Below are 57,671 nucleotides of genomic sequence, written 5' to 3'. Positions count from 1 at the left end.
TGACCTGGCTCAAAGAGCGCCGCATCGATGTCGAAGGCATCAGCGGCATTACGGCCGGGCTGGCCGTCGCGAGCGCGCTGGGGCTGCCGCTCACGCATCGCGAAGTATCCCGCGGGGTGACGCTGGTCACCGCCCACACTGTCGATGACTCCCGCCCCGACTGGTCATCGCTGGCTCGCAGCGGCCTGACGATCGTGTGCTATATGGGCATGAGCCAACCGGATATGCTGCAGGCTGAACTGCTGGCGGCGGGCTTTCCTGCGACGCTTCCTGTCGCCATCGCGGCGCAGGTATCGTGCGCCGCGCAACGGCATGCCGTCACGACCCTGACACACCTGGCCGCCACTGTGCAAGCCCGGCATATGACCAGCCCCGCCGTCATTATCCTGGGCGAAGTCGTTCGGCACGCGCAAGCCTTGCCGCAGCAGGATGCCGACGGGGTTGATTCGCTTGCCATGGCTATATAGATCCGGGTCAGGCCAAAGCCTGGCAGCCCAAAACAGGGTTTGTACGAGGATCAGAAACCGGCGTCGTTGTCCGGGTCGCCCAGTATCTGGCGCAGACAATTGGCGGAGAACCCGCGTGAGGCCAGAAAACGGAACTGCCTGGCGTATTCCTTGACATCGCCCGGAGGCTGCGAGAATTTTTTTTGCCAGACCTGCCGTGCACGCTGGACTTCGGTGGACTGCAGCTCAGCACGCAACTGTTCAAGTTGTTCGTCGGCCAGACCGTGCTGCCTGAGCTCTTGCATGATGCGCGCCGTCCCCTGAAGCGGCGCCTTGCGGTGCGCCAGACCCTGCGCGAAGCGCGCATCGGACAACCATTGTTCGCGCTCCAGGTCGTCGAGAACGCGCTTTAACTCGGCCGGATCATCGACATGCGGGGCCAGTTTGCGCTCAAGTTCGACACGCGAATGTTCGCGGCGAGAAAGAAAGCCCACGGCCCGGGCTTTAAGGCTGGGCCCGGGTTTTTTCTTGCCCTGTGGCGAAGCCAGCTGCTCGAACGCTTCGTCTTTATCGATAACATCTGGCATAAGAACGACCCAAATGAACGACCCAAATGAGCGACCCAAATGAGCGACCCAGGTCGCCTACTTGGCGGCTTCGGGTTCAGCCTGGACCGGCGCTAGCGCTGGCACCACGGCTCGCGCCTTGGCGACTACCCCCAATTGCTCACGCACCCGATCTTCGATTTCGATAGCCATTTCGGGATGCTCTTTGAGATATTCGCGCACATTATCCTTGCCCTGGCCTATGCGAGTGCCGCTATAGCTGAACCACGCACCCGCCTTGTCAATAATATTGGCTTCGACGCCCAGATCGATGATTTCGCCTTCGCGCGAAATACCGTTGCCGTACAGGATGTCGAACTCGGCCTGCTTGAAGGGCGACGCCACCTTGTTTTTAACCACCTTGACGCGGGTTTCGTTACCCACCACTTCATCGCCCTTTTTAATGGCGCCGATACGGCGGATATCGAGCCGCACCGAAGCGTAAAACTTAAGCGCATTGCCACCTGTGGTGGTTTCGGGGTTGCCGAACATGACGCCGATTTTCATGCGGATCTGGTTAATGAAGATGACCAGGCAATTGGTGCGCTTGATACTGGCGGTCAGCTTGCGCAAGGCCTGGCTCATGAGGCGAGCCTGCAAACCGGGTAGCGAATCGCCCATCTCGCCTTCGATTTCGGCCTTGGGCACCAGCGCCGCCACCGAGTCGATGACGATAAGATCAACCGACGCCGACCGCACCAGCGCGTCGGTAATTTCCAGCGCCTGTTCACCCGTATCGGGCTGGGAAATAAGCAGGTCGTCCAGGTTCACACCCAGCTTGGAAGCGTACTGGACGTCAAGCGCGTGCTCGGCATCGATAAACGCGCACGTGCCGCCAATTTTCTGCATTTCGGCCAGGACCTGCAGGGCCAGCGTGGTTTTGCCCGACGATTCAGGGCCATAGATTTCCACCACCCGGCCGCGCGGCAAACCACCGACACCCAAGGCGATATCAAGCCCTAGCGAACCCGTGGAAACCACCTGAATGTCGTGTTCGACCTCGTTATCGCCATAACGCATGACAGACCCTTTGCCAAACTGTTTGTCGATTTGCGATAAGGCGGCAGCAAGTGCCTTGGCGCGCTCAGAAGCAGCGGCTTTGCTAGTTTTGTCATCCATGTAGGAACCCTTGGCTAAAAATTGAAGACGAGCGCAAATCGCGCCCAAACCATATTCTGGAAGTGATTATCACATCAAATTATACTGTATGAATAGACAGTATGTTAAAAATATTCAAGATCAAACGGTTATTTTCGGAAAGTGCGCGATGGCAGCCACAAGGGCTGCCCCTACAAAAACGTGGCCGTGAATCATGTAGCGGCACCCCTTGTGGGTGCCATAAACCTTCACATCCAAAACCATTCCCACAACACCCATAACGCTCAATACACAACACATACAAAAGTTATTTTAATCGTTTAAAACCGCGGTATTCTCGCGTACGGACACTTCTGGCCTGGTCAGGTTGCATATCCCATAATGGATTCGCGTGCACGGATTAGCATGCCATCCGGCCACGGGCTTACCTATACAGGCCCGCTCACCCATCCGGACATGTCACAAGGTTCGGGCTTTATTTCCAATAAATATCGCAATACGATACTTTTCAGGCGGACGTCAGGGTACCGGGCTAGAATCTGGAACGTAGGTAGGGCTTGCGAATCCGGACGGCGGAACTATTGATCCCCCTGTTCAACCGTCCCGCAAGTTGCTCTCTATCACTATGTTGCGCTCCCCGCGAGCCTTTTTATGGCGCAACATCGTGTGCTTGTGTATCGGCCCGGTGCTTAGGCAGTCCGGGCCTTTTTTTGCCTTGAACCACCCCAAGGCAAAATGTGCCCCCTCGGAGGCAGCGAGGCGCGCAGCGATGAAGCGTGGGGGCTTATTTTTGCCGCCGGGCCGCCCCAAGGCAAAAAGCGCCCCCTCGGGGGGCAGCGAGGCGCGCAGCGACGAAGCGTGGGGGCTTATTTTTGCCGCCGGGCCGCCCCAAGGCAAAAAACGCCCCCTCGGGGGGCAGCGAGGCGCGCAGCGACGAAGCGTGGGGGCTTTTTCTACCGGCATAGTTCGTGCTGAAAATAGGCTTACAATCGGCGGGCTTCCAAACCCGGCGACGACCGTCTCCGCCGCTGCCCGCTTCACGCAACTTTTCTTACCCCAATTCAGATTCAAATTATGTGGTTTAAAAATCTTAAAGTATTCCGCCTCGCCCCCACCTGGTCATCCACGACCGACGAACTCCAGACAGCCCTAGAAAAACACGCTTTCCAACCCGGCAACTCGCAAGAGATGCAAAGCCTGGGCTGGGTGCCGCCCCGTGAAAACGGCGGGCTGGTGCACACGCTCGACGGCCAACACCTGATCAGCCTGCGGGCCGACAAAAAACTGTTGCCCACGACCGTCATCAACCAGGTGGCCCGCGCCAAGGCGCAGGACATCGAGGAGCAGCAAGGCTACAAGCCGGGCCGCAAACAAATGAAGGAAATCAAGGAACAGGTCATCGACGAACTGACGCCCAAAGCCTTCAGCATTTATCGCGATACCCGTGTCTGGATCGACACCCGCAACCATTGGCTGGTCGTGGACGCGGCGGCGGCCGCCAAAAGCGACGAGGTAATGGGCATGCTGGCCAAAGCGATCGATCCTTTTCCCGTCAATTTGCTGCACGTCGAAATATCGCCCGCCTCGGCCATGACCAGTTGGCTCATCGGCGACCAGGCACCTGCGGGCTTCACCATCGATCAGGACACCGAACTACGCTCGACGAGCGAAACCCGGGCCGCCGTTCGCTATGTGCGGCAAAGCATCGACATCGCCGACGTGCAAAAACATGTGCAGGCCGGCAAGCAGTGCACACGTCTGGCGCTCACCTGGGCCGACCGAGTGTCGTTTGTACTGACCGAAGGGCTGGATATCAAACGCGTAACGCCTCTGGACGTCTTACGCGAAGGCCAGGAAAACGCCTCGCACAACGACGACGAACAGTTCGATTCGGACATGGCATTGATGACAGGCGAGCTGACGCAATTGATCAGCGCCCTGGTCGAGGCGCTGGGCGGCGAGAAGAAAACGGTTTAGGGTATTGACGTGGGCCGGGTGGATTGTGCGCTGAAATGGCACCCACAAGGGGTGCCGCTACAAAAACGTGACTGTTCGTCATGTAGCGACAGCCCTTGTAGCTGTCATATCACAACCTGGCGCCATGGGTGAATTTCAACAACGGTAGCGCCTTGACCGGCCACGGCGCGGGGATAGAAGGTTCTAAGCAAGAAGAGATTAATGCGAAAGGACGGATGCCACCCACAAGGGGTGGCGCTACAGGGTGGCGCTACAGGGTGCCGCTACAAAACGCAATCAGTCCAGGCCGTGGAAAACGCTATCGTCGGGGCCCAGGTGCGACGGGGGACTCCAGGTCACATCGCGCAGCGAATGCTGCACCAGGCCCTCGACGCCCAGCAACACGGCGAAAATGGCCATGCGCACAGGAATCCCGTTATCGGTCTGCCGGAAAATCGCCAGCCGCGAATCGTGATTCAGGTCGACGCTTAAATCATGCGCACCTTCCCGGCTGTCGCGCGGCAAGGGATGCATCACAATCACATCAGGCCCGCAGCACTGATCGACCATCGCCTTGTTGACCTGAAAATCGGCGGTATAGCCTTCCACCTCCTCGCCCACAAAACGCTCTTTTTGAACCCGCGTGGCATAAATCACATCGGCACCCTTCAGGCCTTCCGCCAGGGAATTCGTCTGCTCAATGGTATGGCCCAGCCTGCCCGTCTGTTCAAGAATGTAATCCGGCATTTCCAGACCCCGTGGCGACACCAGCGTAAAAGTCAGCCCACGATACAAAGCCAGCAGCTTGATCAGCGAATGCACCGTACGGCCATACTTCAAATCCCCCACCAACGCGATATGCGCGCCATCGAGCAATTTTCCCAAGCGCGAAAACTCGGTCAATATGGTGTACAGATCCAGCAGGGCCTGGCTGGGGTGCTCGCCCGGGCCATCGCCGCCGTTGACGACTGGAATGTTCGTGGCCTCGGCGAACTCGGCCACCGAGCCTTTTTCCGGGTGGCGGATAACCATGGCGTCGACATAACCGCTCATGACCCGACTGGTATCGTAAATGGACTCGCCCTTGGCCATGGACGAAAAGGTAAAGCCCGTGGTGTCGCACACCGACCCGCCCAAGCGGCAAAACGCGGCGCCGAAACTGACACGAGTGCGGGTGCTGGCTTCGAAAAACAAATTGCCCAGCACCGCCCCTTCGAGCACACGCGACACCTTCTGGCGCCGCGCAATCGGCTGCATCAAATCGGCCACGCGAAAGAGTTCTTCAACCGACTCACGCGAAAACTGATCCACCGACAAGAGCTGATGCTTGCCCTGGTAGGCAATTCGATCACGCAAAGGCCCTGACTGTGCGCTTTGCGCATACTTTTGCAGCAAGGAGTCGTTTTCCACGATCTCCGTGACGAAACGGGTCACGACTTCGGGCATGGAACGAAACTCTTGCGAACCCTCCGGCAACAGCCAGGTATCCAGTGCACGCCGCTTGACACCGATGCGCGTGGCGAAAATATCGCGAGTAAGATTCAGGCGGCGCATCGCGTCGCGCAAAAAGACCTGTTGTGAAACGGACATATCACCTCACAAGTATATATACGCAAAGCGTATATTTTATTCTTGGGAAATGAAGTTGGCGAGCATAATTTGACGAATGAATCAAAAAAACATCAGCCGCTATTGTGTCGGCTGTGCCGACCACGATGGCAGCCACGAGGGCTGCCACTACATCACGTGGCGTTTTAAAAAAACCGCATCCAACTGCCCGGGCGCGTAAAGCTCGGGGGTCCGGCCCGACTGGTCCTGGGGCGTCATGCCACGCTCGTCAGAGGACGGCGCCAGGTCGGTATCGTGCGACATGAGATTGGACACACCCAGGGTAAGCCAACACCCCATCACAAAGGCCATCAGGCTCAAGGTATAGGCCACCAGCGCACAAAACAGAGGCACCCAATGCGAGCGCCTGGCGTGGCCGGTAATGAGCTGGGTAAAGAGGCTGGCATGAACCAGATAGAACCAGAGCAGAGCCAGGCCGCAAAAAGCCAGACCGGCGGTGAAAGCCGTGAGCGGCAAACGTAAAACGGCAGGCGAAAAATCGCTTTGCACCAGACCGAGCGAACACAGGAGCACGACCAGCACGCCCAGCCCGTTGATCCAGGCCAGAAACTTGAACCCCAGTGTAAATACGCCGCTTAACGCCTGGTAGGCGGGAACTTGCCTCATCCGATCCGAATCCGTAGTGTCCGCCACAAGCCGCCACCCCTGTTGCTGCCGCCTGAACCCAAGCCCGGCAATTTATCCATGATACGCGTGCATCGGCCTCAACGCACCGGTGTAGCGCTAGAAGGAGCCGACGGCGCAAGACTGGTCGCGTCCGGCGCCGCCGCGGGCTTTGAACCGGAGCCTGCTATGGCCTGGGCCGCCGCCATGGCGTTTTGCTCGGTTCCCACCACAAAGACCAGCTGCGATGCCGTTATCGGCTTCGAATATCCCGGAGCGGCCATCATGGTGCGCCCTACCACCAGGGCCAAGCGTTTGTTGGGATTTTGGGTCGTGATGTCCGTAATTTTTTGCTTGCCCGTGCTATTCAAGTCGAGCGCCAACAATCCGGTTCCCTGCTTATCGGCCCCCGCACGCACGCTGGCCAGATCGGTGCGCGTGATAACCGGCCGAGGGTTCACATACAAGGTGCCTTCGGAAATTTTCACGGCAGTCCAGCCCGCCTGTACTTGGGTATCGGCGAGAAAAACGGCCACCGGGGCGCCTTGGGTAGCGGCTTGCGGAGCAGGTGTCGGCTGCGGGACGGCCTCCGGGGTAGCCTGCGGCGTGGCGGCTTGCTCGGGAGGCGATATGGCCGCTGTATTTTTCTTGCCCGGCACGGACTGGCAAGCTGCCAGCAAGATCAGGCTGCCCGGCACAATAATGCGGCCCAGCAAACGAACGATTTTCATGGATACCCCTCATAATTCACTGCAGTATAAAAGTTTAACAGGATGGCTTCTGTGCTCTAGCCAACATTTGTCAATTTTTAGGTGCAAATATTAAAAGGCATGACACGGCAACCAGGCAGACGCAAAAATGGCTCGCATTTCATGAGTACGTAAGCAGGAACCTGCCATAATCAATTGTTTTTTGAATTGTTTTGGAGAGCCTTGTGGCTGACAACAAACCTAAATTTTCTGCCGGAATGGTCGTCGCTGTCATTACCGTGGTATTTGCGCTGGCCTTTGGCGCGATCATCGTCCACGGGCAAAACATGATTTCGCAGCAGGAAAGTGGTAGTCGTTCTTAAAAGTGTTGTGCAAGTCTTGCGGCGATGGCACCCACAAGGGGTGCCGCTACACAAACCTAGGGTTGCGCCAGGTGTTTGACCTGTGCGCCCCGCACTTCAATGAACACCCGATCCAGCACTTGGCCGCTTGCATCGAGCAATTCAATGTCATGCTTGCCGGGCCACGGCGCCCAGGGTAGCTCGGCGCCCTGTCCAATTACCTTCTGATCAATTCGCCATTGCACTCGTGCCGGCAGCCCTCCGGCCAGATTGGCCGCGCGCAGCCAGATCTTCTGATTGACGAAAGGGATGTCCGGGTCCAGGGCCACAATCGTGCCGCTCACGGGCCGGGCAATATGCAACGCATTCGAATCGACCCGCACCCTGTCGGCGCTCAAATGCACACGGCTAACCGCGGTATCGCCCAAAAATACGTCTTGGCGAGCGGGTTCGACATTGTCATCGAAGACCACCGACCGCGCGGCAACACCAGGCGGCCTTGGCGGCTGCACGCTGTCCCGAGCGCGCTGCAGATAGCTGATGACATCGTGCCAGATGGGGCCCGCGCCCGATACGCCCGACACCTCTCGCATGCTATCGCCATGGCTATTGCCCACCCACACCCCTACCGTATAGTGCTGCGACCAGCCTATGGTCCAGTTGTCGCGCATGTCTTTACTGGTGCCCGTCTTGACGGCAGTCCAGAATGGCGTGGAGAGCGGGCTATCCAGGCCGAAAGTGCGCGTGCGCGCATGGCGATCCGATAAAATATCGCCCACGATCCACGCCGCGGCCGATGAATAAACTCGTTGCGGCACCGGTGTTTCTGCGTCCGGCGCAAATTGCGGCGCCGAATACAACCCCTGATTGGCAAGCGCCCGATACGCATTGGTCAGGCTTAGCAGCGTGACATCGGCACTGCCCAGCGCCAAGCTATAGCCGTAAAAATCGCCATTGCGATCCAGCGGCAAACCCAGCGCCACCAGCTTTTGTTGAAACGCATCGGGGGTCACCATCACCAGCGCGCGCACCGCCGGAATATTCAGCGACGAGGCCAACGCAGTACGCACACTCACCCAGCCTGAAAAATGCTTGTCGTAGTTTTGCGGTATGTACATCCCATTGCCGGTCGGCAGATTGACCGGGCCATCGTTAAGCAATGACACGGTGGTCAAACGCTCTTGCTGCAGGGCCTGCGCATACAGGAAAGGTTTCAGGGTAGAGCCGGCCTGACGCAAGGAACGCGCATTGTCCACTTGGGACGTTAGCGACAAATCGCCCGACGAGCCCACGTAGGCCAGGACCTGTCCGCTGCGGTTATCCAGCACCACCACCGCCGCATCGCGCACATTGCTCGCTTGCAAAGCCCGCACGTTGCGATCAACGCTATCGATCACAAAGCGCTGCAACGCGCCATCGATCGACGTCGTAATGGCCTGGCCAGGGCCAACCCGATTCCGCCCCAGCACCAGTTGGGCAAACTGCGGCGCCAGACTGTCGGTATCGCTTCTGGGTGCCGACTTGTGCAGCAGGCTGCGATATATAAAATCGCCCAGCCCGTCGCATTCCCGAGGCACGCCCATGGTCTTGAGCAGGCCGCAGGCGCGTTGCGTCAGTACCGATCCAGACGCGTTGGGGCCACGCAGCAAGACGGCGGCCACGGCCGATTCACGAGCATCGAGCCCACTGGCATGCTTTTGAAACAGCACCCGGGCCAACGCGTCCACGCCCACCAGTTCGCCGCGAAACGCCGCCAGATTCAGATAGGCTTCGAGAATCTCCGGCTTGCTCCAATGCTGATCGAGCGTGCGAGCCTCGAGTACCTGGTCGATTTTCTGCAAAACCGTGCGGCCCGAGCCGCTGCGAGCGTACTCGGCGTCAAGCAAGGCCACCAATTGCATGCTGATCGTCGAGGCGCCACGATGCCGGCTGTGCCACACATTGCCCCAGGCCGCAGCGGCCAGCGCCTCCCAATCAACCCCCGCATGGCTGTAAAAACGGCGGTCTTCAGAAAAGATGACGGCGCTTTGCAAAGCGGGCGAAATATCGCCCAAAGCCACCCAGTCGCCGCGGCGCCCCTGATAATCACGCCGCACCCGCTGCAAAAGCCCGGCATGGCGATCCAGCACCCGCACATCCGAGGCGCGATACGCCTCCTTGACCTGCTGGTACGAAGGCAATGCGGCGAGCGCCGGCGCGCATGCCAGCACGCACGCAGCGAGCGCACTGGCCGTCAACCACCGGCCTGGCCGCCGCCCCATCCACCTTGACGGCTCCATGGCCTGTACAGTCGCACGCATCAAATCGCCCCCCTACTACGGCTGCTTATCGGCCCGTACGGCCACGCCAGCGCTATTGGGCGCCACGCCGAACACATCCGGCTGATACATCGCCTCGATACGCGTGGGCGGCAACTTGAACTGCCCGACGGTATTCAAGCGCACGGTGTACTGGACGCTGCTCGCACCCTTGGGCAAGTATTCATAATAAGCCCGATAGGAATCGAAACCGCGTTCGATAAAGCTCGGCCAGGCTTCGTTGTCGGCTGTCTCGGTCGTCGCGGAAATCGAAGAATCGCGCCCCAGCCCACTGCCCAGGATGGTCGCCCCTCCCGGCACCGGGTCGGTCAGCACCGCCCAGGTGGTGGCCGCCTCGGCCACAATATCCAGCTTGACGCGATACACATCGCCGCGCGACCAGACGCCCGGCGTTGCCTGAGAAACCGGCGTCACCGTGCGCGTAATCCGATAGCCCGCCATCAACGGTTTGATCAGAGGCACCGCCGCCATGGACCGCACCGTCGCCCAGCCTTGCCCCGCGCCGTTTTGCTCGATCAGCAAGGTATCGGAAGATGCCCTCCACGGTCGAAACACCTGCCTGGACCGGATCCCGGCCTTTACAGGAATAGCGCTCCAGTTAATGGTCTGGCCTTGCTTGTCAGATTCCAGGCGCAACAGCGTTTGACCCGAAATGGGCGTTTTTTCGTAATGCTGCGCAAATTTCTCCAACGCCAGGCTGCCCATCAGATTGGCGGTCGTCGTGCGCCAGGCGCCCCGAACCTGCGCACGCAACAAGCCTTGCACCATACGCGGCATGTCTTCGTCCCAGCCCGGCTGCCCCAGGGTGGTCAGTATCAGGCGAGCCATATTGACGTCCGGGCCGACCATCAGCCACCACCAGTTGTTCTGGGTATCGTCGGGAAAAACCATTTCCGTGCCGCGCACCAGCATGCGCGCCTGAAGGATTTGCGTCGCCTGCGCCAATCGCGCCGCCCGATCGGGAATGGACGGCACCCGTTGCAACAAAGCCAGCCAATCGATCACCGCCGAAGTCGGCCAGCTATTGGGCTTGATCGCAATGCTATCGAGCAAACGGGCATTCACCGGACCCACGCGCGACAAGGCTTCCAGCGCGAGCAGCTTGCGCACATCCAGGTCTTCCTGCGGCGACCAGTAGCGACGCACGATTTTCCCCTGAACAAACGCCAGCAGGCCGCGCTGCATCGATGCCTGGACAGCCGACGGCAAAGCAAACGGCAGGCCCAGCGCCTGGGCCTCGTTGCTGGCCGCCAGCACGTAAGCGGTCAACACTTCGCTTCCATGGCGCATGCCTGGAAAATACATCAGCAGGCCATCGCTATCCAGATAGTTGGGCAGGCCTTGCATCAACGCCTGCCAACGCTTGACGCTGCGAACCCCCAGCGCCACAGAGCTGAGCTGCTCGAGGCATGTGTAAGGGTAGTTCAGGAACCACTGCTTTACGCCCGGCAAACCGCCCGCCAATGAAGACTGCAGCGTAATGACCAGCCCGCCGCGCGCATGGCCGTCGGGACCGGCCAAGGCGCCCTTGGGCACGCCGACGGGCAGGCGGGTCAAAGGTTGACGCGCATCGACGGACAACAAGGTGGCCTGCATGGCCGTGACGGGCACGCTGGGCACCAGGGTTTGAGTGACGGACAGGCGATCGGACGCGGGCGCCGCCACCGCGCCGACATCGGCCAGTTCGTGTGCCTGCATCGTCCACTTCAACGTACTTGAGCCCTCGACATCGCTATTGGGCGCCCGCACCGTCCAACTGGCCACCCGAGCGGCGCCGGCCGCGACCTGCAGCGTTTGCGCAGCCAGCGACTGACCCGCCATGCCGACGGCGCTGACGCCCGCACTGACCTCGACCTTCATCGCGCGCGAAGTGGTGTTGCGCACCGTCACCATGGCCTGGTAGGTATCGTCGGTTCGAACCAGGGCCGGCAAGCCGGAAATCAACTGCAAATCCTGAGTGGTCGCCACGCTTGTGCTGCCCGTGCCAAAACGCTGCGCGCCGTAATCGGCCACCGCCACAAATTTGAACTGCGTAATGGAATCGTTCAATGGCACGGTTATCTGGGCGCGCCCGTTCTGGTCCAGTTGCACATTGGGCTGCCAGAGCAACAAGGTATCGAGCAATTCGCGGGTCGGGCTTTTGCCTCCGCCGCCGCCCGCCGGCAACGCGTTGCGGCCGTAATGGCGCCGGCCCACAATCTGCATCTGGGCCGTCGAAGTTTCCACCCCGTAGCTGCGCAGCTGGCGCATGGCATTTAGCAGGTCCCAACTATTATTGGGCAATAATTCCAGCAAGGCCTGATCGACCGCGGCAAACGCCACCTGGCCATTGGCGGCGGGCTTGCCGTCAGGCGTATTGACCTGCACCGTTACCGTCGCCTTGCCCCGCACCTGATACGTCTTTTTATCGGCCGTCACCTTAACGACCAGTTGATCCTCGGTGTCGGACACCCGGATTTGCGCCAGGCCGAAGCGAAAGGCCGGCTTGGACAAGTCGACAAACTGCGTCGCCGCGGCGTAAGCATCTTTCCCCGTGCCCTTGTAGGCGTCATACCAGGCCTGCGGTTGTTGCCAACCCCAGGTAAAGAAGGAGTACCACGGCACCTCGCGCACCCGGCCGCGCAGCGCCAGAACGGACACATACACATTAGGCCCCCACTCGGGCTTGATCGGCACACTGACCGTTGGATCAACCCCCGACAAGGTCACCACCTGCGTCGCCAACACCCCTTCGCGCTCAACAGCCACCAGGGCCGTGGCTTCCCGAAATGGCATGCGCACCTGAAAATGGGCCGTCTCGCCCGGCTTGTAGGTTTTCTTCTCGGGAATGACGTCGATGCGGTCGTCATTGGCGCCGCCGAACCAGGCCTGGGCCGTTCCATAGACCCAGATGGTCGTGGCAGCCCGTGAAACGTGGCCCTGGCGGTCGGCCACACTGGCCACCAATTGTATTGACCCGGATTCTTTCAATGCTACGGAGCATTCAAGCAGGCCTTTGTCATTGGTTTGGCCCTGACATACGGTGCCCAGATCGCGCGATTGAGTGTGGCTATCGTAGCTATAGAACCCGCCCACCATACGTTTACGGGTGGAATACCTGACGGTTTGCACGGCCTTGACGGACATCGCCACGTTGGCCTGCGGCGCACCCGCCGGCGTTAACGCCACAGCGCGTATTTTCGTCGCCTCGCCCGAGGTTACCCAACTGCCGGCGCGTATGCCCGCCAGAATAGCGGCCGGCCATACCGGCACGGTTTGGCTTAACGTCTGGATCTCGCCATTCGGATCGGGGAAGCTTGCCTCAAAGACCAGGTCTTGCGGCCGGGAAAAATCAGGCAGCGTATCCACCGTAACGCGTCCGCCGCCCTGGGCATCGAGCACCAGCGCTTTCTTATTCAAAAACAGCGACTGCGTGTCGGCCGGCGACGGCTGCTCGCCGTCCCCGTTCTCATCGACGCTGGACTCTTCTTTTCGGGGCGGATCAAAAGAATAATCGTCGTAACCGTCGAAATAAACACTTTTGGGGCGCGTCACCCCCGACAGGCTTACCGGCAGCTGTCCCGCCGCACCGCCCGACACGTAGGATATCTGCACATCGGCATTGAGCGACTTGGGCGCCACGAGGACCGCATCGCCGACCGCATCCGCAATTTTCAGGCTGCCCGAAAGCACCGGCAACTTGAACTCCTCGACCCGAAAACCGCCGCTGTACAAACTGCTGCTTGCGTCCTGCCCGCCATCGTCGCCGGACCGCGCCGCCTGACTGGCTTTACGCACCAGCGTCACACTATAGTTGCCCAGCTTGGCCGTCTTCGGGATGGCAAAGCGGCTGGCGGCATCGAGCCCGCCCGACGCCGTGCGATGCCACGTCAGAGCTTGATCGTAGTGCTCGCCCGAGCCTTCATGCATAACCACCAGTGTATCGGGAAGCGTGCCGATATCCGTCGGCAGCTCCAGGCCACGACGAGTTTCGTCGCGAACGAAATGCTTCATCGACACGGTCTCTCCCGCTCGCAGCAGGGTGCGGTCAAAGACCGTATGCGCAACCACCGATCGCTTCGGACTATTGTCGGTCGGCACGTTGAAACGCCACGACTCGATGCCTTGATCCCAGGTGGACAACACAAACGCATAATCCGCCTTGTGACGGGCCAGCGGGTGATCGGCCGGAATCCGTGCCGACACAAAAATCCCGCTAAGCCCCGTATCCTCGCATTCTTCATAGCGGGAGAAAGCCTTGGGGTAATGCCACAGGCCCTGCGCATCGGTCTTGCCGGTCGCCAGCAATTGCCCGCTGCAATTCAAAACAGCAATCGCGGCATCGGGTACCACCTTGCCGTCATCCAGCGTCGTCACCCACACCAGGGTATCGTCACGGCCGCGTTTCAGATGCACGCCCAAATTAGTTACCAGCACCGAAGTGCGCACATACATGGGCTTTTGGGAAGCAACCAGCGACTCGCCCAAACGGGGCGATTCGATCTCCAGCACGTGAAAGCCCGGATCGACCGGGATGCCTATCACCTCGAAGGGTCGCACATCGTTCTTCGCCGCGCCGGGCAGGGTCAGTTTGCGAGCCGCGGCCACCGTACCAAGCATCGATATTTCACGGGTATCGACCGTTTTCCCTTTGTTGGAATCCGGCTTTTTATTCGCCATGATTTCCTTTATCTGCGCCGGCGTCCAGTTGCCTTCCTGGAGCCGCGCAACCCGCGCAAACCAATGCAGCACGTCCGCGTCGTCTTGCGGCGTGTAGTCGCTGACCTTGCCGGTTGAGACGCTTAATTCCTTGCTCGCCAAGGCGGCTTCGACATTACGCACCGTCAAGGGCACGCTGGCGGGGTAGTCCGCCTCGGAACCCCCGGTGGGCTGATTCGCAAAGCGCTCAATAACACCGAACGGCGCCGCGGCAAACTTCACCAAAGGCGGAAACGCCGCCGTACTGACCGACAGGGGAAACTGGTCCGCATTGCTCAATGCCCGGCCGGCGTCATCCTTTAAATCGGCGGGCAGCACCAGGCTCATCTGAGCCAGTTCGGGTAAAGGACCATTGAATCGAACCTCGGTCACCGACCCGCTGCGATCCGGTTGCTTATCCTCTATAGGAGTACGCTCACCTGACGGCGTTTTCAAGCGAACCTTCTGTGCATCCTGGTACGAAATACCCGCATTGAAAACAAGACTGACAGGCAGCACCGGGTTGCAGGCCGCGCGAGCGTTTTCACGCTGACAGCTGAACGTCGCCTTGAACGGCGCGCGCACCGTGTAGTTGAGCGGTTCCGCGCTTGTGGAGGCAACCCCTGAAAGCGTCTGAACGCCCGGGCCCACCTTCAATTGCACCTTGGCATCGGCGGGCAAACGGCGCTTGCATTGCAGCAACTGCACCGACGCATCGTCATCGGCGGGAACCGGGTAATAGCTAACCTTCAGAATCGCGTGGCGATCAACGCCCGTAATCAGACGCACCGGCACGGCCTCGCCCAAACCCTCGACCAGACACGAGGCGCTACCCACCAAAGAATCTGCCTTGACCGCGCCGTTGAACTTCAATACAAAAACCTGATCTTCGCTGATATGGTCGCCATCGGGGCGCGAAGAGCTGATGCGCGGGCCGCCCGTCGTAAACGAAAACCGGCTTTTGCCGGTCAGGGCCTTGCCATCCATCGCGCGAAACGCCGGATTGACCGCCGCCGTGCAGCTCACCCCGGCTCCGGGAGGGTTGGTGAACACGTAGGTCCAGCGTCTGGCGTCGACCCAACGGCCCGCGCCCTTGACGCTCGCATCGTTGCAAGTCACATCCAGCGGCGCCGCAACTCGCGGGGCACCAAACTGGACAACAGGCACATCGAACATCGCGTTCACGCTTTCAATTCTGGCGACCTCGCCCTGCGGGGAGAACTGCGTTATTTGGGCCGCCATGACCGTGGTGCCGGACAAAAACAACCCCAAGGCAAGTGTTCTGATCCCAACCATACGACCCTCTTTCTTATTTGCAGGCCGCACGCCTGTTGCAGGCGAGCGCATAGCGCCGATAAACAGCGCCGGGCTTCTCATTTCCCTCGTGTACGGTAGCCTGCTTTATGCAATCTCGCAAGACCGGACGGCAGACTAATCGACATCGCAGGGATACGTTCTTGTAGCGACAGGCCTCGTGCCTGTCATCGACGCAAGACACGATCCGGCTATTAACAGATTTGGCACCCACAAGGGGTGCCGCTACAAAAACTCAGTGCGTATCCGAGTAACAGGCAACCCGATAGTCAATAAAACATTTTTAGACAAGCGATCAGCGCACACGTGGGCTATCCAAACTGAAGACGCGATCAAGCGCGGCGTCTTTGAGTTTGGCAAGCAAGATGCGCCGACGCTACGCAAAGCCCTGTCTACCTACCTGAAAAAAATTACGCCAACAATGGTCAACGGCAGACGGTAGACTGAAGATTGCGTTTTCGGTGATCCCCAGCCGTACACTCTGCCAAACAATAGGGAGAGGCCATTAGCTCATAGATCCGGGTTCCTCCTGATGCTTATGCGACGAGCTCTACCCGCCCTGTTTTGAGATCATAGAGGCCGCCGATGACCTTGACCTTGCCGGCCTGAACCGCCTTGCTCAGTATTGGCGTGGCTTCTTGCAATTGCTGGACGTTCTGTTTGATATTTTGAATGGTAGCCGCGTGAAGCAATGTACCCTGATGGGGTTTGGAAGCGGCGGCGCGTACGGCCGGCATCAGCGCCGTGACGATGCTTTGAATATGGCCTGGAAATTCGGCGTGTTTTTCCAGTGCACTGACAGTCGCACTCACCGCGCCACAACTGGTATGTCCCAGCACCATAATCAGCGGCGAGTTCAGAACTGCGACGCCATATTCCAAGCTTGCCAGAATATCGGTGGTTACATAGTTGCCTGCCACGCGCGTCACGAACAGATCACCCCTTTCTTCGTCGAAACATAATTCGGGGCTGACGCGCGAATCAGCACAGCTCAAAATAGAAGCATAGGGATTTTGCCCACCGGCCAATACTGCACGTGTCGAGGCAAAGCTTCGGCTCTGGGTCTTACCCGAGGTGTACCGCTTGTTTCCTTCCATCAAGCGCTTAATTGCCTGATCGGGTGAAAGTACGTTACCCGGTTTGGGTGGGGATTTTGCGTACGCAACCCCGCCCGCTGTAGATATGCCAAGCAATGAGAGCGCACCCATCATGCCAATGGCAGCCCGCCTGGAAGGCGACGCGGGCGAATTGCCCAGTACGGCACTCTTTACACATGATTTGCACATCATTTATCTCCTTGTTTTGACATCTGACGCCGAACTGGATTTCGGAATAGTAGTATGGGCAGAAACCTTGAGCAAGGTTGTCCCACACCCGACAGAGAAAGAGGCGGCGCACTTAAAAGCTTCAAAAGAGCGCGGCTACTCCATACCGCAGCAATTCGCCCCCGCAAGCCATTAAACACGCCGGCCTAGGCAACCCCACCACTTGCAGGGAGAGCGCTTGGCACAGGCCGTTTTCCGGTGACACTGTGGTGACAATTTCGTGCATCGCGTTGCCGAGTAAACACCCTTAATTTCCACTGTTAAATCATCAATAACCCATTGATAATAAATAGTAATAGTGCAACACAAGCGCCCTTTTCTGTGTAATAACGCTCTTACTGTCTAAAAACAGCGATTTTCTTAATAAATTGCCTCTTTTAGACGGTGATTTTCTCAACAATTTGTCCCCATAGTGTCGGAGTTAGGGAAACAAGAAAAGCACGTATTCTTGGAAGGTCTGAAGCTGGCAAGCCCTTGTCCAGCAACGATCTTCGGATTGTGCGATAATTTCGCGCTTGGTGATGCGGCCATCGTTTTTGCACTTGCAGCACGCAAATAGCCAAGATGGCCGGCCTCATTTGCCCCTCTAGCTCATGCTTGGTTAGAGCAGCGGACTCATAATCCGTTGGTGCCGTGTTCGACTCACGGGGGGGGCACCATCTAGTTATCTAAATTAGAAACCGCCCTCAAGTGTTGAGCATGCCGGTTTTGCGCCCGATAAAAGAATGGCGCCACACGTTCTTAGCCAAGAAGGGCCGCTGTGAGCAACTGGTTCAAGATTTCCCACATTTCTGCCGGCTTCATTGCGGTACTTGTCGGCTACACCAGCTCGGTAGCCATTGTTTTTCAGGCGGCGCACGCCGCCGGGGCAACTCCAGCCGAACTGGACTCATGGCTCTGGGCTCTGGGCGTAGGCATGGCCGTAACCTGCATCGGGCTGTCCCTCTATTACCGCAGTCCGGTGCTGACGGCGTGGTCCACGCCCGGTGCCGCACTACTGGCCACCAGCCTGACCGGCCTGAGCATGTCCGAGGCGATTGGCGCCTTCCTCTTTTGCTCGCTTCTGATAACGGTATGCGGAATCACAGGTTGGTTCCAAAAAATCATGCATTACATCCCGAAGGCCATTGCCTCGGCCATGCTGGCCGGGATACTGATCCGCTTCGGGATGAACCTGTTTACCGCCATGCAGACCCAACTGGTGCTGGTCGGCCTCATGTTCCTCACCTTTTTGCTGGCCCGGCAATGGCTGCCTCGCTATACCGTTCCGCTGGCGCTGGCGGTAGGTATTGTGTGGGCAGCGGTGCAAAACCTTCTACAGCTTGATGCCTTGATCTGGGCTCCTGCGACCCCCGTATTCATGATGCCCAGCTTTTCCGTTTCAACCTTGATCGGGGTCGGCATTCCTCTGTTCATCGTCACGATGACTTCCCAGAATGTACCGGGCCTGGCGGTGCTGCGCGCCAACGGCTATCAAGTGCCGGCATCGCCGCTTATCAGCTGGACGGGAATAACGGGTTTGCTGCTGGCCCCGTTTGGCGGTTTTTCCTTTAATCTGGCCGCCATTACCGCGGCCATCTGCATGAGCAAGGACGCCGACCCCAATCCCGAAAAGCGCTATCTGGCCTCGATATGGGCTGGGCTCTTTTACTTGGCAACCGGTATTTTCGGCGCAACGGTGGTTGGGCTGTTCACGGCCTTCCCTCCGGAACTGGTGGCGGCCATCGCAGGCCTGGCGCTACTGGGCACTATCGGCAACAGCCTGGCGGGGGCACTTGACGAGGCGAGCGGACGCGAGGCAGCCCTGATCACGTTTGTAACGACTGCGTCCGGACTCACGCTCATGGGCATAGGCAGCGCGTTCTGGGGGCTGGTGTTTGGGACTGTTGCGCATGTGATAAGCCAATCCATACGAATCAGGCTCCGTTAGCGGCAACAAAGGCTGGCGACGATGAACCCCGAAGACCTGCAACTCCTGGTGACGCGTACCATGCCTTACGGCAAGTACAAGGGCCGCCTGATTGCCGATCTGCCGGGACATTATCTTAATTGGTTTGCCCGCGAAGGCTTTCCCAAAGGCGAGATCGGCCGCTTGTTGGCATTGATGCAGGAAATCGATCATAACGGCCTATCGCCGCTCTTGGCGCCTTTGAGAGGCCAAACAGGCGCTGCCGACACTTGATGGGAGCTCCACTCGATGGCGAACGAACGTCATGCTTCTGCTGTCAGATGGTGCCGCATAATTCACTGGTATGCCTCTGCAAGTGCCATCTTGATTGGCAACGATTTTGGCAGCCACAAGGGCTGCCACTACACCCGCTACGGACACGTTTTGTAGCGGCACCGTCAGTTGCAGCCAGACGCGCGCAAATCCGCACTCAGGTCGGCGACTCGCGTATCGGGCGCAGCAGCGAGCAATGTATGAATCAGGCGCTGCTGCGCCTCGGGGGCATATAGGTTTTTGGTATTCGATAGAAACTTGGCTTGAATTTCGGTGGTTGATGCCGGCCGTTGTGCGCTGCCTTTGACCTGATCGACGCGTGCATTAATTTTTTTCCCATCATTCAAAGTGATGCTTATCTCCGCCTCGAACTGGGTCGGGAAGTTATCGTGCAACAGCGGAATCCACGATATTTTCCGGGCAAGAGCGACCGCCTGCGCGTTCACCTCGCCGTCGATAAAATGCGCAGCAACGACAGGAATATCAAGAAGAACCAAAGCCAGGCAATACGGCAGGCTGTACTTGGCTTCATTCAAGACCTTCGGCTGCTGCTTGCGTTCCCAAGGTTCGCAAATAATCGCCGCGGCCCCCGCCGGAACACGGCACTCGATGGAGTCAACAGCCAATGTCGAGCCCCATTGCGACTTCAGTTGTTGCGCACACTCAAGAAACGGATGAATGTAATGGCAACACGGAAAGAGCTTAAACGCCGCTTCGCGCAAAAACCAATGCTCGCCCAGGCTTGCGAGTTGCCGCCGCAAGTTGTCGGCGGCGCCCTGCGCGTCGGTGTAGGTGTTATATAAACCGTAACGGCCTTCGTATACCGTGGAGGGCCCTGTCATTCCAGCCGCCGCCAGTTGGGCCGCCAGCGCACCGGCGTGCGCCGCCCAGCCCGGATGCAGCGACTTTACGGTAGAGCCTTCAGCCAGAAACTCGAATATCCCTGATGCCTGACTACCCGCAATGCCTTGCGCAGACACCAGTTCATCACGTGTCGCGCCAGAGGCAAGGGAAGCCATCAACGCCGACACCAGCGTGCCGGCCACCGAAGTGACCTGAAAACCGCGACGCTGAAACGCGCCGGGAGCAGCAAGGCCGACCCGGATCAGGACTTCCCAGCCGATAACGATCAATCGTATTAAATCGGCCAGGGTAAGCGCGTTCTGTTCGGCCGCGGCCAGAGCGCTAGGCACCAATACGGCGCTTCCATGGACGATAGACGCCATATGCGTATCATCGTACTCAAGAGCGTGGATGAATGTTCCATTCAAAAGAGCCGCCGTCGCGGCGGCCGTCTGACGAGAATCGCCCAATACACTACAGCCTCGCATGCTCGCACCCTGACCCTGCACCATGCGATTGAGCATATTGCGCTGGACCGCGCCCGCCGACGCCGCCACGCCCACTCCTATGGCATCGAGGGTATGCAGCCTGGCCAACTCGTTGACGTCAGCGGGAATATCCTGATAGCGCAGCGACAAGGCAAAATCGCTGACGATCTCACTTAAGGTCACGAAGGTTCTCTCTTGAAAGCCGCACGCAATTCCCCGGCAGCGGCTCTACCACCTAAATAACCCAGACCCAACGCGCACAACAGGCCATTGCCCGAGGCATAGCCGGCCGCGCCGGCCCGGCCGCTAATCCCTCCCGCAGCGCCTCCGCCCGCAAACAAATTGGGAATCGGCTCGCCGTCGGCCTTTAATACGCGGCCGGCCGCATCAATCGCCAAGCCGCCTTGCGTATGAAACAGGCCAGGCGTAACCCGGCATATCCAGAACGGCCCCTGCAAAGGCGCCATGCCGAATTTGCGTCGGCCGAAAACATCATCGCCCTGTGCGCCGGCAGCCATCGTATAGGCATCCACCGTCCGTGCCAGGGCCGCAGCCGGTAAATTGAAACTAGCGGCAAGTTCGGCAACGGTCGCCGCCGATTTGATGCCACCGTGATCGGCCAGTTCGCGAAATTCTTCTTCTTTGGAGGCGATCGTTTTAATGCGTTCGTCAAAAATGGCAAAAACCGGCGTTTGCTGCGCAAGCACTTGCCGGGCATATGCGGAATAGCCCAAATCCTCATTACCAAAGCGCTCGCCAGCCGCATTGACCAATATTCCGCCTTTTTCAATTGTGGTCCAGGACAACAGCGACCCATGAGGATAAGCGACCGCCGCATAGCCCTGATAGGCTTGCATATTGGCCAGGCCTGCATCCAATTCGCGGCCCCACCCAACCGCTTCACCCGTGCTGCCCAGGGCTCCAAAATACTCGGCGCCGGCGATCTCGGGACAAAATTCCTTGACCAGAGCACGATTGCCGGCAAATCCGTTACACGCAAGAATAATTTTGGATGCCTTGATTCGAGAGGTTTGAACTCCTTTTCCTGCAACGAGCACTCCCATGACCCGGCCCTGTTGCGATCGCAATAAAGACTGTACCGGGTTGCCGACAGCCAACGGAATATCGCGTTGCGCGACGGCGGCGAGGAGGTCATCCATCAGGTCTTGTCCGCGCCGCGAGACCGGCGCATGCAAGCGCGGAACCGAGTGGCCGACATGGCAGTAATCGGTGATCAGGCTCAACCGCACGCCGACACGATCAACCAGCCATTCGCACAACTCGGCGGAAATCGATACGAGCGCGCGGCTGACGTCGGGCAAATCGTGCTCGCCGGCAATACGCCGCAGGTCGTCCACCATTGTTTGGGCGCTATCGGCGATACCCGCCGCGCGTTGAAAACGGCTGCCCGCTCCCGGAACGGAACCGGTGCTTAGTGAGGTATTGCCCCCGGGCCGGTCCATCTTTTCGACAATGGCAACATCGGCCCCCTCATCATGCGCGGCAATCGCCGCCGCCAATCCGCAGCCGCCCGCACCGACAACAAGTACGTCGACCTCCATGTCCCAAGCATTTTCATTTTTGTCCATAATCTGCGAATTCCTGTCATTAGCCAAGGTTCTGCTCGATAGGCCGATTACTGAAAAACACATCGACCCATTGCCCCCAAGGGCGCTCCAGGTCGCCATGTTGTGCTGTTTCAGCCACGCAGGCGTGCAGGCGCCGCATCGCAGGCAACAGGCCCGGCATCGTGGCTTGAGATAGGCCGCGTATCTTTTCCCATAACTCCTCATCGTCGAAAGGCAGATCGGGGCCTCCGCGCGCACTCAGGCAAACCGCCGTGTGTTCGCGCCCGTCTTTCCTGACAACGGTCAAATAAGCCGGCCGATCCTGCGGCCATGGCAGTTCCTGCACCACCAAAGACATATCGACGTGTGCGCGCAGGCGCTTGACACGCTCGTCTTGCAACGCTTTGGAATCGAATGCGGCCGCGCCGCCGTGACCATGAACCAACGACGTGGCCAAAGCATGAGGCAATGAAAACTTGGCCCCCAAAGTGGTCGTGGGCTGATAGTCGTTAAGCGTGAGTCCAAGGCGATGCGTTTTGATACGAATACGTTGCACATCGGCCCCGCCCAGCAGATCGGGCTGTTCATGCACTATCTGCTGCATGGCCTCGATGGCCGAGTGGGCATACTGGCAGCAGGCATTGATCTTATGGTAGCCCGATGCGACGGCCCATTCCTGGCCTAAACCCTCGGTCAGGCTGGCCGGATCGGCATCGCTTCCGAGCGTTTCAAAATAAACATCATGCGGGGTCTGCGCCAGGCCCGCAATGCCGGCCTGGGCCCATTCAATCGCATGAAAGCCGTTGGAGATTCCGGCCGCTGCCCACGTATTGCGAACCAGGGCGCCCCGTATGGCCTGGCTGTACGGGCCGACCACACCGAGCGTGGCGGCGTTGGAAAGCGCGGCCAACATGATATCGGCGGGCAGACGGCGAAGGAATCCAATCGACGCGGTAGCGCCGACCGCGCAAAACAAGGCGTGCGGATGAATTTTAAGCGCCGGAAAAGACCAGGTTTTGGCAAATCGTGCAGTCGTCTCATACGCAAGGACGCCAGCGCGTATCACTTCGGACGTGGCGATATGCTCGCTTTCGGCTATGGCGAACAAAACCGGCAAGGTGTAGAGGCCGGCATGGCAAACAGCCTTCCGATAGCCTTCATCGAGTTCATTCCAGCTTGCGGCCAGGGCATTACCCATAGCCGCCTGGGCCATCGATAATTGCGGCCGGCCATTTCGAAACAACGATGCACGGCCTGCAGGCCCTCGCTTCACAAGGCCTGCATGCGCCGCAATGACTTGAGGCTCCTGTTCGGCGGAAAGCATGGCTGCCAGGTCATCGGCCATGATCATGACAGCCTTCTTGCGCGCCGAACCGGGAATATCGGCCAGCTCCTGGCTAACAGACCATTGGACAAACGCTTGCAACTCACGGCCTGCAGCTTCACGCAGTTCGTGTTCATTCATATCGATTTCCTCGGCGATATCGCATTGAGGCGGTTCTTTCTCAGAACAAATGCCACAGGCTTTCTTCTTGCAGCAATTGTTGGCTGGGGCCGTCGAAAATAATGCGCCCCGACTTGATCACCAGCGCGCGCTCCACCTGTTTCAAGGCCGCCTGTACATTTTGCTCGACGATGACCACCGTCGTGCCTTCATCCTGATTAACCCGCCTGATGCATTCCAGTACGTCCTTCACAATGATGGGAGCCAGGCCTGTCGTAGGTTCGTCCAGCAACAGCAGGCTCGGACGCGTCATCAACCCCATTCCCAGCGCCAGCATCTGCTGCTGGCCACCGCTCATGGAGCCCGCCAGATGCCGCTTTCTTTGGCCCAGGACAGGAAATATCCGGCACACGGTTTCGCTATAGGCCGGATCATGCAGCAGCCCGGAAATACGCAGGTTCTGTTCTACGGTCAAATCGCGAAATACGTTGTGCCCTTGCGGCACGAATGCAATTCCGGCCCGTACGTTCAGGTGAACCTGTCCAGGTACAACCCGCCGATCTCCATACTCGATACGCCCGGTCATGTGCGCCATATCGCCCACACAGCTTTTAAGCAGGGTTGTTTTGCCTGCTCCATTGTGCCCAAATATTCCGACGCGCTCCCCATCATCGATTTTCAACGACAGATCATGGAGTACTTGCAGCTTGCCGTAATAGGCGTTCACGTTATCGACATTCAACACGGTAGGCTCTCTTTTCTCGAACGCTTATGCACCGAAATACAATTCGGCCAATGTTTTGCTGGAAAGAAGGCTCTCGACGCTGCCGCGCTCAAGAATTTTCCCGCTAGCCATGAACACGGCACTGTTGCATAAATCCTTGATGAAAGAGACGTTATGCTCAACCACGCACACCGCCCTTCCCCCCTCGGCCTCTTCGCGCACAATCGCTTTCATCGTGTCGTAGGCATGCCCCTCGACTCCCGCCATAGGTTCATCGAGCAACAGGCAATCGCCATCATTCATGAGGGCACGGGCCAAACCGACCAGCTTCTGCTGGCCAAACGGGATGTCATTAACGCTGGTGTTGGCTATGGCATCAAGTTTCATCCGGGCCAATATCGACATGGCCTGCGCGCGTAGCGCCGCATCGGTTTTTGCGAGATTTCGTGGATGCAACACGATATGGGACAGCCGTTCGCCCGGATAATCACGCGGGGCGATCAGCATGTTTTCCAACGCGGTCATTGTCGAAAACAGGCGCATATTCTGCCAGGTGCGCGCCACGCCCAGCCGGGCGCGGCGATGCAAAGGCAGGCCGTCAAGACTCTGGCCACCTACAGAAATGGAGCCCGAGTCCACCGGGAATACACCCGAGATCAAATTGAACAGCGACGTCTTGCCTGCCCCATTGGGGCCGATCAACCCGAGAATTTCGCCTCGTTGTATCTCCAGCGATATCTGATCGGCCACGACAATGCCGCCAAAACGTTTGCAGACTTGATCGAGCGATATGACCGTTGCCATGATGCCTCCTCAGTGTTGACGCTTGCGCGGCGCGACAAGGCCCTGAGGGCGCAAGAACAGAAAAAGAATAACCAGCAATGAAAATATCACCCCCTGCAAAGGCGCCATGATGCTTAACGGAAGGTTCAAAAAGCTGATTGCCTGCGGCAAGATCAACAACAACATCGCGCCAACGACAGGCCCCCAGTGCGACCCCATGCCGCCTACCACGACCATGGTCAGGATCATTGCCGATTGTAGAATTTCAAACTGCTCAGGACTCACATACTGGTAATAGTAGGCATAGATCCCGCCGGCAATGCCGGCCAGCCCCGAGCCGATCGCGAAGATTGTCAGTTTGATGTTCATGGCATTTCGCCCCAGTGTGGAAAATGCCAATTCATCATCGCGCATCGCCGAGACCGCCCGCCCGTAAGGCCCGTTAATCAGCCAGCGAATGAACAAAACCACGACCACTGCCATAGCGCAGGACACCACGGCGAATACGGCGCTTCGATTCGAACCATGAACAATATTGGGAATGCCTCCCAGGCCGCTGGCACCTCCCGTTATGCCAAGATGCTTCATGATTTCAAGCAAACCCAATTGAAATCCGATACTGGTTATCAACAAGTAATCGCCCGATACACGCAGCGAAGGCAGCGACAACATGATCGACGCGACAAAAGCGAGGCCGCCGCCGCAAAGAACCGCAAGCACCGGGTTCAGATTGAAATGGATCGCCAGCAGCCCGGTGGTATAAGCACCGATCGCGAAGAAAATCGGATGGGCAATGCTGATCAGCCCGCCAAAGCCGATAATCAAGTTGAAGCTGGAACTGAGGATGACGTAAATTCCAATTAAAACCGCCAGCGAGACAAAATATTCCATGCCTTACACCCCCCGGTATGACAGTGCATTGGTTGCAAGAACAACATCTGGCCTGGTCGAAGTAGCAATCATTTTTATCCACGCGCCCATAGTTTGAATTTTTTGAACTTGACGCCTTGCGGAAAGAACAGAATCGTCACGAACAGGAACACGTACAAAATAACGCCCTGCCACTGAGAAGGGATCACGATAATGCTCAGGCTCTGTATCAGCGAAAGCGCCACAGCAGCCCATGCCGCCCCATAAATACGCCCCATGCCGCCCAGCAAGGTCGAGATCACCGCAAACAACATCATTTCCAACGGGGTGCTTGGAATCATCGAGGCGCGCGTGCCAAACAGATACATACCGGCGGTAATCAATATGGCCGTGATCAGGAAGGTCATAAAATAGGCCTGCTTCACACTGATGCCATACAGCTTCGACAGCTCGGCGTTGTCGGCGACGGCCGCCATGAACTGCCCTTGCCGTGTCCTGCCGATGAAGATGGACAACAGCAGCAGCAACACGGCGGTGATCGCCAGAGCCTTCATGTCCCAATGGCTGATGACAATGCCGTGGACGATCTCGACCGGCGACATAATGCTTTGTGTGAGAGACAGAGGCTCCGTGCCGAAGATCATGGCCAATAGATAGGCCAGGAATTCAGACACCACCAAGGTGAAAATAAAAAACGTTAAGCTGGGTGATTTTCGGGCCCGCAAAACCTGCAAGCCGTAAATATCCATGAACTGGCTGGCCGAAATCGTGACGGCCAAACCGAACAGAACGCTGGACCACAACGGCCAATGCAGCCAGTTATGCGCTGCATACATGCCGTAAAACGCGACGGCCATCAGCCCAGCCTGCGCAAAATTCCAGATTTTCACAACCTTCAAGACCAACGAGAAGGCAACTGAAAACAGTATCGCGTAAGTCGACGCGGCCAGTCCGGTCCACACAATCTGCAGCAAGATGGAGACATCAATCACATCGGTCCTCCGCGAACCTGGAACGAGCATATTGGCCGCTCACGCAACCATACGCTCGCCCATTATTTTTTATTTGATAGTCGCCAGCGGAACGAACCGGCCATCTTTCACCGTCAGCAAATACACGGGTTTTTTGACCCGATGATCCTCTCCCACCACAAGGCCGCCAGTCATGGGCAAATCGAATGTTTTGACGGCAAGCAACGCTTTGCGCATATTCTCGCCGGTAGCGGGCAGCTTGTTCTTTTTTACCCATTTATATAAGTCAGCGACAAGATACGGGCCGTCATACAAGTATTGGGTGTAGGGCAATCCATTGGGCACCCGGTGCTCGGTCTTTTTCCAGCGTTCGATGAACGCCGCCACGTTGGGGTTATCGTTCTCGCCGGGGGCCAGCGACGTCACAATTAGCCCCTCGGCGGCAGTGCCCAGCTGCTCGATGACTTTGGGGTTATACCCGGCCGAATAGGTCGACACTCGCTGCTTTAGCCCCAGTTGCCGCATTTGCGCGATAACTTGCGGCAAATCGGAAACCAGCCCCTGAATATGCACAATATCGGGATTGGCGACGCGCAATTTAAGCAAGGCTCCGGTAAATTCCGTGGCCTTGGTATCGTAGGCCTCGTAGGCCACAATCTTGCCGCCGGCCTTTTCAAACACACTCTTGTATATCCGCGCGCCCTCGACGCCGCTGTCGTTATTGATATATAGAACCGCAGCCGTTTTCTTGCCCAGCGTGTTATAGGTATAGGTCGCCAGAGCGCTCACATCCACATCGGCCAGCGGGAAGGTGGTGTATACATAGTCACCAAGCTTGGCAATCTCGGGTGAATTCGCACCCACACTGAGTTCCAGCACCTTCTCACGATTGGCGATGGGTGCGACCGCCTTGACCACGGCGCTCCAGGCAGTGATGAACACAGGCACCTTATCGACGCTGGTCAAACGATTGACTGTACTGATGCCCAACTGCGGGTCGGCCTGAGTATCCAGCACAATCATGTCCAGCATCTGCCCATCAACGCCGCCTTTGGCATTGATGTCGCTGACGGCCCACTGTGCCGCTTTGACCTGATCGGCGCCGTACAGCGCCTGCGAACCCGACAGCGGCATAGCCAGGCCAAACTTCAGCGAACCCGCTTTGCCCTGCGACCATACATAAGACGGTACCGTTGTGGCTCCCAGTGCAAGCGCCGATAATTTCAGCATCTGGCGTCGATTCATTTTGCTCATTTTGTCTCCTTGACGGAATGGAAGGTGTTGAATGTGTGTGACGATTGAACGTTAAGCTTCAACTTTTCTTAATTGCGCCAGCACCGCCTCAGTAGAGGCGACATCAGCGTATTTTTCGGACATATCAAATAAATTAACCGCATGAGAAACACGGCTTCGGTCATACACCGCATCTTGTGGAACCAGTACCTTGAAATTCAAAGAAAAGGCATCCACCACACTGCCGCGCACACAACCACTCGTCGTGCAGCCCGTAACAATCAGCGTATCCGCTTGCAGATCGATTAAATGGCTCGCCAAAGCAGTGCCGAAAAACGCACTGGGATGCTTTTTGGGAAGCAGAATATCTCCCTCGCGAGGCGCAACTTCAGTCACGAAGTCATAGCCATGCGCCGGAATATTCATAATGGCCGGCACTTTCTGCGCCAACCGCCCACCATCGGTTTTCTTTTTCGGCGCAACATGCGGGTACAGTACCGGCCAGCCACGGAGACGAAACTCATCGAGCAACAGCTTGATATGATCGACGGCATGCCAGCCAACCTCGCCGCAGCTCGTGGGAAATTCTTTAATGGATTCCCAAAATGGAAGCGGCGTCGTCCCCACGGTACGATACTGTACGTCGATAATCAATAGTGCCGGCCGTTTGCCGATGCCGCCCGGGCGACCAAAGCCGGCCGCCCGGTAGGCGCGCTGTTCGTCGTCACTGATAATGTCATCCCAAGGTTTCACTTCACGCTCCTGTTCGCGTAGCCGGCAGACTTCGATGCAGGTAATGCCCGTAGCCCGGCTGCCCGATAATTTTTCCATCTTCCATCACCGTCTGGCCGCGCACAATCGTGCGTACCGGCCAACCTTTCAATTCCTGGCCCTCATACAGGCTGTAGTCGGAATACGAGCCCAATTCATCTGGATTGACGGTACGAACCCGGTTAATGTCCACAAGCGTTATATCGGCCTGTGCGCCCACGTTAAGGGAACCTTTGTAAGGCGCCAGATTGAAAATCCTCGCCGGAGCCGCCGTCAGAAGCTCGGCGATTCTCCGCAAGCTCAAGCGCCCCTTGTGGTAACCCTCGTGCAACAACACGGGCAAAATAGTCGCCGTGCCGGGAAAACCTTGCGAAGCCAGCCATAGCGGCTTCTCTTTCGTGGCACGCTTGCGCGGCACATGATCGGAGGCCACCACGTCAATCGATCCGTCGCGCAAGCCTTCCCACATGGCTTCGACATCCTGGGCCGTACGAAATGGAGGGTTGGCTTTACCCAGGCTGCCAAGGTCGGCATCCTCGGTATGCGTCAGGTAATGCGGGCAGGTCTCAACGTACACGTTATCGTACCGCTGGCGCCATTTGCGCACCTCGTCAAGCGCCAGCCTGCTGCTGATATGCGGGATATATAAACGTGCGCCCAGGTGTTCGGCAAAATACATGGCGCGCACACAGCTTTCGGCCTCGGTAAAGGCAGGCTTGGAAGCGGACCAGTCTTTAAGAGTGGCCCGACCCTGGGCCTGCAACTTGCGACGAATATGATTAACGATTTCAATATTTTCCGTATGGCAAACGATGGTGACGTCGCCGATTTTCGCTGCTGCCGCCAATAAATCGTAAAGATAGCTGTCATCAGTCCCATCAAGCCCAAGGTATCGGCCTTCCTCGCCCTTGAAGTTCATGAAATATTTGAACGATGTCACGCCGTAGGTGGAAACGTAATCCTCCAGCTCTGCAATGTGGCGCTCATTGGCCGCGCTGAAATGAAACGCATAGTCGACATAGGCACGGGTCCTGGCATATTCCTGTTCGCGCCGAAAGACGTCGGCATAGGCTTCGTTATTCAGGAAATAGCCGATTACCGTCGTGAAACCGCCTTGAGCCGCATAAATTGTCTCGGTTTCATATTCGGTGATTTTTTCCGCAAAACCAAAATGGACATGCGCATCAATCAAACCAGGAAACACATGCAGCCCTTTGGCCGATTGCTCGGGCATGCCTTCAGCGACAGCAACCCCTGGCGCCAGCCGGGCCGCAATTTTTCCATCCAGAATCAACAAATCGGTGGGCGTGCCCTCCGTCTCGTGGTCTACCAGAATACCGCCACGCAATACATAGTCAGCAGCCAATTTCTTTCCTTTCATGACAAACAATCATTGACCTCATCGAGCGTAAGCGGGCGGCTTGAGGGCTCAGCGATGGACAATGCCCGCACACTGTCCTGCAGCCAGCCCGCATCGAGATCCAAACCAATGCACACCAATCTGGAACGGGGATCGGCGTCGGGCCAGCGCGCAAGAAACGTCGGACTGTGAAATACCTTTCCCACTCCTTGAATAAGCACGAACGGACGCGCATCATCCATACGCAACAGCCCTTTGCAACGCAGCAGGCGGTCTTCATAGTGATGCACCAGTAAATTCCACCACGCCGACACTCCGGCCCAGGTCGGTTGTACGTCGATAAACGCGCTCCATGATCCAATGCCGTGATCGTGTATGCCATGGTCATGGGCCTCTTCAGGCTGAGCCGCGGAAAATTGAGAGACCGCCACCCCGCTTTCGATATGGCGCTGTTGGGACGAAAGCAATGCCATACTGCGGCAAACCTCATCGACCGCGAATACCGATGTCGCCGCTTGGCCGGCAGCCGATTCGCTGACCTGCGCGTGAGGATTCACCTGCTTGAGCAAGCCGCGCAACACCTTCAATGGCGCGGCGCCGGCCAAATCGGTTTTGGTAATGACCAGTTGATCGGCGACACTGGCCTGCCGCAACGATTCCCCATGGGTATGCAACTGCGCTGCGCCTTGAACCGCATCAACGGTTGCAATGACCTGTCCAAGTTGAAAGTGATCCATCAGCACCCGGTCGCCCAGCAACGCATGCAAAATGGGTAGCGGGTCAGCAAGGCCGGTGGTTTCGATGATGACCTGCCGTAAATCCGCTTGGCCCGCCTGGGCCGCCACATCCTTGATTTGCAACAGAGTTTCGCGCAAAGAATGCGTCACCGTGCAGCATAGACAGCCGGAATCAAGAAGATAAACGTTATCGGCCACTTCTTGAAACACGAATTGATCCAATCCGATAGCGCCAAATTCGTTGACGATAACCGCGGTGCCACCTGTTCCGTGCTGACGCAGAAACGCATTGAGAAGAGTCGTTTTCCCGCTGCCGAGAAAGCCCGTCAAGACGTTGCAGGTGACCTTCCTGTCCATAAAGAAACCGACCTCATTAGAAAGCCCTCTACTTGATGCCACCAGGGTTTTTGTAACGGCTACCGAAATTCTTTTCCATTGGAAATAGATAATATCGAATTTTATTATGACAGGCAATATTTAATTTCGCTAGATATTACTTTATGATGACTCAATATTGTTTTCAGACAACTCTAAAATAACGATGTTTACTCATGAACGACTTGGAAAAAATGATATCTATGCCTCAGCCTGAACCCAAAAAAAGGAGGGCCGGCCCGGACACGCCGCCACACAAATCCAACTCGGTCGATGCCATTAGGGTCGCTATCCGGATTCTGGATGAAATAGCGCTGGCACGACGTGCAATGCGCATTACTGATCTGGCCGATGCCCTGGGTGAGACGAAACCGCGTATACATCGTCATCTGGCGACCCTACGAGAAGCGGGCCTGGTCGAACAAGAAGAATCAACTGAACGATATCGGCTGGGATGGCGGCTATTTCAATTGGGAGAAGCCGCCGGAACGCAGTTCGACCTGCGCTACAGAGCTGAGCCCTACTTGATCAAACTACGGGATGAGCTTAAGCAAACAGCAGTCCTGGCTGTGCCCATCAATGGACAGCCCGTCGTCATCGCCACGGCAGACAACATTTACGCCAGGCTGTGCATCTCGGTCAAACCCGGCAACCGGCCGCTGCCGCACTGTTCCGCATTCGGGCGCCTGGTATTGGCGTTCTCATCCAAAGCCGAGCAACATAAATTATTGAGCCAGGAGCTGATTGCCGAAACGGATAAATCCATGACTGACCGGGTAAAGGTAGTGGCCCGGCTCGCGCTGATCAAGAGCCGGTTTTACGAATACGCCGAAAGCGAAATGATGTTGGGCGTCAATACGATCGTCACACCGATTTTCCGCCAAGACAACATTCTGGCCGGCGCCATCGGCATTGTCGGATCAATTCAGGATATTCCCAATCCGCCCCACCCTCACCAGATTGCCGTGCTACAACAGGTCTCGAAAGAATTATCAAAGCAATTGAATAGCGATGCCTACGATAAAATGTTCAACGATCCAATCCAGGCCGCATAGGACTGCATCCGCACTGGACACCACAACAGATTTCGCGCACCGCATCCTTGTCCGCGATACAACGATGTCGGGAGCTTATTCCAATGAGCCAGAATCATGATATTTGTTCTATGACAGCGACCGAAATGGCGGCCGCCATTCGAGCCGGCCATCTCTCTGCAACCGAAACCGTTAGTGCACATCTGGCCCGTATCGAAAACGTTAACTCCAAGGTCAACGCCATCATCACATTGCATGCAGAGCAGGCGATCGCGGCAGCCAAGGCCGCCGATGAAGCTCAGGCGCATGGAGCAACGCTGGGGCCCTTGCACGGCCTGCCGGTCGCGCACAAGGATCTGCTGCTGACCAAAGGGATGCGCACCACTTTCGGCTCCAAAATTTACGAACATTTCGTGCCGACCGAAAACTCGCTGATCGTCGAACGTCAGTTGCAAGCAGGCGCCATCAGCCTGGGCAAAACCAATACGCCGGAATTCGGCGCCGGCTCGCAAACATTCAATGCGGTATTTGGCGCCACACGCAACCCCTATGATCTGTCCCGAACATGCGGGGGTTCAAGCGGAGGTTCGGCCGTTGCGCTGGCAACAGGCATGGTTGCACTGGCCGACGGCACCGACATGTTCGGATCGTTGCGCTGTCCGGCCAATTACACCAATACAGTTGGGCTGCGGCCCTCTGTCGGCCGCGTTCCGCAAATCCCCGAACACAATGGCTGGGACAGCCTGTCCGTCAGCGGGCCGATGGCGCGCACCGTCAAAGATATCGCGCTGCATTTGTCCGTCATGGCCGGGCCAGACGCGCGCGATCCGCTATCCATCACGGAAGACGGCGCGCGCTTTCGGGCACCTCTGGAGCGCAGCCTGAAAGGCGTGCGCATCGCCTTTAGCCCGACCATGGGCGGCCTCCCGATCGACAAGCAGGTTTCACAAGCCATCGACGCGCAGCGCCACGTATTTCAGGACTTGGGCTGCATCGTTGAAGACGCCTGCCCCGATTTCCGCCACGCGCATGAAATTGCCATGGCGCTGCGCGCCTACAGCTTCGAGCTGCGTCTCGGCCCAATCATGAACCAGCACCCAGGCGTTATGAAAAGCACAATCGTGCGCGACATCGAGGCCGGTCGCCGGCTTAGCGCATCGCAACTGGCGCAGGTGGAAAAACTGCGTACCGCGCTATTTCAGCGTGTACATCATTTCATGCAGACCTATGAATTCATGGTATTTCCCGTCAATCAGGTGCCGCCCTTCCCGATCGAACAGGAATACGTCACCGAGATCGATGGCGTAAAGATGGAGAGCTACATCGATTGGATGCGCTCTCTTTACTATGTCACCACCACTACTCACCCCGCCATTTCGGTGCCCTGCGGTTTTACAGAAACAGGGTTACCCGTGGGCGTACAGATCGTCGGCCGTCACCGCTGCGAGTTCGAGCTGCTGCAAATGGCCTACGCCTTCGAGCAGGCGACGCAAATCGGATTGCGACGGCCCGCCATTCTTGATTAAAGCGCAGCGCTAAACAGGGCGTGCAGATGTTGAACGCGCAGGCGAGCGGCTTTCCCTTAGAGACGATGATCGAATTTGTACGCCAGTGGTTTTGGTGGCAGCCACAAGGGCTGCCGCTACACCCGCTACGGGTACGTCAACATCAACGATTTGGCACTCACTAAGGGTGCCGCCATATGCGCAACGATTGCGCCAATCAAATCCGCCAACGACCACGCGAGCATCTACCGATCGAGCGTCGTGGGCGGTCAAGGTGGGGCGGGCGATTCGGGCGCGCCGCGCGCAGGGCCGGCTTCGGGGATTCAAGGCGTGCGCTGTTTGAGCAGGCGCTTGCGAATAGCCCAGTGGGCTATTCGCCCTGCGAGTTCGCACGCCGCCCCGAAGCCGGTCCTGCGCGCGGGAAGTCATGGCGCAGCCATGACCGGGCCCGTCAGAGCCCGATCCACCTTGACCGGCCACGATGCGGGGCTAGAAGAAAGTTCTAGCGAAGGCGATGGGATTCTCTAGGCAAGATAAGATTAATGCGGAAGGATGAATGCCACCCACAAGGGGTGGCGCTACAACGCAGCAGCCAGAATACAAGCCACATGCACGGCGTCAACGTCGGCGCCATCATGGATTTGATGACGGCAGCTTGTTCCATCGGCCACCACTACCGAACCGGCGGGCCGCTGGCGCACCGCCGGCAACAGCGTAAGTTCAGCCATGGCCAACGACGTCTCGATATGCTCGGCCTCGTAGCCGAAACTGCCCGCCATACCGCAACAGGACGATTCGATAATAGATACCTTCAGGCCCGGAATCCACCCCAGCACCGTTTGCACCGGTGTAAAAGCGCCGAACGCCTTTTGATGGCAGTGCCCATGCACCAGCGCCTGCTCTACCGCCAAAGCCTTCAAAGGCAAGGACAGGCGCCCCGCCGTCTTTTCCCTGACCAGGAATTCCTCGAACAGGAAAGCCTGTCGGGCCAGCTGACGCGCCTCATCGCCGTAGCCATAATCGAGAAACTCGTCGCGCAGCGACAGCAGGCAGGACGGTTCGAGACCCACTATCGGTATCCCGCGTTCAACGAACGGCTTGAATGTATCGAGCACGCGGCGCGCCTCGATCTTGGCCTGACCGACCAGGCCGGCCGCGAGAAACGTCCTCCCACAGCACAGCGGCCGCTCGCCGGCCTTGATATTGAAATGCACGGTATAGCCGGCCGCCTCCAGAACGCGCTGCGCCGCCCGGGCATTCTCCGGCTCCAGGCTATTGTTGAAGGTATCGACAAACAACACAACATCCTTGCCGCTGCCGCCGATGGCGGACGGCGCCTTCACTGTGGACAAGAATGCAGGCTTAAAGCGCGGCAGGGAACGCTGCGGCGCAAAACCTATGCGGCGTTTCAACCAAGCGGAAACGATGGGGATGTTGTCGGCCAACGCCATCGCCCACCTCAGCTTGCCGGCCAGCGGCGCATAGCGCGGCATAAAGGCAATCAGACGCTCGCGCAAGGTGATGCCGTGCCGCTTCGCCCAGGCGCTGCGCGCCTCGATCTTGAACTTGGCCATATCGACGCCCGTCGGGCAGTCGCGTTTACAACCCTTGCAGGACACGCAAAGGTCCAGGGCCTCTTTCACTTCCAAGCTGGCCAGGCCGGCGCTGCCCAATTGCCCCGAAATGGCCAGCCGCAAGGTATTGGCGCGCCCGCGCGTCACATGCTGCTCGTCGCGGGTGACGCGATAGCTTGGGCACATGGTGCCCGCGTCGAATTTACGGCAATGGCCATTGTTGTTGCACATTTCGACGGCCTTGGCCAAACCGCCCGTCTTGTCGCCGCCCGTTCCCGCCGCGCTTTCTTCGCCGCTTAAGGGGTCGCGCTCGACGTTCCAGGCCGACCAGTCCAGAGCCGTATCGATCGCCGGGGTGTCGTAACCCGGCCCGAAGCGGAAGTTTCGCCTATCGTCCATTTTGGGCGGCCGCACGATCCGGTCGGGACTGAACCGATTGTCGGGATCGAACAGCGCCTTGATTTCACGAAAGGCTTCATTGATGCGCGGGCCATACTGCCAGGCCACCCATTCACCACGGCACAGCCCATCGCCATGCTCACCCGAATAGGCTCCCTGATACTCGTGCACCAGTTCGGACGCTTCCTGGGCAATCGCGCGCATTTTGACCGCGCCGTCGCGCCGCATATCGAGGATAGGCCGCACATGCAGCGTGCCCACGCTGGCATGCGCATACCAGGTGCCTTCGGTGCCGTGCTTGTGGAACACATCGGTGAGCCTGCTGGTGTATTCGGCCAAATGATTGAGCGGCACGGCGCAATCCTCGATGAACGATACCGGCTTGCCATCGCCCTTCATGCTCATCATGATGTTCAGGCCTGCCTTGCGCACGTCCCACAACGCTTTCTGGGCCGAGGCTTCCGACATGAAAATCACGGAACCCGGCAGCCCAAGGTCACCCATCAAGTCAGCCAGCTCGCCCAGCCTCGCAAGCTGGGCGGCCTTATCGTCGCCGGCGAACTCGACCAGTAAAATGGCCTTGGGCTGCCCGACCAGCGCCTGCTCGATGACAGGACGAAACGCCGGATTGCCGATCGCCAGATCGATCATTGTGCGGTCGATCAGCTCCACCGCCATGGGCTTGAGCTTGACAATATGCTGCGCCGAATCCATCGCCTTGTAGAACGTTGGGAAATTGACCACGCCCAACACCTTGTTTACAGGCAAAGGCACGACATCCAGGGTCAATTGCCGGCTGTAGGCCAACGTCCCTTCCGAACCCACCAGAAGTTGGGCCAGATTGGCCACGCCATCGTCCGCATAGGCACGCGGATTCTGGCAATCGAAAATATCAATGTTATAGCCGGCCACCCGGCGCAATACCTTGGGAACGCGCTCGGCAATCTCGTCGCGCTCGCGGGCCGCAATGCCGCGCAACCCTTGCACAATGCCCGCCATGCGAGTGCCCTCGGGCGTATTGCGCAAAGAGCCGAAATGCGCCTGCGTGCCATCGGCCAGTACCGCGTCGACGGCGCGCACGTTGTGCACCATATTGCCGTACTCGATCGAACGCGATCCGCACGAGTTGTTGCCGGCCATGCCGCCGATGGTGCATTGCGCCGCCGTCGATACGTCAACCGGAAACCATAGGCCATGCGGCTTCAGCCAGGCATTCAAATGATCCAGAACCATGCCGGGCTCTACCGTGACCGTGCGTGCCTGCAAATCAAAATCGACCACCTTGTTAAGCCATTTGCTGGTGTCGATGACCAGAGCCTCGCCGGTCGTCTGGCCGCATTGGCTCGTACCCGCGCCACGCGCCAGGACCGGCGCCTTCTGGTCGCGGGCGATTTCGAGCGCAAGCAGCACATCGGCCTGATCGCGCGGCACCACCACCCCGATCGGCATGATTTGATAGATGGACGCATCCGTGGCATAGCGGCCGCGGCTGGCTGCATCAAAGAGCACATCGCCTCGCAACTCCCGGCGCAGCCGGGCAAGCAGCGGCGTGGACAGCCCACCGGCAGCGGACGGAACAAGGTGGATCGGCCTTATCGGCAACGGGGAAAGTTTGTGCGCCATGGCAAGACAGGCCTACTCGATAACAAGTTGCACAGGAGGCAGCCCGGCAATCTGCCCAATGGCCGTGCCAGGCCGATCGGGAAAATGAACGCCGGAGTAGGAGCCTGCCGTCACACTCATCTCCGGAGTCAGAGCCACACCTTGCCCGATGCAGTGATTCACCAGCCACGGCAGCAGGCGGCGCGGATCGCCCGCGGGATTGAATGGCGACTCGCCAAGGATGATATCGGCCCCGTCATACGAAAACGTCATGGACGGATTCGTAAAAGGATACGTCGCCTGGTAAGGCACGGGCTGGCCGACGATCAGCGCGCCATGATTCTGCAGATCGGCCAGTTGCGCCAGCTTGTCGACCTTGGGCCATGCCGCAAAACGGCTGGACACGATTTCGATCGTCGCCGCCATAGCCTTCAGTCCGCTCCCAACCTCTTCATCCGAATACGGCTGCTCCCTGGGCTCGAAGACACGGCCGAAATAAAAAGCGATTTCCAGTTCCAGTCCCAGCACCCCGAAGGCCGAACGCTTGACCGTCGCTGGGCTCGGGTGCAGGCCTTCGATGGGCAGCGGCGCCCCCTGGATGGGCCCGGTCAGCGACTTCGCCCCAACCTTCCAGCCGCCCAGGCTGGCGCCAGCCAGTGTCAGGCACGCCTGTTGCACAACACAGGCAGCCTGGGCGCTCGACGGTATAAGCTCTGCAGACAAGTCGGCAATGGGCGATACGCGCTGGCGTGCCTCCACCAGTTGGCGAGCAAGTGTGAGCTCAGGGCTTTCGGAATGATTCATTTTTTTCCTTATCGTGAACCAGGTCCAACCGGACTATAGACTCTCACAGAGGCGCCTTGCCCGGTTCGGCCGACAACGGGACTGGTGGCAAACCGGTACTGGCGTCGAACTTGCTTTCGGGCTGCATGCGAAATGCCAGGACAACACCTACCGCCATTAAAATCATACTGCCAACGAAGGGCAGGTCCCAGTTGCCGAAACGGTCGATAAGAAAGCCGCCCACGACAGGGCTGAGAATAGCCGCCAGCGCCGAGCCCGTGTTCATCATCCCGCTGGCGGTTCCCGCATGTTGCGGAGCAATGTCCATCGGGATCGCCCACATCGGCCCTATTGTCATCTCTGCAAAGAAAAATCCCGCCGACAGGCTCATGGCCGATACGACGAGATGATGTGTGAACAGCAGCGGCACCAGCGAGAACAACGCCAGCAGCATGCATGTCGACACCATCCAGCTTCGCGCATACTTCAGGCTTCCGGTGCGCTTATAGATTTTATCGGTAACCACGCCGCCCAGCGTGTCGCCAATGACTCCGGCCAAGAAAACGCTGGAAGCGAAGATGGCCGATTTCTTTAAATTCAGGTCATAGTTGTGCAGGAAGTATTGCGGGATCCAGCTAAGGAATAGCCACAGCGTCCAGCCGTAGCAAAAATAGACGATGGTCACCGGCGCCATGCGTTTGAACAGATGCTTCCAGGCTACTTTGATGGCCCGCTTCTTGGGTGGAGTGGGCAGTGAATCGAGCTCTTGTTGCGTGATGCGCGGGTGATCTTTCGGGTGCTCTGTGTAGGAAAACGCCCACAGTGCCACCCACATCAGGCTAAGGGCGCCGACGACATAAAACGAAGCGCGCCAGCCATAGCTGGCCATAATGGCCACCACGATCAGAGGCGCCACCGCATTGCCGATGCGCGACGCCGAGTGCGTAATGCCTTGGGCAAAGCCACGCTTCTCCTTAGGCACCCAATGCGACATCACCGACGTGGCACTGGGGAAGGTGGCGCCTTCACCGAATCCCAAAAGCACTCGGGCGATCAGCATGGACGTCAACCCTCCCGCCATGCCGGTCAGCACCGTCGCAACGCCCCAAACCAGGCCGCAGGCAATCAGCGTTCTACCCGCGCCGAAACGGTCGCTGACCCAGCCGCCGATCACCTGAAACAACAAGTAGGGATACGCAAAGGCTGAAAAAACCAGGCCGACTTCCGTCTTGTTCAGGCCAAAATCCTTGGAAAACCCGACAGCTGCGATACTGACATTGACCCGATCGAGGTACGTAAAAAAATACATCAGGCACAGCAAAAGCAAAATAGTACTTGTCGCGCGAAAGCGAAAGCGTCTCATGATGGATTGTCTCCGTTATATTTTCAGTGGCAGCATCGCTGCTGTGCGTTAACTTCCCTCTGGTGCCTGCTTCTACGGGACGGTCGCCAGTGCATTCATTGGATTCGCCAATGCTCTAAGCCACCGCCTTGAGCGCCGACGATCCGGCAGGAGAAACCAGGTAATCCATAGCCGCCGTCACGCCGCTGGCCGCCAGCCGCACGCCCGAGAGCCGCAACCCCATCTCACAACCGGCGAGCGCCGCCATCAGCGTCAGATCGTTGCAGTCGCCAAGGTGGCCAATACGAAACATGCGGCCCTTGACCTTGCCCAAACCCGTGCCAAGCGACATATTGAAGCGCTCGTACACCGTTTTTCGCACGACGTCTGCATCCATGTTTTCGGGCGTCATCACGCCCGTCAGCACCGGGCTGTAGGCGTCGGTATCGGCACATTGAATTTCCAGGCCCCAGGCGCGCACCGCCTCGCGACACGCATGAGCCAGGCGCTGATGCCTTGCGAAAACGTTCTCCAGGCCTTCGTCCAGAATCATGTCGAGCGCCTCGGACAGGCCATACAGCAAATTGGTATTGGGCGTGTAAGGCCAATAGCCCGTCTTGTTCATCTCGATGATTTCAGTCCAGTCCCAGAAACTGCGCCGCAGTCCGGCGGTTTTGCTGGCTTCGATGGCCTTGGGCGACACGGCATTCAAGCCAATGCCCGGGGGCAGCATCAAGCCTTTTTGAGAGCCTGAAACCGTCACATCCACGCCCCACTCGTCATGGCGGTAATCAATCGAAGCCAGGCCGGAAATGGTGTCGACCAGCAAGAGAGCCGGATGGTTCGCCGCGTCGATGGCGCGACGCACCGCGGCAATATTGGATGTCACCCCGGTCGATGTTTCGTTGTGTACGACGCAGACGGCTTTAATGGCGTGGCCGGAATCGGCCCGCAGACGTTCTTCAATTCTTTGCGCCGACACCGCATGGCGCCAACCGTCGCTGCCGGGCGAGCCCAGAAACTCGGGCTTGAGCCCCAGCTTCTCCGCCATTTTTTTCCACAAGGTGGCGAAATGCCCGGTTTCATACATCAGGACGATGTCGCCTGAGCTCAGCGTATTGGATAGCGCCGCCTCCCAGGCACCCGTGCCCGATGAAGGATAAATGATGACTGGATGCTGGGTTTTAAAAACCTTCTTGATGCCGGCCAATACCTTGAGCCCCAACGCCCCGAACTCCGGACCGCGGTGGTCGATCGTGGGGTAACTGATTGCCCGCAATATGCGATCTGGCACAGGGCTCGGCCCCGGGATCTGCAAAAAATGACGACCCGCAGGGTGGAAGTCAAGTTTGATCATGCGATTTCCTTTTTGCATTTTGAATGCAAAATACTATACCAAAGAAAATCTGACCAGAAAAGCAAAAATTTCATCGCCCACATAGCGTTTACCCTGCTTTGTCTGCGCCTCGCAACATGAAGTAAAATCGCCCCACATCATCTATCTGTCATTTTGCATGCAAAATTTAAATACCAAGGTCGATCAAGTCTTGGCTCCTGTGCTGTCCAAAGTGCTGCGGTTGAGACTGCATGACACGGTGGTCGAGCAATTGCGCAACTTCATCGTCGAAGGGGTGTTGACACCCGGGACCCGGCTCAACGAGCGCGAACTCTGCGAAACCCTGGGAATCTCCCGCACCCCTTTGCGCGAAGCGCTCAAGGTGCTGGCCGCGGAGGGGCTGATCGACATCGTTCCGAACCGCGGGGCTACAGTGTCGCGCATGTCGGAAGCGGAAATCGGGGAAACCTTCGAGCTGATGAGCGGCCTGGAAGCCTTTTCGGGAGAACTGGCCTGCGAGCGCATCACCGCGGTGGAGCTTGCCCAGATCAAGGCGCTGCACTACGCCATGCTCGCCTGCCACGCGCAGAAAGACCTGTCGGGCTACTACAGCAAGAACCAGGAAATTCACGATCGGATCAACGAGGCTGCGGGCAACTCGGCGCTGCGGCAAATTTATACGTCGGTCAACCGGCGTTTGCAGTCATTGCGCTTTCGCTCCAACCTGCACACCGCAAAATGGGACAAGGCCGTCGAGGAACACGAAGAAATGCTCAAGGCGCTTGAAGCCCGCGACGGCAAGCGCCTGGCCGCGATACTGCGCCAGCACCTGCTGGAAAAACGCGACGCTGTGCTGGTACTGCTGGCGGACCAAGAAACACCAGACAACTGAATGCCTATGCAGTCAAAAGCGGGCGCCTGATTTCTACGGCTCTATTTTGGGCAAGTCTTCGGCCAGCACTTTCAGGCTCGCTCGCAACGCGCGCTCATAACGCGCCCGCTCGGCTCGCATGCTTTCATCCGACCATTTATAAAACCCCTCGCCCGACTTCATTCCCAGCGTGCCTTTTTTGGGTTTATCGGCCAAAACGGGTGGGGGGGCAGAAATATTCGACAACGTCGGATAAATCGTGGCGGCCGCCGCCGCGTGCACATCCAGCCCGGCATGCTCTTTTTGCATAATGGGGCCAGCCGCCAGATAGCGAAAGCCGAAACCAAAACGCACCGCGGCGTCGATATCCTCAGGCGTGGCGATGCCTTCCTGGATCAAGGAAAACGCCTCGCGACCCAGCGCGTGTTGCAAACGATTGGCAATAAACCCGGGAATATCTTTTCTGACCAGGATAGGAACCGAGCCGCAACGGCGCATAAAGGCGGCCAGCGCATCAGCCCTGCCCTTATCGGTATCGGGCCCCATGACGACTTCCACCAAGGGCACAATATGGGCGGGCATAAAAAAGTGCAGACCCAGCATGCGCTCGCGCGTCGGTAAATCTTGCGCGATCCGGCTGATCGGAAAGCTGGAGCTGTTGCTGGCCAAAATTGCCTGGGCGGGCGCCCGATCGACCAATGTTTTAAAAAGCGTGCGCTTGACCTCCAACACTTCGGGCACGCATTCGATCACCAGATCCACGTCCGCCCACTTGACGCTGTCGATGGAGCTTTCTATCTGCAAAAGAGCCCGGTTTTCGGATTTACCGATGGCTTGAAGATTAAGCCCGATTCGTTCGGCCATGGCCTCGTGCGATTCGCGGTTGGGCTCAAGCACCAGCGTCGGGCAATGGGCACGCAGCAATACCACCGCCACGTCGGCGCCCATGGTCCCGCCGCCGGCGACGACAGCAAAAGCCCGCGAGGGCCGTTCGAGGTGTCCATTTTGCATGATGATTTCAGCGCCCCATTAAAGTCGGAACATGCATCGTAACGCGCAATTCTGTGGGCGCGGCTCCAATCTGATTAAAATACCCGGCATGTCTGATACCCACCCCGCCCCCTTATATTCCACCCTGTCGCACGCCGAAGTCCGTTCCGTCATCATCGGACTGATGCTGGCGATTGTGCTGGGCGCCTTGGACCAGACCATTGTGTCGGTGTCGCTGCCGATGATGGCCGCCGATCTGCAAGGCGTGGATCTGCTGGCCTGGGTGGTGTCCGGCTACTTGATTGCGGTCGCCGTGGCCACCCCCATTTATGGCAAGCTGGGTGATCTGTACGGGCGGCGCGTCATGCTGTCGACGGCCATCACCATCTTCCTGGTGACCTCCATCGCCTCGGCCCTGGCGCCATCCATGCCGTTTCTCGTGGGCGCCCGCATTTTGCAGGGCTTGGGAGGCGGCGGCCTGATTTCGGTCGCACAAGCCATTATTGCGGACGTGGTCTCCCCCCGTGATCGTGGACGCTACCAGGGCTATATCAGCGGCGCGTTCGCGGTAGCCAGCGTATCGGGGCCGTTGGCCGGCGGGCTTCTCACCACCTACTTATCGTGGCGCTGGGTGTTCTGGATCAACCTCCCGCTGGGGCTGGTGGCGCTGTTCATTTCACGCCGGGCGCTCACGCGCCTGCCCGTGCCCAAGGTGAAACGACCCATCGACTACCCTGGCGCAATACTGATGATAATCGGCCTGGCGACCTTGCTGATCGGCATCACGCGGGTCGGCCAGGGCGCCTCATGGGTCGACGCCGGCAACCTGCGCCTGTTCGGCGCCACGCTGGTTGCCATGGCGGCCTTCTACTGGCAAGAGCAGCGCGCCGAAGAGCCGATCGTTCCGCTGGGCATGTTCAACAACCGGACCGTGGCGATTTCCTGCACCATTTTGTTCATCGCGTTTATACAAGTCGTTTCGCTGTCCGTCCTTATCCCCTTAAGGCTGCAAATGCTGACCACGGTCGGCGCCGACGGCTCGGCGCTACAACTGGTGCCGCTGAGCCTGGGAATTCCCGTGGGCGCCTTCATCGGCGGCAAGCTGATGACACGTTCGGGGCATTACAAAAAAATCCAGCTCGTCGGCGCGCTGATCGTGCCTATCGGCGTGCTGGCCCTGGCCTTTGTCGACCCGCATGGCATCCTGCCGGGCATCTTCTGCATGGGGGCGATTGGGCTGGGGATAGGGATTCAGTTGCCGACGTCCACGGTGGCCGTGCAAAATACCGTTGAGTATCGCTACGTGGGCATCGCCACGGCGGTGGCGGCTTTCTGCCGGTCGCTGGGCGCGGCCATAGGCATTGCCGTACTGATGGCCTTGCTGCTGGCTGCCCTGCAGGCTGATGCGCCCGCGTCGGCCGCCTCATTTTCAGGCGGCGAAATCATCAAGGCCATGATGGGCGACGCCACGGTGCATGTGAACGCCATGGTCAAAATGCAGCTGGCCGGCACGGTAGAAAATGCCTTCCGGCAAATATTCAGCATCAGTGCCGCCATCGCATTCGTTTCCTTTTTGCTGGGCATGTTCATTAAAGACGAATACCTGGGCGACGCGCCGCCGAGGACGGATGAGCCGGCGATGGTGGTGGATTGAGTCGGTGGTGGTGGTGGTGATGGCACCCACAAGGGGTGCCCCTACAAAACCTATCCGTAAATCATGTAGCGGCACCCCTTGTGGGTGCCATTTTCACATTCCCGAGAAATAAACATCGCTCACCCAGCCATACAATCCAACTATCCCAAAACGAAATATCGAACACCTGAACCGCACCGGAACCTCCCATGATTCGCGATCCCGAAACTCAGACCTTGCTGGAAGACAGCGTTCGCCGCTTTGTACGCGAAGTGCTGGTACCCATTGAAGACCAGGTCGCCCAAACAGACCAGATCCCACCACACATCGCGCAACAAATGAAAGACCTGGGCTTGTTCGGCCTGTCGCTGCCCGAAGAGTATGGAGGCCTGGGCATTACCATGGAGGAAGAAGTCCGGATCGCCATGGAACTGGGGCAGACTTCCCCCGCGTTTCGTTCACTGATCGGCACCAATAACGGCATAGGCTCGCAAGGCCTGGTGATCGACGGCACGGCGGAGCAAAAGCAGCGCTATCTGCCCAGGCTCGCCTCGGGCGACCTGATCGGCTCCTTTGCCCTGACCGAGCCGGAAGCCGGGTCGGACGCCGCCTCGCTCAAAACCACCGCCGACAAAGACGGCGACATGTATGTCATCAACGGCACCAAACGTTTTATTACCAACGCACCCCACGCCGGCATTTTCACCGTTATGGCCCGTACCTCCCGAACCGCGAAGGGCGCCTCTGCCATTTCCGCCTTTATCGTAGAGGCCGGCACGCCAGGCTTGTCGCTAGGCAAAATCGACAAGAAAATGGGCCAGAAAGGCGCCCATACCTGCGATGTGATTTTTGAGAATTGCCGGGTCCCGGCGGCCAATCTCATCGGCGGCAAGGAAGGCGTCGGCTTCAAGACGGCCATGAAAGTACTGGACAAAGGACGCCTGCACATCTCGGCCGTTGCCATCGGCTGCGCCAAACGCATGCTGCGAGACGCCTTGCACTACGCGATCCAGCGCAAGCAGTTCGGCCACGCGATTGCCGAATTCCAATTGATCCAGGGCATGCTGGCCGACAGCAAAACCGAAATCTACGCGGCCCAATGCATGGTGCAAGATGCCGCGCGCCGCCGTGACGAGGGTGAAAACGTTTCGGCCCTGGCCTCCTGCGCCAAATACTTCTCCACCGAAATGTGCTGCCGCGTCGCCGATCGCGCCGTGCAGATCTTCGGAGGCGCAGGCTATGTTGCAGAATACGGCATCGAACGCTTTTACCGCGACGTGCGCCTGTTCCGCCTGTACGAAGGCACGTCGCAAATACAGCAGATCATTATCGCCAAGCACCTGATCAAGGAAGGGGATGTTTAAACACCACCTCGCGTATCGAATTCCTCTTCTTATTCATCAGGCAAAGCACCTATTTTTTCAAGACTCGATTAAGCACCAGCTCGGCCAATTCCCCAAATCCGGCAGAACCCCGTTGTCGCGGACGGGACAACTCGACGCGTTCGTCCATCCCGATCCGGCCCTCTTCGATCAACACCACCCTGTCGGCCAGGGCAACGGCCTCGTCGACATCATGAGTAATCAGGATCACGGTGAAATCATTGGCCTTCCACAAGGTCTCGATAAGCAGTTGCATCTCGATGCGCGTCAGGGCATCCAGTGCGCCGAGCGGTTCGTCCAACAGCAATAACCGAGGCTTGTGAACCAGCGCTCGAGCCAGTGCAACGCGCTGCCGCTGGCCGCCCGACAACATGGAAGGCCAGTTGTCAGCCTTGTCTTTGAGGCCGACCTGCGCCAAAGCATCCAGAGCCACCGTGCTCCAGTCGCCTTTCATGCCAAGGCCGACATTCTGAAGAACTGTTTTCCAGGGCAGCAAACGATGCTCCTGGAACATGATGCGGGTTTCGTCGTTGACGCCCTTCACCCGCAAGCCGTTAATCGTAAGTTCGCCGGATGAAATCGCATCCAGCCCCCCTACCAACCGCAGCAAAGTGCTTTTGCCACAGCCACTGCGCCCCACAATGGCCAAAAACTCGCCAGGCCGTACTGAGAGGCTCAAAGAGTGCAAAACTGCTTTCTCGCCAAAGCGTTTGGTCGCATCAGTGACAACCACCTCCAGGCCGCGCCTTGCCCCTGTCGTCTTGGACGATCCCCGCTCCATATTATTATCGTTATTAATAGTCATTGCCCGGCCTCCCTGCTCCAACGCAACCATCTGCGCTCCAGAATGCGCGCCAAGACATCGGCCAGCTTGCCCAGCACGGCGTATAACAGAATGGCAACCACCACGATATCGGTCTGCATGAATTCGCGCGCATCCATCGCCATCTTGCCGATCCCCGAGTTGGCCGCAATCGTTTCGGCAACGATCAGTGTCAGCCACATGAAGCCCAGAGCGAAACGCACTCCCACCAGGATGGAAGACATGGCGCCGGGCAGCATAATGTCTCTGAAAAGCTCCCATTTGGACAAACCATAGACCCGGCCCATTTCAATCAAGCCTTTATCGACGGAACGGATCCCGTGATAAGTATTGATGTAAATGGGGAACATGACACCCAGGGCCACCAGAAAAAGCTTGCCTTCCTCGCCTATGCCAAACCAGATAATGACCAGCGGAATCAGGGCAAGGTGAGGGATGTTACGGATCATCTGGATCGTGGAGTCCAGAAACTGTTCCGAGAAACGTGAAACGCCGGTCAGCAGCCCCAGGCCGAATCCGATGCTGCCGCCGATAATAAAGCCGACGAAAGCCCGCCGGAAGCTGGCCGCCAGGTTGATCCATAGCTCACCACTGACCGTCAACGCCCAGGCGGCGCGTACCACCGAGCTTGGGGACGGCAAAATCCGATTTGGCAAAAACCCGCTTTGGGACGCGGCCTGCCAGACAATGACGATAAAAACCGGCAGCACCCAAGGCAGGACATGGCCGTGGAATTTCCCATTTTTCATATGCCGCGCCTCATTCTAAATGCCTTGCATGCAGTCACTCGGCCGGCTTCCATACAGCCTCGTTGACATTCACATTTTTGGGGATGATTTTCAAACGATAAAAGGCATCGGCAAGTGTTTGCTGTTCAGCGATGATTTCATCATTGAGCGGCGAAATAATGTCGTTGACTTTATTTCTCTCCAGCACCACCTCAAAGGTCTTGGCATCCAGGCCGATAAAACCCGCATATTTTTGCGCGACTTCTTTGGTATTGTTGTACGTGTATTGAGACGTTTTACGTATTTCCGCCAACAGGTCTTTGACCAGTTGCGGATTCTTGTTGGCAAAATCTCGCCGGGCGTAATACATTTGCCGGTTATTGACCTTGACCTGGAATCCATCGGCAAGCACTCGCACACGGCCCGTGGCCTGGGCGCCGGCCATCAAGGGATCAAAAGCCGCCCATGCCGCTACCGCTCCACCTTCCAGGGCGGCCCGTCCGTCGGCTGGGCTTAAATACACCGGCGTGATATCGCTGAACTTCAGCCCATTGCTTTCCATGTACTTGATCACCATGTAGTGCGCCATGGATCCTTTTGGAATGGCTACCTTCTTGCCGACCAGATCCTTGGCGGATTTAATGGGCGAGTCTTTTTGAACCAATATCTGCTGATCGCCCGGCGTGGGGGCTTCCGACGCTATGTACACAAAATCGGCACCGGCAACCTGAGCGAACACTGGTGGCGTATTGGCCGCTGCCGCTACATCGAGGCTTCCCACATTAAGGGCTTCCATCATCGGAGGGCCAACCTGGAATTCGGCCCACTCGACATCGATACCCTTTGCTTTAAGGGATTTGGCCAGATCACCCTGAGCCTTGATCACGGCTTCATTGAACACCCCTTTTTGCCAACCAATACGAATTTTTTTCGCTTCCTGCGCCCAGGCGCTGCCGCCATGGGCAATCAGCGCAGCCCCAATTATGAAGAGCATCGGCTTCAAGGTTTTTTTAAAATCAAACATGTTGTCTCCAATCAAAATATATACTTTTAAAACTGAAATTTTGAAAACTGAAATGCGTCTACCACTCGCCTATCTTCATTCCCTGGAATCGCTTCAAGCCAAGCCAATTCTCGACGTATTCATCGGACGCGGTGGTTTTTGTTTTACGCAGGCTAAGCCACACTGCGACCTCCTGCGAATACCGTTCAACGATGGCTTCATACCGGCTATCACCCCCAAGATCACAGAACTCATGAGGGTCGGCTTGCAGATCAAACAAGAGCGGCCGCATGCCCTCGCAAAAAACGAACTTCCACTCCCGGTCGCGCAGGACTAGAGTGCGGCAATTCTTGACAGGCCGGTTCAACTCCTTGCGGGTAGACGTCCTGAACGAATAATCAAACTCGCTAATGATGAATTCCCGCAAGGGCGCACCGCCGACGCCTCGCAGTAAAGGTAATACCGACTTGCCTTCGATGACATCGCCAGCATGGGCAATGCCAAGGAAATCCAGAAAGGTGGGTACCATATCAACGGCTTCCACAAAGGCATCGCACGGCTTTCCCCGCAAGGCGTCGGCGGCGGCCGATGGGTCATAGATAATGAGCGGCACCTTGATCACCGTATCGTGCCATAGCTCCTTTTCGCCCAGATGATGGTCGCCGAGATAATCTCCGTGATCGCTGCAAAATACAATCAAGGTATCCTTGAAACGGCCATGGTCTTCCATGAACTCGAATAATCGGCCCAGATGATCGTCAATCTGGGTAATCAAACCCATATAGGTCGGGATCACTTTTTCGCGCGTTGCCTGATCGCTGAAAGTCACACTGGCGCGATGCTTTAAATACGACGCATAAAGCGGGTGAGGATCCGCCCGCTCGATTTCCGACTTGACCGCGGGGACGACATCGGCAGGACCATACATATGGTGATAGGGATCGGGCGCAACATAAGGCCAGTGCGGCTTTATGTACGACAAGTGCAGGCACCAAGGCCGATCGCCCTGCTCCGTCATGAACTCCATCGCCCTATCGGTGGTGTAAGCCGTCTCGGAATGTTGCTCGTCGACGCGTGCCGGTAAATCAGCGTAGCGCATGTTCCAACCACTAAGAACGACCTTGTCTTCCCCAAGCGCGGAGTTGGCATAATCCAACCAGGGGTTGATGGACTCGTACCCTTTTTCCAGTAGAAATTTCGTGTATTTATTGCTCAAGGCCTCGGGATCATGCGGATCGGCCAATACACCGTCGTGCCGATCGAAAGGCTCGAAGCCTCCTTGCGAAATCAACTGGCCGACCTCCGATTGAGGCTCGATCCGTAATCGGGAGAGCACGTTCGGATCCGGGGCCTCGACATGGGTTTTGCCGTCGATGGCCACCCGGATGCCGTGAGGCCGCAAATAGTCGCCCAGAGTCAGTTCATCGAGCGGCAGAGGTACAAAATTGCCGAACGCGCGATGGCTGCTTACATAGCGACCTGTGTAATAGGACATCCGCGACGGACCACAGGACGCCGATTGAATATAGGCATTCGTAAAGCGAACCCCTTTGCGGGCTAAAGCATCGATATTGGGCGTGCGTATCGTGGGATGTCCGTAACAGGACAAATAATCCCATCGCAGCTGATCGCACATGATAAATAAGACATTACGAGCGCTTGACATGCCGGACTCCTGTCGCCGTTAGAACTCTATTTGCTTGAATTTATTTGTCTGCGCCACCAGGGCATGCTCTGTAGGCAAGCGCTCCATACTGCTGGCGCCATAGAACCCGTGACAATACTTGGCTTTCTTCAGCACATACTCCGCGTCCTCCGGATTCGCAATTGGGCCGCCGTGACACAACACAATAATGTCTTCCCTGATCCGGCGAGCCGCCCCGGCCCACTCGTCGATAAGCGCCACGCAGTCATCCAGGGTTTTGGAGGTTTCGGCGCCGATCGACCCCCCGGTAGTCAGTCCCATATGCGCAACCAGGATATCGGCTCCGGCTTCAGTCATGGCGACCGCATCGCCCACGCCGAATACATAGGGCGTAGTCAACAATCCCACGTTATGGGCCTGAGCGATCATCTCGACCTCCAGCGCGTAACCCATGCCGGTTTCTTCCAGGTTTTGACGAAACATCCCATCAATCAAGCCCACCGTCGGGAAGTTTTGCACGCCTGAAAAGCCCATGCGTTTCAGATTGTCCAAAAATGGCTCAAGTAACAAAAAAGGGTCCGTACCATTTACACCAGCAAGAACCGGCGTATGCTTGACGACAGGCAACACTTCTTTAGCCATGTCCAACACAATTTCGTTGGCATTGCCATAAGCGAGAACGCCCGCCAGAGATCCGCGTCCCGCCATGCGATAGCGCCCCGAGTTGTAAATCACGATCAAATCGATGCCACCGGCCTCTTCGCATTTGGCCGACAAACCCGTTCCGGCTCCACCGCCCACGATCGGGCGCTGCTCGACAACCATTTTTCTGAATTTTTTCAACAACTCGCTACGATCGATACCAGCCACAATTAAATTCCTTTGGAAATTTTCTTAAATTCATCGACCGCGATCTGCGCAAATTCCACGTCGTTAATATGGAAAGGTACGGCGATCAACTTACGGCGAGTCGTTTGCCGAACCACTTTCTCCAGGGTCGAAAACAACGCCGCGTCAGCTTGAGGATCATGAAATGCCTGGCCCGGAGCATCCAGCGCCGACACGCCTTTCAGTGGTAATAAAAAACGCACTTCGCCGTCGCAGCGATTCAGGCGCTCGCCTATCCATTCACCCATTTTTTTATTTTCCTCGACAGTAGTGCGCATTAGGGTGACCTGCGGATTATGTTTGTAGAAACTGCGGCCCTCGTAATGCTGGGAAATCGTCTCGAAGGCGCCGAAATTCACCATGTCCAGCGCACCGCAAGAGCCCACATACGGTGTTTTGGTGCGAGCGACTGCGCCGAATCGATCATCAGTACAAGCCAGCACACCTCCAAACAGATAGTCGCAAACCTCAGTGGTGGTTAAATCCAGCAAGCCCGACAACAAACCGTTATCCAATAGTTTTTCCATTGACTGCCCGCCCGTACCGGTGGCGTGGAACACTAGGCAGTCAAAGTCTTTTTCCAAGCGGGCTGTCACATGCTGTATGCATGGGGTCGTCACGCCAAACATCGTCAGCCCCAAGGCCGGACGATTATCGCCGCTGTCGAGATAAGCCTGGGACTGCCTGAAGGCGCCCCCTATGGCGCCGGCGGCGTTGGACAATATGCGCGCCGATATGCGATTCAATCCCGCAACGTCTGTCACGGAATACATCATCGAAATATCGGTAGCGCCTACGTAAGGCGCTACATTGCCCGACGCCATGGTCGACACCATTAACTTTGGAACACCCACCGGCAATGCTTGCATGGCGGGCGTGATCAAGGCGGTGCCGCCGGAGCCGCCCAGGCCCAATACCGCCCCGACATCCTTTTGCGTAATCAGGAATTGCGTAAACGCTATCGCCATCGCAGCGATAGCCGTACCACGATCACCGGTAAACACGGCGTCCGCTCCCTGCGGATGATATTGCGCAATTTGTTTAGCCGATATATCAGCATCCGAGGAACTGGCATCGGTTGATAAATCGATGCATGCCACCGGCAAACCTTGCCTTGCCAACTGGTGACGCAAATATACGAGTTCGTTGGCCTTGGTATCAAACGTGCCAACCACGTATATGCGACCATTGTTCGTCCCCATGCTCTTTCCCTGGCGTAATAAGTTAACGGGTGTTTATTTCTAATCTAAGGTATTAAAATAATATGGCTGAATATTATTGAGACTACAGTCTCATGTCAAGAATAAGATCTTTAAATAAGGGAAAACCTTGAGCAAAGAAAATCCGCCCACGGCCACCGGGCCGGGATCGTTTTCAAACACCGGCCCACAATCAAGCGAAGCGCTGACTCGCGGGCCCCGAGTGCGCATGCGCAAAGTCCTGCTCACGACCGCCATGCAAATGATGGCGGACGGGATTACCCCTTCCCTCACCGAATTGGCTGAGGCGGCAGAAGTCTCGCGAGCAACGGCATACCGCTACTTTCCGACCCAAAGCGACTTGATTGCTGCTGTCGTGGATGAAAGCCTAGGCCCGATCTTGAGCTGGGAGTCGCCGTCGAAAGATGCAGCAGCACGTATTGATGAACTCATTAAATATGCCTACCCGCGCCTCGAGCAATTTGAAGTACAGCTGCGCGCAGCAATTCAGATATCGCTGCAACAAGGCGCTCAGGAGCGCGCGAGCAAGCTGAAAAACGAGCATCCCCTAGTTCGCGGCCATCGGGTCGAATTGCTGAAACACGCCATTGCACCCTTACGGGAATCCGTCAGTGACCGGCTGTTTTTAAAAACGACCCGGGCACTTTCCATGATTTACGGAACCGAAGTATTCCTAGTCCTTAAAGATATCTGGCATCTGGACATTGACGAAATCATAGACATTGTGCGCTGGACAGCCAGCGCAATCATGAAACATGCTGTCGACGAATCAGCAGCCGCAAAGCCAAGCAAAAAATCGCCCCGGAAGGCCTAACCGCAGACGGGCACCCTTGGTACCTTCGCTAGATTGGCAGGGCTAGGCAAACCTTCAAAGCCAGGAAACTGTCGGAAAAACAACACACTACATCGAAATTTCGGACTCTACACAAAATAATATTAAGCCAAAATTCAGAATTATTCGATAATAATACCTAGTTATTCTTTATCGTTATTTTCGGCTTGACCGAAGGATGTGCCCCGAATGCTAGTCGCCGAAAGTATAGAAACCGAGATATTGGCTATCGTCGAATCGGTTATCTTCAAATCCGTAACACCCGACGCCTCGCTGGTTAAATCAGGGCTGGTCGACTCCATGGCCGCCGTCGACATTGCACTGGCCATCGAAGACAAGTTCGCCTGTGCAATTCCCGCGCCCGAAATCGCCGAGATCATGGAAACGGCCAAAAGCATGGCCGAGTACGTCGCGGCTCACGCCTAAGACCCTACACCCCATCCCCTCAGCAAGACAAACGGCATTACCGAAATGTGGCGGCGAATACGTCATAACGCCCTACTTCTGCACCTGCTCGCGATACTGGTGGCCCTAACCATTGCCGTCGCGCTCATTCTTGGCCTCAGCCCCTATCTTGACCGCACGTTAAAGCCCGCAGCGACAGACGGCCTGAACCCCAGGGCGGGAGTCTATCTGCCCAATATGGGAGACAACTGGAACGAACAATCGGTCAACTTCCAGCGTATGCGCACAGCCCTGGGCAATGGCACACTGGTGATCCTGGGATCGTCCGAGCTGTCCAGCCACGATTTGCGCTTCGAGCCCTACCGTTTTTTCCCGACCGAACTGGGCGTTCCAACCCTCGCCTACGGGCATGCCAAATTCCAGTCGTATGGCATTTTCCGGGTGCTGCAATCGCTCTCTGACTCCTTCACACCCGGCACCAAGCTGGTCATCATGCTGTCTCCCGCCTGGTTTGCGGCCGAAGGTGAGCTGCCTTCGAGCGCCTTTGCCGAGCATATCTCCGGCCCCGTGCTGACCGAGCTGTGGAAACGGCCTGCGGCACGCAAAAACCTGATCTACTGGGTACGGCACCATGAAATGTGGGGCATATTGGGGCTGCTGGCACAGGCAGAGCTCACGAATTTCCGCGACAAAATACAAATGTGGGTGAGCGGCAAACCCATCGCCAGCGGCGCCGCCTACGACCCAACCCCTGCCGCGATCGCCGCCACTCGCAATGCCACCTTTCCCGTGCCCGCCAAGCTGCCTCAGGCGGATTGGCAAAAACTGCTGTCCGAGGCACGCGCCACAGGGATGTTGTTGAGCAATGCCAACCCTTATGCGGTGCGCAATCAATATTACAAATCGCACCTGTCGCTGGTCGACGATCCCACGCACCAGGAATTTGCCCGGGGCAATCCTCTTGCGGCTCACGAATTTGCGGATTTATCGCAATTGATGGAATTTCTGGCGCAGAAAAAAGTGCGCGCCTATTTTGTGCTGCAACCCTTGAATACGAAATTGGTTCTGGATTCCGAGCGATTCATCCCCACGGCCAGAAGCATTATGTCCATGTGCCGGCGCTATGAAATGTCCTGCCTCAACCTGTACCGGCTCAAAGCCGTGCCCGGCATCTTCCACGACGACATGCATTTGGCCGAGCTGGGCTGGGCCCTGGTGGACGAAGGCATAGACCACCATTTCTCGCAATGAAACGTTTTCTGATCCTGGTTTGTCTGTATTTGGGCCTGATTCTCGTGCTCACGCTGCAAGCGCACGCGCCGTCCGACCTGGGCGGCCCCATGAAAGTCGAATACGAGTACCAACAGTTCTAAGCCTTATGGAATTATTTGCAAGCCTGGAGTTTTTCACCAACGCGCTACTGGCAAGCCTGGCCGTATCGCTGTTGGGTCCACTCGCACTGCGAGTCAAGCTCAGCCTGCGTTACGTGCTGGCATTTTTCAGCATACTGACCTCAGTCCTGGTGTTTTGGAACCGGCCTCTGCAGGCCATTATCGTGCTCATCGTCTGCGCCGCTGCGCTGTGGCTTTGCCGCCGCGGCCTGATTGCGACCCGTGTCGCCGTTGTCCTGACCATGCTGCCCCTGCTGCTGGTCAAGACTCATGCCATGACGCTACTGGGCATGCTGGGGCTGTCTTTTGTAACCTTCAGGGCCGTCGACGTGCTGCTGTTCGCCCATAAAAACGAAGCGATCCGCCCACTGGATTATCTGACCTACCTGTTCTTTCCCCTGACGCTGCTGGCCGGGCCCATGTACCGCTGGCGCACTTTCCAGGCCGACCTCCAAAAAGGATTCGGCCAGGTCAATATGGGGCATTGGCGGGTAGGCTTCGAAACACTGCTTCTGGGTATCGTGCAAAAATTTGCCGTGGCGCACCTGATATGGCTCTACGGCCTCAACGAGGTCTCGGCGCACGACTATTCATTCACAGGCATTGTGCTTAACGCTACACTGTACAGTGCCTATCTGTACTTTGATTTTGCCGGTTACTCGAATATGGCCATTGGCATAGGCAAGATGTTCGGCGTCAACATACCGGTCAATTTCCAGAACCCGATACTCAGCAAGAATCCGCAAGACTTTTGGCGGCGCTGGCATATCAGTCTGTCCGAATGGCTGCGCGACGTCGTATTCATGCCGATCTACAAGGCTCTGTCCAAGAATTCCTTTTTTTCGCAGCACCGATTCGCCGCGCAGAACATCGGCATTTTCGCCACCCTGTTTTGCATGGGCATCTGGAACGGCCTGCAGTGGCACTACATCGTCAGCGGCATGATGTTCGGATCCTATTCGGTAGCGCATAACCGGCTACTGCTCAGTGCACGAAAGCGTCCGGCGCTGCAGCAGTGGCTTGCCAGCAAGCCGGCAAATCTGGGCGGACGCATTCTGACCCTGGTATTGGCCGCACTGGCCTTGTATGTCTTCAGTGGGCGCAGCCCCATTTAGAAAGGTATATTCCATGCATTTAGATCTGCGCACGATGCAATTTGCCGACTCCACGGTCGACGCGGACCGGCTTGCCGTAGCTGGCAGCGACCGCCTTTTGAGCTGGGCCGAACTGCAAGCCGAAGTGACGCTATGGTGCCGCCAGGCCCGCGACCTGGGCATCCACAAAGACATGCCGATCGTGCTGACGGGCCACAAGGAAGTCCACTTTTTTGTCGCCATGGTCGGCTGTCTGGTTCTGGGCGCCCCCTTTGTTCCGGTCGACACCATCTACCCGGCAGAACGCCGCCAAAAAATTACCGACATCATCCAGGCGCCACTGACCTATGACGCGGTCAACGGCACATTCATTCACAGCGGCCATCCCTTTGCAGCCCTGCCAGAGAAAGACCTCGCCTACGTCCTGTTTACGTCGGGCAGCACCGGCGAACCCAAGGGCGTGCAGATCGGCCGCGAAAGCGTACGTCTGCTGGGCGACTGGATGCAATCCCGATTCCGGCTCGGGCTCGCGCCCGTTTTCATGAACCAGGCACCCTTCAGTTTCGATCTATCCATGTTCGAGGTGTTCGACACCCTGGCCAGTGGCGGCGCGTGCATACTGAACTCACGCGAACAGATTCAAGACGCCGCAGGCTTTTTGCATCGCCTGGCCGGGCACCACATCACCTGCTGGGTTTCAACCCCCTCGTTTGCGCACCAGCAATTGCTGAACAAGAACTTCTCCGGTGAAGCCCTGCCCTCCCTCAACACCTTTTTATTCTGCGGCGAAGTACTGCCTCATGCTTTATGCAAACGCCTGCTGCAGCGCTTCCCCAAAGCCAAGATTCTCAATACCTACGGCCCAACCGAGGCCACCGTCGCCACCACGCTGATCGAAATCGACCAGACGGTACTGGACACGCATAACGTTCTGCCTGTGGGCTATCCCAAGCCCGACTGCGAGATCGTCATCGACGACGACGAGATCTGCATCATCGGCGACCACGTCATGCGCGGCTACCTGAACCGTTCCCAACTCAATCGCGAAAAACTGTTTACGCACCGCAACGGCCAGCGCGGATTCCGCACGGGCGATCTGGGCCGCATCGACGAAGCCGGCCTTTTATGGTGTCAGGGTCGACGCGACGACCAAGTCAAACTGAACGGCTATCGAATCGAGCTGGCAGAAATTTCCCGGGCGCTACAAACATTGGACCAGGTCAAGGCCGCAATCTGCGTCGCCCTGCGCCGCGCCGACCAAACCGTGGCACGCCTGCTGGGCTTCGTCGAACTGGAGCCAAGCTCAAGCCTGGCCGCCGCCACCGAATGGGCACCCTACCCTGCCGAGCAATGGAAGCACCAACTGGAACAACACCTGCCGCCGTACATGCTGCCGTCCGAAATCCTCACCGTTACGGCGCTCCCCATGTCCGTCAACCACAAAATCGACGGCAAGGCGCTTTTGCAAAGGTATTTGAAGCTATAGGTGCAGGCTTTGTAGTGGCAGCCCTTGTGGCTGCCAAAATCGTGGATGGCCAAAATGGTGCGCCTATAGAACACCATGCCACCCACAAGGGGTGGCGCTACAAAAACGTGCCCGCCGCTAATGTAGCGGCAGCCCTCGTGGCTGCCATTCCCAACAGTCTAGCGTCGTGGCCAGTCAAGGTGGGGCGGGCGATTCGGGCTCGCCGCGCGCAGGGCCGGCTTCGGGGATGCAAGGCGTGCGCTGTTTGAGTGGGACGATTGCGAATAGCCCAGTGGGCTATTCGCCCCACGAGTTC

The 57,671-nt window shown here is 57.6% G+C and carries 48 protein-coding genes and 1 tRNA gene (1 of these 49 running past the window's edge); 19 read left to right on the top strand and 30 right to left on the bottom strand.

Annotation, left to right across the window (positions count from 1 at the left end):
* Positions 1-467, top strand: partial view of a uroporphyrinogen-III C-methyltransferase gene (cobA, locus tag EDC26_RS14970; protein WP_132584057.1) — the 3' portion only. 334 nt of this gene lie to the left of the window's left edge; 467 of the gene's 801 nt are visible here — the last part of the coding sequence; its start codon lies off the left edge, out of view; the stop codon is at positions 465-467.
* A gap of 50 nt (positions 468-517) precedes the next feature.
* Here cobA and recX read toward each other — a convergent pair whose 3' ends face one another.
* Both recX and recA read right to left on the bottom strand, forming a co-directional pair.
* Positions 518-1,033 carry a recombination regulator RecX gene (gene recX / locus EDC26_RS14965; protein ID WP_132584055.1) on the bottom strand — a complete coding sequence of 172 codons (516 nt, stop codon included), beginning with the start codon at positions 1,031-1,033 and terminating at the stop codon, positions 518-520.
* Positions 1,034-1,090: 57 nt separating this feature from the next.
* Positions 1,091-2,170 (bottom strand): recombinase RecA, encoded by a 1,080-nt coding sequence (gene recA, locus EDC26_RS14960; protein WP_132584053.1) that lies wholly within the window; start codon positions 2,168-2,170, stop codon positions 1,091-1,093.
* A 1,053-nt stretch (positions 2,171-3,223) separates the two neighbouring features.
* Between recA and EDC26_RS14945 the strand changes: the two genes are divergently transcribed.
* Entirely contained in the window at positions 3,224-4,126 is a 903-nt protein-coding gene (locus tag EDC26_RS14945; RefSeq protein ID WP_132584047.1) for a recombination-associated protein RdgC, read from the top strand.
* A 276-nt stretch (positions 4,127-4,402) separates the two neighbouring features.
* On the opposite strand, the gene EDC26_RS14940 is transcribed toward EDC26_RS14945, so the two are convergent.
* The 3 genes from EDC26_RS14940 to EDC26_RS14930 form a co-directional block, all read right to left on the bottom strand.
* Positions 4,403-5,695, bottom strand: a complete 1,293-nt coding sequence (locus EDC26_RS14940) for an aspartate carbamoyltransferase (protein ID WP_132584045.1) — start codon at positions 5,693-5,695, stop codon at positions 4,403-4,405.
* Between the two features lie 147 nt (positions 5,696-5,842).
* Positions 5,843-6,340, bottom strand: coding sequence for a hypothetical protein (locus EDC26_RS14935; RefSeq protein WP_132584043.1), 498 nt, complete (start codon positions 6,338-6,340; stop codon positions 5,843-5,845).
* Between the two features lie 98 nt (positions 6,341-6,438).
* Positions 6,439-7,068, bottom strand: a complete 630-nt coding sequence (locus EDC26_RS14930; RefSeq protein ID WP_132584041.1) for a SecDF P1 head subdomain-containing protein — start codon at positions 7,066-7,068, stop codon at positions 6,439-6,441.
* A gap of 203 nt (positions 7,069-7,271) precedes the next feature.
* On the opposite strand from EDC26_RS14930, the gene EDC26_RS20175 reads away from it, so the two are divergent.
* Positions 7,272-7,409 (top strand): hypothetical protein, encoded by a 138-nt coding sequence (locus tag EDC26_RS20175; protein WP_165931045.1) that lies wholly within the window; start codon positions 7,272-7,274, stop codon positions 7,407-7,409.
* A 56-nt stretch (positions 7,410-7,465) separates the two neighbouring features.
* Here EDC26_RS20175 and pbpC read toward each other — a convergent pair whose 3' ends face one another.
* Positions 7,466-9,688 (bottom strand): penicillin-binding protein 1C, encoded by a 2,223-nt coding sequence (pbpC, locus tag EDC26_RS14925; protein WP_243700934.1) that lies wholly within the window; start codon positions 9,686-9,688, stop codon positions 7,466-7,468.
* Positions 9,689-9,703: 15 nt separating this feature from the next.
* A complete protein-coding gene (locus tag EDC26_RS14920; protein ID WP_165931044.1) occupies positions 9,704-15,679 on the bottom strand; it encodes an alpha-2-macroglobulin family protein in 5,976 nt (1,991 codons plus the stop codon).
* Between the two features lie 178 nt (positions 15,680-15,857).
* On the opposite strand from EDC26_RS14920, the gene EDC26_RS14915 reads away from it, so the two are divergent.
* Positions 15,858-16,139: a hypothetical protein gene (locus EDC26_RS14915; RefSeq protein ID WP_132584039.1), complete on the top strand. Its 282-nt coding sequence runs from the start codon at positions 15,858-15,860 to the stop codon at positions 16,137-16,139.
* 94 nt (positions 16,140-16,233) lie between these two features.
* On the opposite strand, the gene EDC26_RS14910 is transcribed toward EDC26_RS14915, so the two are convergent.
* Positions 16,234-16,908 (bottom strand): carbonic anhydrase, encoded by a 675-nt coding sequence (locus tag EDC26_RS14910; protein ID WP_243700933.1) that lies wholly within the window; start codon positions 16,906-16,908, stop codon positions 16,234-16,236.
* Here EDC26_RS14910 and EDC26_RS20170 point away from each other — a divergent pair.
* From EDC26_RS20170 to EDC26_RS14895, 4 genes are all read left to right on the top strand, one after another.
* A complete protein-coding gene (locus EDC26_RS20170; RefSeq protein ID WP_165931040.1) occupies positions 16,907-17,158 on the top strand; it encodes a hypothetical protein in 252 nt (83 codons plus the stop codon). The genes EDC26_RS14910 and EDC26_RS20170 overlap by 2 nt on opposite strands.
* 444 nt (positions 17,159-17,602) lie before the next feature.
* Positions 17,603-17,681: transfer RNA gene (locus tag EDC26_RS14905), tRNA-Ile, on the top strand.
* A gap of 101 nt (positions 17,682-17,782) precedes the next feature.
* The gene (locus EDC26_RS14900) at positions 17,783-18,952 is read left to right on the top strand and encodes a benzoate/H(+) symporter BenE family transporter (RefSeq protein ID WP_132584037.1); all 1,170 of its coding nucleotides are present in this window, start codon (positions 17,783-17,785) and stop codon (positions 18,950-18,952) included.
* Between the two features lie 21 nt (positions 18,953-18,973).
* Positions 18,974-19,204 (top strand): DUF3820 family protein, encoded by a 231-nt coding sequence (locus tag EDC26_RS14895; RefSeq protein ID WP_132584035.1) that lies wholly within the window; start codon positions 18,974-18,976, stop codon positions 19,202-19,204.
* A 164-nt stretch (positions 19,205-19,368) separates the two neighbouring features.
* Here the strand turns inward: EDC26_RS14895 and EDC26_RS14890 are convergent, their stop codons facing one another.
* The 11 genes from EDC26_RS14890 to EDC26_RS14840 all read right to left on the bottom strand — a co-directional run bounded on the left by EDC26_RS14890 (position 19,369) and on the right by EDC26_RS14840 (position 31,392).
* Positions 19,369-20,757: an MmgE/PrpD family protein gene (locus EDC26_RS14890; RefSeq protein WP_165931043.1), complete on the bottom strand. Its 1,389-nt coding sequence runs from the start codon at positions 20,755-20,757 to the stop codon at positions 19,369-19,371.
* Positions 20,754-22,163, bottom strand: a complete 1,410-nt coding sequence (locus tag EDC26_RS14885; protein ID WP_243700932.1) for an FAD-dependent oxidoreductase — start codon at positions 22,161-22,163, stop codon at positions 20,754-20,756. Before EDC26_RS14885 ends, EDC26_RS14890 begins: the two co-directional genes overlap by 4 nt.
* 19 nt (positions 22,164-22,182) lie before the next feature.
* Positions 22,183-23,607 carry an MmgE/PrpD family protein gene (locus EDC26_RS14880; protein ID WP_132584031.1) on the bottom strand — a complete coding sequence of 475 codons (1,425 nt, stop codon included), beginning with the start codon at positions 23,605-23,607 and terminating at the stop codon, positions 22,183-22,185.
* 40 nt (positions 23,608-23,647) lie between these two features.
* Positions 23,648-24,331 carry an ABC transporter ATP-binding protein gene (locus EDC26_RS14875; protein WP_132584029.1) on the bottom strand — a complete coding sequence of 228 codons (684 nt, stop codon included), beginning with the start codon at positions 24,329-24,331 and terminating at the stop codon, positions 23,648-23,650.
* A gap of 24 nt (positions 24,332-24,355) precedes the next feature.
* Positions 24,356-25,114, bottom strand: a complete 759-nt coding sequence (locus tag EDC26_RS14870; RefSeq protein ID WP_132584027.1) for an ABC transporter ATP-binding protein — start codon at positions 25,112-25,114, stop codon at positions 24,356-24,358.
* 9 nt (positions 25,115-25,123) lie between these two features.
* A complete protein-coding gene (locus tag EDC26_RS14865) occupies positions 25,124-25,984 on the bottom strand; it encodes a branched-chain amino acid ABC transporter permease (protein ID WP_132584025.1) in 861 nt (286 codons plus the stop codon).
* Positions 25,985-26,058: 74 nt separating this feature from the next.
* The gene (locus EDC26_RS14860) at positions 26,059-26,955 is read right to left on the bottom strand and encodes a branched-chain amino acid ABC transporter permease (RefSeq protein ID WP_165931042.1); all 897 of its coding nucleotides are present in this window, start codon (positions 26,953-26,955) and stop codon (positions 26,059-26,061) included.
* Between the two features lie 69 nt (positions 26,956-27,024).
* On the bottom strand, positions 27,025-28,188 hold the full coding sequence (locus EDC26_RS14855; RefSeq protein WP_132584021.1) for an ABC transporter substrate-binding protein: 1,164 nt from the start codon (positions 28,186-28,188) through the stop codon (positions 27,025-27,027).
* 51 nt (positions 28,189-28,239) lie between these two features.
* Positions 28,240-28,998: an isochorismatase family protein gene (locus tag EDC26_RS14850; RefSeq protein WP_132584019.1), complete on the bottom strand. Its 759-nt coding sequence runs from the start codon at positions 28,996-28,998 to the stop codon at positions 28,240-28,242.
* Entirely contained in the window at positions 28,922-30,319 is a 1,398-nt protein-coding gene (locus EDC26_RS14845; RefSeq protein WP_132584017.1) for a dihydroorotase, read from the bottom strand. Before EDC26_RS14845 ends, EDC26_RS14850 begins: the two co-directional genes overlap by 77 nt.
* Positions 30,316-31,392 (bottom strand): CobW family GTP-binding protein, encoded by a 1,077-nt coding sequence (locus EDC26_RS14840; RefSeq protein ID WP_132584015.1) that lies wholly within the window; start codon positions 31,390-31,392, stop codon positions 30,316-30,318. The genes EDC26_RS14845 and EDC26_RS14840 overlap by 4 nt, the downstream gene beginning before the upstream one ends.
* Before the next feature lie 194 nt (positions 31,393-31,586).
* On the opposite strand from EDC26_RS14840, the gene EDC26_RS14835 reads away from it, so the two are divergent.
* Positions 31,587-32,465 (top strand): IclR family transcriptional regulator, encoded by an 879-nt coding sequence (locus EDC26_RS14835; RefSeq protein WP_132584013.1) that lies wholly within the window; start codon positions 31,587-31,589, stop codon positions 32,463-32,465.
* 83 nt (positions 32,466-32,548) lie between these two features.
* Positions 32,549-33,970: an amidase gene (locus EDC26_RS14830; protein WP_132584011.1), complete on the top strand. Its 1,422-nt coding sequence runs from the start codon at positions 32,549-32,551 to the stop codon at positions 33,968-33,970.
* A 557-nt stretch (positions 33,971-34,527) separates the two neighbouring features.
* On the opposite strand, the gene EDC26_RS14825 is transcribed toward EDC26_RS14830, so the two are convergent.
* The 4 genes from EDC26_RS14825 to EDC26_RS14810 all read right to left on the bottom strand — a co-directional run bounded on the left by EDC26_RS14825 (position 34,528) and on the right by EDC26_RS14810 (position 41,006).
* Entirely contained in the window at positions 34,528-37,545 is a 3,018-nt protein-coding gene (locus EDC26_RS14825) for an FAD-binding and (Fe-S)-binding domain-containing protein (protein WP_132584009.1), read from the bottom strand.
* A gap of 12 nt (positions 37,546-37,557) precedes the next feature.
* Positions 37,558-38,328, bottom strand: coding sequence for a 2-keto-4-pentenoate hydratase (locus EDC26_RS14820; RefSeq protein ID WP_132584007.1), 771 nt, complete (start codon positions 38,326-38,328; stop codon positions 37,558-37,560).
* A 43-nt stretch (positions 38,329-38,371) separates the two neighbouring features.
* A complete protein-coding gene (locus EDC26_RS14815; RefSeq protein WP_132584005.1) occupies positions 38,372-39,670 on the bottom strand; it encodes an MFS transporter in 1,299 nt (432 codons plus the stop codon).
* A 115-nt stretch (positions 39,671-39,785) separates the two neighbouring features.
* Complete coding sequence (locus EDC26_RS14810; RefSeq protein WP_132584003.1) at positions 39,786-41,006, bottom strand: pyridoxal-phosphate-dependent aminotransferase family protein; 1,221 nt, start codon at positions 41,004-41,006, stop codon at positions 39,786-39,788.
* Between the two features lie 157 nt (positions 41,007-41,163).
* On the opposite strand from EDC26_RS14810, the gene EDC26_RS14805 reads away from it, so the two are divergent.
* Positions 41,164-41,877 (top strand): GntR family transcriptional regulator, encoded by a 714-nt coding sequence (locus EDC26_RS14805; protein WP_132584001.1) that lies wholly within the window; start codon positions 41,164-41,166, stop codon positions 41,875-41,877.
* 33 nt (positions 41,878-41,910) lie between these two features.
* Here EDC26_RS14805 and EDC26_RS14800 read toward each other — a convergent pair whose 3' ends face one another.
* Positions 41,911-42,867 carry a 3-hydroxyacyl-CoA dehydrogenase family protein gene (locus tag EDC26_RS14800; protein WP_132583999.1) on the bottom strand — a complete coding sequence of 319 codons (957 nt, stop codon included), beginning with the start codon at positions 42,865-42,867 and terminating at the stop codon, positions 41,911-41,913.
* Between the two features lie 88 nt (positions 42,868-42,955).
* Here EDC26_RS14800 and EDC26_RS14795 point away from each other — a divergent pair, with 88 nt between their 5' ends.
* Positions 42,956-44,500 (top strand): MDR family MFS transporter, encoded by a 1,545-nt coding sequence (locus EDC26_RS14795; RefSeq protein WP_132583997.1) that lies wholly within the window; start codon positions 42,956-42,958, stop codon positions 44,498-44,500.
* A 188-nt stretch (positions 44,501-44,688) separates the two neighbouring features.
* Positions 44,689-45,843, top strand: a complete 1,155-nt coding sequence (locus tag EDC26_RS14790) for an acyl-CoA dehydrogenase family protein (RefSeq protein ID WP_132583995.1) — start codon at positions 44,689-44,691, stop codon at positions 45,841-45,843.
* Between the two features lie 49 nt (positions 45,844-45,892).
* Here the strand turns inward: EDC26_RS14790 and EDC26_RS14785 are convergent, their stop codons facing one another.
* The 6 genes from EDC26_RS14785 to EDC26_RS14760 are packed head-to-tail and all read right to left on the bottom strand — an operon-like array spanning position 45,893 to position 52,150.
* Positions 45,893-46,642: an ATP-binding cassette domain-containing protein gene (locus EDC26_RS14785; protein ID WP_132584162.1), complete on the bottom strand. Its 750-nt coding sequence runs from the start codon at positions 46,640-46,642 to the stop codon at positions 45,893-45,895.
* A 20-nt stretch (positions 46,643-46,662) separates the two neighbouring features.
* Complete coding sequence (gene ssuC, locus EDC26_RS14780) at positions 46,663-47,433, bottom strand: aliphatic sulfonate ABC transporter permease SsuC (protein WP_132583993.1); 771 nt, start codon at positions 47,431-47,433, stop codon at positions 46,663-46,665.
* 34 nt (positions 47,434-47,467) lie between these two features.
* On the bottom strand, positions 47,468-48,436 hold the full coding sequence (locus EDC26_RS14775) for an aliphatic sulfonate ABC transporter substrate-binding protein (RefSeq protein ID WP_132583991.1): 969 nt from the start codon (positions 48,434-48,436) through the stop codon (positions 47,468-47,470).
* A 58-nt stretch (positions 48,437-48,494) separates the two neighbouring features.
* A complete protein-coding gene (locus EDC26_RS14770) occupies positions 48,495-50,081 on the bottom strand; it encodes an alkaline phosphatase family protein (RefSeq protein ID WP_132583989.1) in 1,587 nt (528 codons plus the stop codon).
* Between the two features lie 18 nt (positions 50,082-50,099).
* Positions 50,100-50,930: a phosphoenolpyruvate hydrolase family protein gene (locus EDC26_RS14765; protein WP_132583987.1), complete on the bottom strand. Its 831-nt coding sequence runs from the start codon at positions 50,928-50,930 to the stop codon at positions 50,100-50,102.
* A 2-nt stretch (positions 50,931-50,932) separates the two neighbouring features.
* Positions 50,933-52,150, bottom strand: coding sequence for a Tm-1-like ATP-binding domain-containing protein (locus EDC26_RS14760; protein WP_132583985.1), 1,218 nt, complete (start codon positions 52,148-52,150; stop codon positions 50,933-50,935).
* A 226-nt stretch (positions 52,151-52,376) separates the two neighbouring features.
* Here EDC26_RS14760 and EDC26_RS14755 point away from each other — a divergent pair, with 226 nt between their 5' ends.
* The 6 genes from EDC26_RS14755 (at position 52,377) to EDC26_RS14735 (ending at position 57,376) form a co-directional block, all read left to right on the top strand.
* On the top strand, positions 52,377-52,982 hold the full coding sequence (locus EDC26_RS14755; RefSeq protein WP_132583983.1) for a TetR/AcrR family transcriptional regulator: 606 nt from the start codon (positions 52,377-52,379) through the stop codon (positions 52,980-52,982).
* A 207-nt stretch (positions 52,983-53,189) separates the two neighbouring features.
* On the top strand, positions 53,190-53,426 hold the full coding sequence (locus EDC26_RS14750) for an acyl carrier protein (protein WP_132583981.1): 237 nt from the start codon (positions 53,190-53,192) through the stop codon (positions 53,424-53,426).
* Between the two features lie 99 nt (positions 53,427-53,525).
* Positions 53,526-54,656 (top strand): D-alanyl-lipoteichoic acid biosynthesis protein DltD, encoded by a 1,131-nt coding sequence (locus tag EDC26_RS14745; protein ID WP_165931041.1) that lies wholly within the window; start codon positions 53,526-53,528, stop codon positions 54,654-54,656.
* Positions 54,653-54,778 carry a hypothetical protein gene (locus tag EDC26_RS20480; protein WP_279432684.1) on the top strand — a complete coding sequence of 42 codons (126 nt, stop codon included), beginning with the start codon at positions 54,653-54,655 and terminating at the stop codon, positions 54,776-54,778. Before EDC26_RS14745 ends, EDC26_RS20480 begins: the two co-directional genes overlap by 4 nt.
* Before the next feature lie 5 nt (positions 54,779-54,783).
* Positions 54,784-55,911 (top strand): MBOAT family O-acyltransferase, encoded by a 1,128-nt coding sequence (locus EDC26_RS14740; protein WP_132583978.1) that lies wholly within the window; start codon positions 54,784-54,786, stop codon positions 55,909-55,911.
* Positions 55,912-55,924: 13 nt separating this feature from the next.
* Positions 55,925-57,376, top strand: a complete 1,452-nt coding sequence (locus tag EDC26_RS14735) for a D-alanine--poly(phosphoribitol) ligase (protein ID WP_132583976.1) — start codon at positions 55,925-55,927, stop codon at positions 57,374-57,376.
* Positions 57,377-57,671: the final 295 nt, after the last annotated feature.

This window comes from Paralcaligenes ureilyticus (assembly GCF_004346225.1).
Taxonomy (GTDB): Bacteria; Pseudomonadota; Gammaproteobacteria; order Burkholderiales; family Burkholderiaceae_B; genus Paralcaligenes; species Paralcaligenes ureilyticus.
The sequence above is the reverse complement of the archived record's forward strand: the minus strand, read 5'-3'. Positions and strand labels throughout refer to the sequence as shown.

Bases quoted from the DNA above. Each gene is read 5' to 3' on its own strand.
- recX (WP_132584055.1), bottom strand. From the start codon at position 1,033: ATGCCAGATGTTATCGATAAAGACGAAGCGTTCGAGCAGCTGGCTTCG.
- recA (WP_132584053.1), bottom strand. From the start codon at position 2,170: ATGGATGACAAAACTAGCAAAGCCGCTGCTTCTGAGCGCGCCAAGGCA.
- EDC26_RS14945 (WP_132584047.1), top strand. From the start codon at position 3,224: ATGTGGTTTAAAAATCTTAAAGTATTCCGCCTCGCCCCCACCTGGTCA.
- EDC26_RS14940 (WP_132584045.1), bottom strand. From the start codon at position 5,695: ATGTCCGTTTCACAACAGGTCTTTTTGCGCGACGCGATGCGCCGCCTG.
- EDC26_RS14935 (WP_132584043.1), bottom strand. From the start codon at position 6,340: ATGAGGCAAGTTCCCGCCTACCAGGCGTTAAGCGGCGTATTTACACTG.
- EDC26_RS14930 (WP_132584041.1), bottom strand. From the start codon at position 7,068: ATGAAAATCGTTCGTTTGCTGGGCCGCATTATTGTGCCGGGCAGCCTG.
- pbpC (WP_243700934.1), bottom strand. From the start codon at position 9,688: ATGCGTGCGACTGTACAGGCCATGGAGCCGTCAAGGTGGATGGGGCGG.
- EDC26_RS14920 (WP_165931044.1), bottom strand. From the start codon at position 15,679: ATGGTTGGGATCAGAACACTTGCCTTGGGGTTGTTTTTGTCCGGCACC.
- EDC26_RS20170 (WP_165931040.1), top strand. From the start codon at position 16,907: ATGCCAATGGCAGCCCGCCTGGAAGGCGACGCGGGCGAATTGCCCAGT.
- EDC26_RS14910 (WP_243700933.1), bottom strand. From the start codon at position 16,908: ATGATGGGTGCGCTCTCATTGCTTGGCATATCTACAGCGGGCGGGGTT.
- EDC26_RS14895 (WP_132584035.1), top strand. From the start codon at position 18,974: ATGAACCCCGAAGACCTGCAACTCCTGGTGACGCGTACCATGCCTTAC.
- EDC26_RS14885 (WP_243700932.1), bottom strand. From the start codon at position 22,163: ATGGACAAAAATGAAAATGCTTGGGACATGGAGGTCGACGTACTTGTT.
- EDC26_RS14880 (WP_132584031.1), bottom strand. From the start codon at position 23,607: ATGAATGAACACGAACTGCGTGAAGCTGCAGGCCGTGAGTTGCAAGCG.
- EDC26_RS14870 (WP_132584027.1), bottom strand. From the start codon at position 25,114: ATGGCAACGGTCATATCGCTCGATCAAGTCTGCAAACGTTTTGGCGGC.
- EDC26_RS14865 (WP_132584025.1), bottom strand. From the start codon at position 25,984: ATGGAATATTTTGTCTCGCTGGCGGTTTTAATTGGAATTTACGTCATC.
- EDC26_RS14855 (WP_132584021.1), bottom strand. From the start codon at position 28,188: ATGAGCAAAATGAATCGACGCCAGATGCTGAAATTATCGGCGCTTGCA.
- EDC26_RS14850 (WP_132584019.1), bottom strand. From the start codon at position 28,998: ATGGAAAAATTATCGGGCAGCCGGGCTACGGGCATTACCTGCATCGAA.
- EDC26_RS14845 (WP_132584017.1), bottom strand. From the start codon at position 30,319: ATGAAAGGAAAGAAATTGGCTGCTGACTATGTATTGCGTGGCGGTATT.
- EDC26_RS14840 (WP_132584015.1), bottom strand. From the start codon at position 31,392: ATGGACAGGAAGGTCACCTGCAACGTCTTGACGGGCTTTCTCGGCAGC.
- EDC26_RS14835 (WP_132584013.1), top strand. From the start codon at position 31,587: ATGAACGACTTGGAAAAAATGATATCTATGCCTCAGCCTGAACCCAAA.
- EDC26_RS14830 (WP_132584011.1), top strand. From the start codon at position 32,549: ATGAGCCAGAATCATGATATTTGTTCTATGACAGCGACCGAAATGGCG.
- EDC26_RS14825 (WP_132584009.1), bottom strand. From the start codon at position 37,545: ATGGCGCACAAACTTTCCCCGTTGCCGATAAGGCCGATCCACCTTGTT.
- EDC26_RS14820 (WP_132584007.1), bottom strand. From the start codon at position 38,328: ATGAATCATTCCGAAAGCCCTGAGCTCACACTTGCTCGCCAACTGGTG.
- EDC26_RS14815 (WP_132584005.1), bottom strand. From the start codon at position 39,670: ATGAGACGCTTTCGCTTTCGCGCGACAAGTACTATTTTGCTTTTGCTG.
- EDC26_RS14810 (WP_132584003.1), bottom strand. From the start codon at position 41,006: ATGATCAAACTTGACTTCCACCCTGCGGGTCGTCATTTTTTGCAGATC.
- EDC26_RS14805 (WP_132584001.1), top strand. From the start codon at position 41,164: ATGCAAAATTTAAATACCAAGGTCGATCAAGTCTTGGCTCCTGTGCTG.
- EDC26_RS14800 (WP_132583999.1), bottom strand. From the start codon at position 42,867: ATGCAAAATGGACACCTCGAACGGCCCTCGCGGGCTTTTGCTGTCGTC.
- EDC26_RS14795 (WP_132583997.1), top strand. From the start codon at position 42,956: ATGTCTGATACCCACCCCGCCCCCTTATATTCCACCCTGTCGCACGCC.
- EDC26_RS14790 (WP_132583995.1), top strand. From the start codon at position 44,689: ATGATTCGCGATCCCGAAACTCAGACCTTGCTGGAAGACAGCGTTCGC.
- EDC26_RS14785 (WP_132584162.1), bottom strand. From the start codon at position 46,642: ATGGAGCGGGGATCGTCCAAGACGACAGGGGCAAGGCGCGGCCTGGAG.
- ssuC (WP_132583993.1), bottom strand. From the start codon at position 47,433: ATGAAAAATGGGAAATTCCACGGCCATGTCCTGCCTTGGGTGCTGCCG.
- EDC26_RS14775 (WP_132583991.1), bottom strand. From the start codon at position 48,436: ATGTTTGATTTTAAAAAAACCTTGAAGCCGATGCTCTTCATAATTGGG.
- EDC26_RS14770 (WP_132583989.1), bottom strand. From the start codon at position 50,081: ATGTCAAGCGCTCGTAATGTCTTATTTATCATGTGCGATCAGCTGCGA.
- EDC26_RS14760 (WP_132583985.1), bottom strand. From the start codon at position 52,150: ATGGGGACGAACAATGGTCGCATATACGTGGTTGGCACGTTTGATACC.
- EDC26_RS14755 (WP_132583983.1), top strand. From the start codon at position 52,377: ATGCGCAAAGTCCTGCTCACGACCGCCATGCAAATGATGGCGGACGGG.
- EDC26_RS14750 (WP_132583981.1), top strand. From the start codon at position 53,190: ATGCTAGTCGCCGAAAGTATAGAAACCGAGATATTGGCTATCGTCGAA.
- EDC26_RS20480 (WP_279432684.1), top strand. From the start codon at position 54,653: ATGAAACGTTTTCTGATCCTGGTTTGTCTGTATTTGGGCCTGATTCTC.
- EDC26_RS14740 (WP_132583978.1), top strand. From the start codon at position 54,784: ATGGAATTATTTGCAAGCCTGGAGTTTTTCACCAACGCGCTACTGGCA.
- EDC26_RS14735 (WP_132583976.1), top strand. From the start codon at position 55,925: ATGCATTTAGATCTGCGCACGATGCAATTTGCCGACTCCACGGTCGAC.